Source organism: Acidovorax sp. GW835-FHT14G06, assembly GCF_058793595.1.
This window is the reverse complement of sequence record NZ_JBXAGA010000012.1, coordinates 1-56525: the sequence shown is the minus strand read 5'-3', so window position 1 is coordinate 56525 and position 56525 is coordinate 1. Positions and strand designations below refer to the sequence as shown.

49 protein-coding genes and 1 pseudogene (1 of these 50 running past the window's edge) are annotated in these 56525 nt (G+C 65.0%); 31 read left to right on the top strand and 19 right to left on the bottom strand.

All coding sequences use genetic code 11. The annotated features are described in order from the left end of the window. Window positions 1-373 carry the 3' portion of a crossover junction endodeoxyribonuclease RuvC gene (gene ruvC / locus AC1Q64_RS19975; protein ID WP_309822038.1) on the top strand. It extends 176 nt beyond the left edge of the window, so 373 of the gene's 549 nt are visible here — the last part of the coding sequence; the start codon falls outside the window, past its left edge; the stop codon is at window positions 371-373. Window positions 374-514: 141 nt separating this feature from the next. After that, on the top strand, window positions 515-841 hold the full coding sequence (locus AC1Q64_RS19970; protein ID WP_291433031.1) for a hypothetical protein: 327 nt from the start codon (window positions 515-517) through the stop codon (window positions 839-841). Between the two features lie 48 nt (window positions 842-889). Here the strand turns inward: AC1Q64_RS19970 and AC1Q64_RS19965 are convergent, their stop codons facing one another. Next, on the bottom strand, window positions 890-1375 hold the full coding sequence (locus tag AC1Q64_RS19965) for a CZB domain-containing protein (protein WP_291433033.1): 486 nt from the start codon (window positions 1373-1375) through the stop codon (window positions 890-892). A gap of 205 nt (window positions 1376-1580) precedes the next feature. On the opposite strand from AC1Q64_RS19965, the gene AC1Q64_RS19960 reads away from it, so the two are divergent. Then, entirely contained in the window at window positions 1581-2609 is a 1029-nt protein-coding gene (locus tag AC1Q64_RS19960; protein ID WP_291433035.1) for an LLM class flavin-dependent oxidoreductase, read from the top strand. A 42-nt stretch (window positions 2610-2651) separates the two neighbouring features. Here AC1Q64_RS19960 and AC1Q64_RS19955 read toward each other — a convergent pair whose 3' ends face one another. Beyond that, window positions 2652-3401 (bottom strand): SDR family NAD(P)-dependent oxidoreductase, encoded by a 750-nt coding sequence (locus AC1Q64_RS19955; RefSeq protein WP_492252539.1) that lies wholly within the window; start codon window positions 3399-3401, stop codon window positions 2652-2654. Window positions 3402-3641: 240 nt separating this feature from the next. Between AC1Q64_RS19955 and gspF the strand changes: the two genes are divergently transcribed. From gspF to AC1Q64_RS19940, 3 genes are all read left to right on the top strand, one after another. Continuing rightward, entirely contained in the window at window positions 3642-4874 is a 1233-nt protein-coding gene (gene gspF / locus AC1Q64_RS19950; RefSeq protein ID WP_492252538.1) for a type II secretion system inner membrane protein GspF, read from the top strand. 4 nt (window positions 4875-4878) lie between these two features. Then, on the top strand, window positions 4879-5805 hold the full coding sequence (locus AC1Q64_RS19945) for a 5'-nucleotidase (RefSeq protein ID WP_291433041.1): 927 nt from the start codon (window positions 4879-4881) through the stop codon (window positions 5803-5805). A 211-nt stretch (window positions 5806-6016) separates the two neighbouring features. Then, the gene (locus AC1Q64_RS19940; RefSeq protein ID WP_492252614.1) at window positions 6017-6436 is read left to right on the top strand and encodes an EF-hand domain-containing protein; all 420 of its coding nucleotides are present in this window, start codon (window positions 6017-6019) and stop codon (window positions 6434-6436) included. A 292-nt stretch (window positions 6437-6728) separates the two neighbouring features. Here the strand turns inward: AC1Q64_RS19940 and AC1Q64_RS19935 are convergent, their stop codons facing one another. From AC1Q64_RS19935 to AC1Q64_RS19925, 3 genes are all read right to left on the bottom strand, one after another. Further along, entirely contained in the window at window positions 6729-7160 is a 432-nt protein-coding gene (locus AC1Q64_RS19935) for a hypothetical protein (RefSeq protein ID WP_056746930.1), read from the bottom strand. Between the two features lie 442 nt (window positions 7161-7602). After that, window positions 7603-8100, bottom strand: coding sequence for a cyanophycin metabolism-associated DUF1854 family protein (locus AC1Q64_RS19930; protein ID WP_492252537.1), 498 nt, complete (start codon window positions 8098-8100; stop codon window positions 7603-7605). A gap of 21 nt (window positions 8101-8121) precedes the next feature. Next, a complete protein-coding gene (locus AC1Q64_RS19925) occupies window positions 8122-10428 on the bottom strand; it encodes a cyanophycin metabolism-associated ABC transporter (RefSeq protein ID WP_291433046.1) in 2307 nt (768 codons plus the stop codon). A gap of 236 nt (window positions 10429-10664) precedes the next feature. Here AC1Q64_RS19925 and AC1Q64_RS19920 point away from each other — a divergent pair, with 236 nt between their 5' ends. The 3 genes from AC1Q64_RS19920 to AC1Q64_RS19910 all read left to right on the top strand — a co-directional run bounded on the left by AC1Q64_RS19920 (window position 10665) and on the right by AC1Q64_RS19910 (window position 16037). Then, window positions 10665-12869 (top strand): cyanophycin synthetase, encoded by a 2205-nt coding sequence (locus AC1Q64_RS19920; protein WP_492252536.1) that lies wholly within the window; start codon window positions 10665-10667, stop codon window positions 12867-12869. Between the two features lie 94 nt (window positions 12870-12963). Beyond that, complete coding sequence (cphA, locus tag AC1Q64_RS19915; RefSeq protein WP_492252535.1) at window positions 12964-15543, top strand: cyanophycin synthetase; 2580 nt, start codon at window positions 12964-12966, stop codon at window positions 15541-15543. After that, complete coding sequence (locus AC1Q64_RS19910; protein ID WP_492252534.1) at window positions 15540-16037, top strand: CreA family protein; 498 nt, start codon at window positions 15540-15542, stop codon at window positions 16035-16037. Before cphA ends, AC1Q64_RS19910 begins: the two co-directional genes overlap by 4 nt. Window positions 16038-16163: 126 nt before the next feature. Here the strand turns inward: AC1Q64_RS19910 and AC1Q64_RS19905 are convergent, their stop codons facing one another. The 4 genes from AC1Q64_RS19905 to AC1Q64_RS19890 form a co-directional block, all read right to left on the bottom strand. Continuing rightward, window positions 16164-16811 carry a DsbA family oxidoreductase gene (locus AC1Q64_RS19905; RefSeq protein ID WP_492252533.1) on the bottom strand — a complete coding sequence of 216 codons (648 nt, stop codon included), beginning with the start codon at window positions 16809-16811 and terminating at the stop codon, window positions 16164-16166. Window positions 16812-16917: 106 nt separating this feature from the next. Then, window positions 16918-17250 carry a hypothetical protein gene (locus AC1Q64_RS19900; RefSeq protein ID WP_492252532.1) on the bottom strand — a complete coding sequence of 111 codons (333 nt, stop codon included), beginning with the start codon at window positions 17248-17250 and terminating at the stop codon, window positions 16918-16920. 60 nt (window positions 17251-17310) lie between these two features. Beyond that, entirely contained in the window at window positions 17311-18819 is a 1509-nt protein-coding gene (locus AC1Q64_RS19895; protein WP_492252531.1) for an AMP-binding protein, read from the bottom strand. Continuing rightward, complete coding sequence (locus AC1Q64_RS19890; protein WP_291433061.1) at window positions 18816-19982, bottom strand: acetyl-CoA acetyltransferase; 1167 nt, start codon at window positions 19980-19982, stop codon at window positions 18816-18818. Before AC1Q64_RS19890 ends, AC1Q64_RS19895 begins: the two co-directional genes overlap by 4 nt. A 159-nt stretch (window positions 19983-20141) precedes the next feature. Here AC1Q64_RS19890 and AC1Q64_RS19885 point away from each other — a divergent pair. From AC1Q64_RS19885 to AC1Q64_RS19875, 3 genes and pseudogenes are all read left to right on the top strand, one after another. Continuing rightward, window positions 20142-21218 (top strand): annotated as a pseudogene (locus AC1Q64_RS19885) (YcjF family protein); the annotation flags it as partial. A 202-nt stretch (window positions 21219-21420) separates the two neighbouring features. After that, window positions 21421-22746, top strand: coding sequence for an SPOR domain-containing protein (locus AC1Q64_RS19880; RefSeq protein WP_492252530.1), 1326 nt, complete (start codon window positions 21421-21423; stop codon window positions 22744-22746). A 115-nt stretch (window positions 22747-22861) separates the two neighbouring features. Then, window positions 22862-23614 carry an SGNH/GDSL hydrolase family protein gene (locus AC1Q64_RS19875; RefSeq protein WP_492252529.1) on the top strand — a complete coding sequence of 251 codons (753 nt, stop codon included), beginning with the start codon at window positions 22862-22864 and terminating at the stop codon, window positions 23612-23614. A gap of 6 nt (window positions 23615-23620) precedes the next feature. On the opposite strand, the gene AC1Q64_RS19870 is transcribed toward AC1Q64_RS19875, so the two are convergent. Then, the gene (locus AC1Q64_RS19870; RefSeq protein WP_492252528.1) at window positions 23621-24403 is read right to left on the bottom strand and encodes an alpha/beta fold hydrolase; all 783 of its coding nucleotides are present in this window, start codon (window positions 24401-24403) and stop codon (window positions 23621-23623) included. 1 nt (window position 24404) lies between these two features. Continuing rightward, complete coding sequence (locus AC1Q64_RS19865; protein WP_291433066.1) at window positions 24405-25409, bottom strand: M14 family zinc carboxypeptidase; 1005 nt, start codon at window positions 25407-25409, stop codon at window positions 24405-24407. A gap of 185 nt (window positions 25410-25594) precedes the next feature. Between AC1Q64_RS19865 and AC1Q64_RS19860 the strand changes: the two genes are divergently transcribed. The 4 genes from AC1Q64_RS19860 (at window position 25595) to AC1Q64_RS19845 (ending at window position 27192) form a co-directional block, all read left to right on the top strand. Further along, the gene (locus tag AC1Q64_RS19860; RefSeq protein ID WP_291433067.1) at window positions 25595-25726 is read left to right on the top strand and encodes a hypothetical protein; all 132 of its coding nucleotides are present in this window, start codon (window positions 25595-25597) and stop codon (window positions 25724-25726) included. After that, window positions 25701-25859 (top strand): hypothetical protein, encoded by a 159-nt coding sequence (locus AC1Q64_RS19855; protein WP_492252527.1) that lies wholly within the window; start codon window positions 25701-25703, stop codon window positions 25857-25859. The genes AC1Q64_RS19860 and AC1Q64_RS19855 overlap by 26 nt, the downstream gene beginning before the upstream one ends. A gap of 7 nt (window positions 25860-25866) precedes the next feature. Then, complete coding sequence (gene trhA, locus AC1Q64_RS19850) at window positions 25867-26508, top strand: PAQR family membrane homeostasis protein TrhA (protein ID WP_492252526.1); 642 nt, start codon at window positions 25867-25869, stop codon at window positions 26506-26508. A gap of 207 nt (window positions 26509-26715) precedes the next feature. Next, window positions 26716-27192 carry an HU family DNA-binding protein gene (locus AC1Q64_RS19845; RefSeq protein WP_492252525.1) on the top strand — a complete coding sequence of 159 codons (477 nt, stop codon included), beginning with the start codon at window positions 26716-26718 and terminating at the stop codon, window positions 27190-27192. A gap of 99 nt (window positions 27193-27291) precedes the next feature. On the opposite strand, the gene AC1Q64_RS19840 is transcribed toward AC1Q64_RS19845, so the two are convergent. The 3 genes from AC1Q64_RS19840 to AC1Q64_RS19830 are packed head-to-tail and all read right to left on the bottom strand — an operon-like array spanning window position 27292 to window position 31107. Next, on the bottom strand, window positions 27292-29091 hold the full coding sequence (locus tag AC1Q64_RS19840) for a feruloyl-CoA synthase (protein ID WP_492252524.1): 1800 nt from the start codon (window positions 29089-29091) through the stop codon (window positions 27292-27294). Window positions 29092-29138: 47 nt separating this feature from the next. After that, window positions 29139-30104, bottom strand: a complete 966-nt coding sequence (locus AC1Q64_RS19835) for a 3-hydroxyacyl-CoA dehydrogenase NAD-binding domain-containing protein (protein ID WP_492252523.1) — start codon at window positions 30102-30104, stop codon at window positions 29139-29141. A 10-nt stretch (window positions 30105-30114) separates the two neighbouring features. Beyond that, on the bottom strand, window positions 30115-31107 hold the full coding sequence (locus AC1Q64_RS19830) for a Bug family tripartite tricarboxylate transporter substrate binding protein (RefSeq protein ID WP_291433085.1): 993 nt from the start codon (window positions 31105-31107) through the stop codon (window positions 30115-30117). Window positions 31108-31245: 138 nt separating this feature from the next. On the opposite strand from AC1Q64_RS19830, the gene AC1Q64_RS19825 reads away from it, so the two are divergent. Next, window positions 31246-31938 (top strand): Crp/Fnr family transcriptional regulator, encoded by a 693-nt coding sequence (locus tag AC1Q64_RS19825; protein WP_492252522.1) that lies wholly within the window; start codon window positions 31246-31248, stop codon window positions 31936-31938. A 58-nt stretch (window positions 31939-31996) separates the two neighbouring features. Here AC1Q64_RS19825 and AC1Q64_RS19820 read toward each other — a convergent pair whose 3' ends face one another. From AC1Q64_RS19820 to AC1Q64_RS19805, 4 genes are read right to left on the bottom strand one after another with little or no spacing between them, the layout of a single operon-like run. Next, window positions 31997-32827, bottom strand: a complete 831-nt coding sequence (locus AC1Q64_RS19820) for an alpha/beta fold hydrolase (RefSeq protein ID WP_492252521.1) — start codon at window positions 32825-32827, stop codon at window positions 31997-31999. Next, window positions 32824-34377 carry a benzoate-CoA ligase family protein gene (locus tag AC1Q64_RS19815; RefSeq protein WP_492252520.1) on the bottom strand — a complete coding sequence of 518 codons (1554 nt, stop codon included), beginning with the start codon at window positions 34375-34377 and terminating at the stop codon, window positions 32824-32826. Before AC1Q64_RS19815 ends, AC1Q64_RS19820 begins: the two co-directional genes overlap by 4 nt. 48 nt (window positions 34378-34425) lie before the next feature. Beyond that, complete coding sequence (locus AC1Q64_RS19810; RefSeq protein ID WP_492252519.1) at window positions 34426-35976, bottom strand: 3,4-dehydroadipyl-CoA semialdehyde dehydrogenase; 1551 nt, start codon at window positions 35974-35976, stop codon at window positions 34426-34428. 56 nt (window positions 35977-36032) lie between these two features. Continuing rightward, window positions 36033-36500, bottom strand: coding sequence for a 4-hydroxylaminobenzoate lyase (locus tag AC1Q64_RS19805; RefSeq protein ID WP_492252518.1), 468 nt, complete (start codon window positions 36498-36500; stop codon window positions 36033-36035). 191 nt (window positions 36501-36691) lie between these two features. On the opposite strand from AC1Q64_RS19805, the gene AC1Q64_RS19800 reads away from it, so the two are divergent. The 9 genes from AC1Q64_RS19800 (at window position 36692) to AC1Q64_RS19760 (ending at window position 48074) form a co-directional block, all read left to right on the top strand. Further along, window positions 36692-37633, top strand: coding sequence for a helix-turn-helix transcriptional regulator (locus tag AC1Q64_RS19800; protein WP_056746950.1), 942 nt, complete (start codon window positions 36692-36694; stop codon window positions 37631-37633). A 269-nt stretch (window positions 37634-37902) separates the two neighbouring features. Beyond that, complete coding sequence (boxC, locus tag AC1Q64_RS19795) at window positions 37903-39573, top strand: 2,3-epoxybenzoyl-CoA dihydrolase (protein ID WP_492252517.1); 1671 nt, start codon at window positions 37903-37905, stop codon at window positions 39571-39573. Between the two features lie 41 nt (window positions 39574-39614). Then, window positions 39615-41042: a benzoyl-CoA 2,3-epoxidase subunit BoxB gene (boxB, locus tag AC1Q64_RS19790; protein ID WP_492252516.1), complete on the top strand. Its 1428-nt coding sequence runs from the start codon at window positions 39615-39617 to the stop codon at window positions 41040-41042. 148 nt (window positions 41043-41190) lie between these two features. Beyond that, entirely contained in the window at window positions 41191-42468 is a 1278-nt protein-coding gene (boxA, locus tag AC1Q64_RS19785; protein WP_492252515.1) for a benzoyl-CoA 2,3-epoxidase subunit BoxA, read from the top strand. Between the two features lie 330 nt (window positions 42469-42798). After that, on the top strand, window positions 42799-43599 hold the full coding sequence (locus tag AC1Q64_RS19780) for a DUF3348 family protein (RefSeq protein WP_492252514.1): 801 nt from the start codon (window positions 42799-42801) through the stop codon (window positions 43597-43599). Then, a complete protein-coding gene (locus AC1Q64_RS19775; RefSeq protein ID WP_291436768.1) occupies window positions 43596-46265 on the top strand; it encodes a DUF802 domain-containing protein in 2670 nt (889 codons plus the stop codon). The genes AC1Q64_RS19780 and AC1Q64_RS19775 overlap by 4 nt, the downstream gene beginning before the upstream one ends. Beyond that, window positions 46262-46930, top strand: coding sequence for an OmpA family protein (locus AC1Q64_RS19770; protein ID WP_492252513.1), 669 nt, complete (start codon window positions 46262-46264; stop codon window positions 46928-46930). Before AC1Q64_RS19775 ends, AC1Q64_RS19770 begins: the two co-directional genes overlap by 4 nt. Continuing rightward, a complete protein-coding gene (locus AC1Q64_RS19765; protein WP_492252512.1) occupies window positions 46927-47517 on the top strand; it encodes a DUF2894 domain-containing protein in 591 nt (196 codons plus the stop codon). The genes AC1Q64_RS19770 and AC1Q64_RS19765 overlap by 4 nt, the downstream gene beginning before the upstream one ends. A 260-nt stretch (window positions 47518-47777) precedes the next feature. Then, complete coding sequence (locus AC1Q64_RS19760; protein WP_015015694.1) at window positions 47778-48074, top strand: DUF4148 domain-containing protein; 297 nt, start codon at window positions 47778-47780, stop codon at window positions 48072-48074. Window positions 48075-48238: 164 nt separating this feature from the next. Here the strand turns inward: AC1Q64_RS19760 and AC1Q64_RS19755 are convergent, their stop codons facing one another. Continuing rightward, window positions 48239-49141 carry a LysR family transcriptional regulator gene (locus tag AC1Q64_RS19755; protein ID WP_492252511.1) on the bottom strand — a complete coding sequence of 301 codons (903 nt, stop codon included), beginning with the start codon at window positions 49139-49141 and terminating at the stop codon, window positions 48239-48241. Between the two features lie 99 nt (window positions 49142-49240). Between AC1Q64_RS19755 and AC1Q64_RS19750 the strand changes: the two genes are divergently transcribed. The 5 genes from AC1Q64_RS19750 (at window position 49241) to AC1Q64_RS19730 (ending at window position 56486) form a co-directional block, all read left to right on the top strand. Further along, window positions 49241-50815: an NADH-quinone oxidoreductase subunit L gene (locus AC1Q64_RS19750; protein WP_492252510.1), complete on the top strand. Its 1575-nt coding sequence runs from the start codon at window positions 49241-49243 to the stop codon at window positions 50813-50815. A 24-nt stretch (window positions 50816-50839) separates the two neighbouring features. Next, complete coding sequence (locus tag AC1Q64_RS19745; RefSeq protein WP_492252509.1) at window positions 50840-53392, top strand: YbcC family protein; 2553 nt, start codon at window positions 50840-50842, stop codon at window positions 53390-53392. Further along, on the top strand, window positions 53392-54246 hold the full coding sequence (locus AC1Q64_RS19740; protein ID WP_492252508.1) for a DUF6671 family protein: 855 nt from the start codon (window positions 53392-53394) through the stop codon (window positions 54244-54246). Before AC1Q64_RS19745 ends, AC1Q64_RS19740 begins: the two co-directional genes overlap by 1 nt. Window positions 54247-54636: 390 nt before the next feature. Then, window positions 54637-55227, top strand: a complete 591-nt coding sequence (locus AC1Q64_RS19735; protein WP_082564904.1) for a TnsA endonuclease N-terminal domain-containing protein — start codon at window positions 54637-54639, stop codon at window positions 55225-55227. Next, entirely contained in the window at window positions 55224-56486 is a 1263-nt protein-coding gene (locus AC1Q64_RS19730; protein ID WP_492252507.1) for a TnsB C-terminal domain-containing protein, read from the top strand. The genes AC1Q64_RS19735 and AC1Q64_RS19730 overlap by 4 nt, the downstream gene beginning before the upstream one ends. Window positions 56487-56525: the final 39 nt, after the last annotated feature.

The following is a 56525-nucleotide window of genomic DNA, read 5'->3' as shown; positions in this document are numbered from 1 at the left end:
CCGCTACCAGCCCGATGTGGCCTCGGTCGAGATCGTGTTCGTCAACGTCAACCCCCAGTCCACGCTGCTGCTAGGGCAGGCGCGGGGCGCCGCCATCACAGCCCTGGTGGCCAGCAACCTGCCCGTGGCCGAATACACCGCGCTACAGATGAAAAAAGCCGTGGTCGGCCACGGCCGAGCCGCCAAAAGCCAGGTGCAGGAGATGGTGCGACGGCTGCTGCAGCTGCCGGGCCTGCCGGGCACCGACGCGGCCGACGGCTTGGGCATGGCCATCACCCATGCACATGCAGGGGCAGCCATGGGCCGATTGGGTGAGGCGGCCACGCTGAATCGGCGGCAGCATGCGATGTACAAGGATGGGCGGAGTTATTGAGCGACCGTCAGCGTCCCCCACTGAACCCACCTCAGCCCGGTCATGAGCGCCTCCGCCCCTCCCACCAGCCCAGCAGTCGTCTCCACGCCCGATGATCGGCCGGCATTCCTGTTCGTGAAAATCCCGGTCACCCGGCACACCATGGACCCACTGCACCAACGCGAAGACCGGATTGACCAGGCACTGCGCGCCCGGGGAGTTGGCATGGTGATCGGCTGGGGCGACTCGCTGGGCGCGGCGCGCGCGGACGGCAAGCGCATTGCGGAATTCATCCGTATCGACATCACCGCACCGGTACTGGACCATGCGCGGATAGCGCTGCACGCTTTGCTGCCCGAACTGGACGCGCCCCTGGGTACGCAGATCCACTACACGCTGCATGGGCAGCACCGTATGGATGCAGCCACCGAGCTCGGGTGGCAATTGGCACTCCCTCCGCCCGCCAAGGATCAGCCCAGCAGACGATAGGTGGACGGCTTCAGGCCGTCACTGCGACGCCTCCAGCATCTCCGGGGTTCAGCGCCCCAGCCCGCGCTTGAGCTCCTTGAGCAGCAGCAGCACCTGGTTGGAAGCGTGGCGGCAGCTGCTGTTCAGCAGCTGCACCGCCTTGGGCTGGTCACCGGCTTGGAAGGCCGTCACCACGTCTGCCGCCTGCTGGTGAAAGTACTTGTGCCGCGCCACCAGCATGTCGAAAGCAGGGTAGTGCCCCAGGCGCACTCGGCCCGTGCCGTAGAGCCAGCGGCCCAGGTCACAGCGGTCGTCCTGGCAGATACGCTCGGGCCGCATGACTTCGCTGGATCGGCCGTTGACCATGTCCTGCAGCTGCAGGCGCCAGCGCTCGTGGCTGGCGATGGCTGCGTCGATGTCGATCTCGGTCATGAGCGTGGCCGCGTACTCAGCGTCCAGCACCAGTTCACTGCCGTTGTCTTCCATGGCCCAGGTGGTCTCGGGGCTGGTGGGGTCCTGCTCCCGGATCTTGAACAAGCGGCTGAAAAAACCCATGTGTCGTCCCTTTTTGCGCGACTGGCCTGCGCAGAGCAAGATGGAGCCAGCGCGGAAATGTCTTGAAACATTCTGTGGGGCCTCCGCCGTTTTGGCTACCAAAAAATGACCTCTTGGTAAAAAATGAGCGCGGGCAACCCTGCTGCCTCAGCCAGCTTAGCGCCCACCGCCTGCGCAAAAGCAGCGACAGCCGGACAATGTGTGCATGACTTCCACTCCCCGCCGCCCTGCCCTGTCCATGCTTGACCTCGTTGCCGTCCGCGAAGGCGGCACCGTGGCCGATGCGCTGCAGATTGCGCTGCGCACCGCCCAGCATGCTGAAAAACTGGGCTTTGCCCGCTACTGGCTGGCCGAGCATCACAACATGGCGGGCATTGCCAGCTCAGCCACCGCCGTGCTGGTGGGCCACCTTGCAGGCGGCACCTCGCGCATCCGCGTGGGATCGGGGGGGGTGATGCTGCCCAACCATGCCCCGCTGGTGGTGGCCGAGGCCTTTGGCACCCTGGCCGAGCTGTACCCCGGCCGCATTGACCTGGGCCTGGGCCGCGCGCCGGGCACCGACCCCACCACCATGCGTGCGCTGCGCCGCAATCGGGTGGAAACAGAAGAAGACTTCCCGCGCGACGTGGCCGAGCTGCAGCGCCTGCTTTCCCCTGCCGAGCCCGGCCAGCGCCTGATTGCCATGCCGGGCGCGGGCACCAATGTGCCGATCTGGTTGCTGGGCTCCAGCCTGTTTTCGGCCCAGCTGGCGGCTGAGCGCGGCCTACCCTATGCATTTGCCTCGCACTTTGCGCCGCGCCTGCTGCACCAAGCCGTTGACCTGTACCGCAACCTGTACCGGCCCTCTGCCGCCTGGCCCAAGCCCTATGTGGCCATCGGCGTGCCGCTGATCGCCGCGCCGACGGACGAGGAAGCGGACTTTCTGGCCAGCAGCACCTACCAGCGGGTTCTGGGTATCTTGACGGGTGATCGCCGTCGCCTGCTGCCGCCCATCGAAAACTACGCCGCACGCCTGCAGCCGCAAGAGCGTGCAGCCATCGGCGACTTTCTGGCCGCTGCCGTGATTGGCGGGCCAGATACGGTGCGTGCAGGCATGGCGCACCTGAGCGAGGCCACGGGCGCCGACGAGCTGATGCTGGTGAGCGATGTGTACGACCCCGCGCTGCGTTTGCGCTCGCTGGACATTGCCGCTCAGGCCCACGCCACGTTGGGCCCGGCCGCCGTCGCGGCCTGAGCACCTGGGCATCCAGGGGCGCCTGGGTACCGCATTTATTCTTCAGCGTGCCAGGTAGCCACCATCCACGGGGTAGTACGCCCCCGTCACAAACGACGCCTTGCCGGACGCCAGCCAGGTCACCAGCTCGGCCACCTCCTCGGGCTGCCCCAGGCGGCCGATGGGGTGGGCGCCGACCAGCAGGGCGTTGATGCCTGCGTCCTGCTCCAGTCCACTGATCATGGGCGTGTGGATGAAGGCGGGGCCTACGGCGTTGACGCGCACGCCATGCGCGCTGTATTCGATAGCAGCCGCCTTGGTCAGCCCCACCACGCCGTGCTTGGCCGCCGTGTAGGCGGGCGCCGTGGCAAAGCCCACCGACCCCAGGATGGACGCCATGTTGATGATGGCACCGCCGCCGTTCTTCAGCATCGCGGCGATCTGGTACTTCATGCCGTAGAACACGCCCGACAGGTTGATGTTGATGACCTGCGCCCAACCGTCCAGCGGGTAGTCGGCTGTCGGAGCCTGCGGACCGCCAATGCCCGCGTTGTTGCAGGCCACGTCCAGGCGTCCGTAGTGGGCGACAGTGCGCTGCACCAGTGCCTCGCAATCCCCGGGCTTGCCCACATCGGCCGCCACAAAGATCGCATCGCCCCCGGCGGCGCGTACCAGTGCGGCGGTCTCCTCACCCGCCTGCACATTCACGTCGGACACCACCACCTTGGCGCCCTCTCGCGCCCACACCAACGCAATGGCGCGCCCGATGCCCGACGATGCGCCCGTTACCAATGCCACCTTGTTCTTCAGCATGAAAGACCCCTAGTTCATTCAAAACGCCTGCAACCCGATGCCACAGATCGCATTTCATTCTGCGCGTGCGATGTGTCGGCACCTTGACCTGTGTCATGTCACACGCAGGGGTACTGCCTGGCCGCACTTGGCCTTGGGTAGCGGCTACCATCAGGGGCTGCCGGTCCTGCGGCGGTTATTTAGCCGTTGTGGGACCGTCTGATTTCCACACCGACGCCCGACCACCCACGCCCGCATCGCATGCCTGCTTTTTCCTTTGAAGCCCTGGACGCCCAGGGCCAGACCCGCAAGGGCCTCATGGAGGCCGACACCGCCAAGGCTGCACGCAGCCTGCTACGGGCCCAGGCACTGGTGCCACTGGCGGTGGAGCTGGTGCAGACGGGCCAGTCGCTGGACGGCCGGTCCGCCAGCCTGAGCCAGCGCCTGTTTACGCGGCCGGTGTTCAGCGCGACCGGACTGGCCATCTGGACACGGCAGATCGCTGGGCTGGTGTCGTCGGGCCTGCCGCTGGAGCGCGCTCTTACCGCGCTGTCCGAAGAAGCCGACGATGAACGCCAACGCCACCTGGTGGCCGCCCTGCGGGCCGAGGTCAATGCGGGCGCCACCTTTGCCCGCGCGCTGTCGCAGCACCCGCGCGAGTTCTCCGATATCTACTGCGCCGTGATTGGTGCGGGTGAGCACAGCGGCAACCTGGGTCTGGTGCTGGAGCGCCTGGCCGACGACCTGGAAGAGCGGCAGGCACTCAAGGCCAAGCTGGTGGGCGCTGCGCTGTACCCGGCCATCGTGACCCTGGTGGCCATCGTGATCGTGTTGTTCCTGGTGGGCTATGTGGTGCCGCAGGTGGCCAGCGTGTTTGCGGGCACCAAGCGGGCGTTGCCATTCCTGACGGTAGCCATGCTGGGCCTCAGCGCCTTTGTGCGCAGCTATGGCTGGGTAATGCTGGTCGCTTCTGTTTTGATAGCGCTCGGAGCAAGATGGGCGCTCACCATCAGCCATATCCGCGAGAAATTCGATGCTGCGTGGCTCAATCTGCCCCTGGTGGGCAAGCTGGCACGCGGCTACAACGCAGCACGGTTTGCCGGCACGCTGGCCATGCTGGCAGGCGCCGGGGTACCGATCCTGAAGGCCTTGCAGGCGGCTGCTGAAACGCTGAACAACCGCGCGCTGCGGGCCGACGCGCTCGACGCCCTGGTGCTGGTGCGCGAAGGCGCTCCGCTGGCGTCCGCGCTGGCCCAGAAAAAGCGTTTTCCGGGCTTGCTGTCGATGTTTGCGCGCCTGGGCGAGCAGACGGGGCAACTGCCTGTGATGCTGCAGCGCGCGGCCCGCCAGCTCTCGGCCGAGGTGCAGCGCCGCGCCATGGCACTGGCCACCATCCTGGAGCCGCTGCTCATCGTGGGCATGGGCCTGATCGTGATGCTGATCGTGCTGGCGGTGCTGCTGCCGATCATCCAGCTCAACCAGTTTGTGAAGTGACCCTATGGCTGTAACTCTCGACGACAAGCTGGTGGTGGCAATCTCCTCGCGCGCCCTGTTCAATTTTGAGGAAGAGAACCGCGTCTTCGAGCACGACAACGACCGCGCCTATGTGGAGCTGCAGCGCCAGCGGCTCGACGTGCCCGCTGCGCCGGGCGTGGCGTTCTCACTGGTGCGCAAGCTGCTCGCGTTCAACACCTCCGAGCACCAGCGCGTGGAGGTCGTTTTGCTGTCGCGCAATGACCCGGTGAGCGGCATGCGCGTGTTCCGCTCCTGCCATGCCCATGGGCTACCCACCATCCAGCGCGGGGTGTTTACCCAGGGGCGCGACCCGTTTCGTTACCTGCGCCCGCTGGGGGCGCACCTGTTTCTGTCAGCCAACGAGGCCGATGTGCGCGAGGCCCTGCACCTGGGCTACCCCGCAGCGCGGGTGGTGACGGAGTCGGTGCAGGCCGGCGACTCCAACCCCAACGAAGTGCGGATTGCCTTCGACGGCGACGCGGTGCTGTTCTCCGATGAGGCCGAGCGCGTTTACCAGGCGGAGGGGCTGGCAGCCTTCCAGCAGCACGAGACCGACAAGGCCGCGCAGCCGCTGCCCGACGGTCCGTTCAAACCCCTGCTGGCCGCCTTGCACCGCCTTCAGTCAGCGGGCGAAGCAGGCGGCACCGGCATGCGTATCCGCACGGCGCTGGTCACCGCGCGCAGCGCCCCCGCGCACGAGCGCGCCATCCGCACGCTGATGGACTGGAACATTGCGGTGGATGAGGCGATGTTCCTGGGTGGCCTGCCCAAGGGCGAGTTTCTGCGCGAGTTCGAGCCCGACTTCTTCTTTGACGACCAGACCGGCCACGTCACATCGGCAGCGCGCCATGTGCCTGCGGGCCATGTGAACAGCGGCATCTCCAATCCGGTACGGGTAACGGGCACCTGACCGCTGAAGTCTGGGCTCCAGGGGTGTTTGCAGTAGCAACCGCCGAGGTGCGTCAGCCAGCCATTGCGAAAAGTTCTGCAAAGTCTTGCAACGCACGGTGAAAGCCTGCAAAGCCCCGGTTGCAAACCGCCGCCGTCGCCCCTCATGTGCCACCATGACAGTTGAGACTTCGAAGGAGAACACCTTGCGCATTCGCACTCCCTGGGCATCGATGGGGCTGAAAAGGCCCGTCTTGGCAACAGTGGCCCTGTTGACAGCCTGCATAGCCCTGGCACAGACGCCCACACCTTCGCCCCCGCCCGCTTCTGCCCACCAGGCAGAGGCGCACGCCGCCACAGAGCCTGCAGCAACGGTGAGCCCCGGCGAACTCAAGGCGCAGCGTGAATTCAAGATGCTGGACTTCAACGGAGACGGCAAGCTCAGCCGCTCCGAGGTGAAACTGTTCCCGCGCCTGGCTGCTGCCTTTGACGATGCCGATACCGATGGCAATGGGTTTGTGTCGTATGCAGAAGTGCGCGCCTTCGCCGCCAAGTACCGCGCTGAACGCGACCGTCAGCGCGCAGCGGCGCAAGCGGCTGCAACACCCGCAGCCCCAGTCGCAGCGCCGCCTGCGCCAGAATCCCGCCCGTAAGGAATGCCAATGGCAGGACGGGAAACCTGGAGCTAGAAAAATGGGGGAAATCGGCTTCAAGCGCTAGTGAAATATGCGCCAAAAGCTACACATTTGATAGCAAAAAACCACGGTGCGAATCTGGGAGAAGCCAGCAGCGTACACACACCGCGCGCTCCTCGCAAACGAAAGGCAGCGCCTTTGCTCCCCAGCCCGGCACCGCGTAGTGCCCCCCAAAAACCGCCATGGGGCCTGACCACTGCGCGATGTGCAGGCGCCTTGACAGATGGCAGGCCTGTTGCCACTGCGTCGCTCAGGCGCCGCCCGTGCGCTTGACCTTGGGGTCGGTGTAGGTCAGCGGCTCATTCTTGGCCTGCTGGGCCAGACGCTCTTGCAAGGTCATCTTGTTGACGTCTTGCGCCACTTCCACCGCGCTGCCGCTGGCGCGCCACATCGACTGGATGAACTCCAGCAGCTGCTTGTAGATGGGCTCTTTGGGAGGCTCCGGCGGCTCTTCGACGGTGTCTTTCTTTTTTACCGCCGTCCAGTCCCGGTTAGGCGCCTCGGGCGCCGAGGGTTTGTCCGGCTCGCGCACGATCGCCCCCTCGCCCATCCTGTCCATGGACTCGACAGGGTTGGGAGCGTTGATGGGACGCACCGGAGGCGCACCCGAGGCGCCAGTGGAATACAAATCAGCGCCCTGAGGACGCCAGGACGGCGATCGATCGACAGGTGGCATTTGCATGACATTGGCCCGTAGTTGAACAAAAGGTACAGAGGGTCTTTCGGCCTCTTCGTACATTCATTACGGCAAAAAGAAGGGTGAATTTAGGTCTTTTTCACCGATTGAACGAAATTTAGGGTTTTCCCCAGTAAAAAGCCAGCTTTTTGGGACGGTTCAGCGTCAGGCAGGGACCATGAAGGTGCCAAACAGTGCCCCGAATGTCGCAACAGCACCACGCCGTCAGAAGGCGGCGCGATACACAGGTCATAACCCGCTGCAGGGGAACAGGCAGAGAAGTAAGCGGCTCGGGCCATGCGCAAGGAATGCGCAAGAGGGAGCCGCCGGCCCCACATTCCCTACAGAGCCTGTTGACGATCTCGCAGAGGAGCGCAGACAGGCTCTCGTGACGAGCAGGACAAGGCCCGAGTCAAGGACGGAGCCGGTTTGACTCCTCCATACAAGGTCAAAGAAAGCGTTCGAGCAACCGGCGCGAATGCTTGTCCAGCGCCGTCGTGTCCTTCACACGGAACTGCAAGCCGTCGCCCCCGGCGATCAGCAGCCGGGTGCGTCCGCCCAGGCGGCGGATATCCTCTTCGGCCTTGAGCACCAGGCGGGCTGGCCCCCGGTCGGTCTCCACATCCCAGGTGCTGGGTGTTGAAAAACTAGAAACGGCTGAGATTTTCTGGATAGTGGGCACAAACTCGCGCACTTCCAGCTCTTCTTCAATGAGCTGCCGGGCGGCGCCTGTGACAGCCTCCAGCCGGGGAACCCACAGCAGTTCATGGCCGTCAGTTCCTACCAGGGAGAGCCCGTCGCCCGGCGCAGCGATGGGAAAAGCACGCACGGGGGTTACCCCCTCGTGGGTCGTGCCGTCGGCCAGGGTCAGGACCAGGCGGCCGTGCGGGTTGCGCGCCAACTGGAAGGTGGGGATAGACGATGACGGGGTCAGGGAAGCATTCATGACAAAGTCGCTCACAGCATCTCAGGGGTTGCCGGCGGGGTGGGCCGGGTGCAGCAGTCCGCTGTCGATGATGACCCCCGCAGCCTGCGCGTCTTCTTCGGCGCGGCGGGCCTGGGCTTCGTACAGCCGCCAGTAAGCGCCCTGCTTTTCCATCAGTTCGTCGTGTGGGCCCACTTCCACGACCTCGCCACGGTCCATCACCACCAGGCGGTCAGCCTTGCGCAGCGTGGACAGGCGGTGGGCAATCGCAATGGTGGTGCGCCCCTGCACCAGGTTATCCAGCGCCTTCTGGATTTCCTTCTCGGTCTCGGTGTCCACGGCCGAGGTGGCCTCATCCAGGATCAGGATGCGCGGGTCGATCAGCAGCGCGCGCGCGATGCTGATGCGTTGGCGCTCGCCACCCGACAGGCCCTGGCCGCGCTCGCCCACCAGCGAGTCGTAGCCGTGCGGCAGGCGCAGGATGAACTCGTGCGCATGGGCGGCACGGGCGGCGGCCACGATTTCCTCGCGCGTCGCTTCGGGCTTGCCGTAGGCGATGTTCTCGGCAATGGTGCCGAAAAACAGGAAGGGCTCCTGCAGTACCAAGCCGATGTGGCGGCGGTAGTCGGCCACCGCAAATCGGCGGATGTCGATGCCATCGACCTGGATGGAGCCATCGCTCACGTCATAAAAACGGCTGATCAGGTTGACCAGCGTGCTCTTGCCCGAACCGCTATGGCCCACCAGGCCAATCATCTCGCCAGGGCGGATCTCCAGATCCAGCCCCTTGATGACCGCGCGGCTGCCATAGCGGAAACCCACGCCCTGCATGCTGATGGCGCCCTGCACCTTGTCCACCTTCACGGGCTGGGCCGGGTCGGGCACGTTGCTCACGTGGTCCAGGATGTCAAAAATGCGCTTGGCGCCAGCGGCAGCCTTCTGCGTGACCGATACGATGCGGCTCATCGAATCGAGCCGCCCGTAGAACCGCCCGATGTAGGCGATGAAGGCGGTGAGCACCCCCACTGTAATCTGGTTGCGCGACACCAGCCAGATGCCAAACGCCCAGACCACCAGCAGACCAATTTCGGTCAGCAGCGACACCGTGGGGGTGAACAGGCTCCAGGTCTTGTTGAGCTTGTCGTTCACCTCCAAGTTGTGCTGATTGGCATCGCGAAAGCGCTGGGCCTCGCGCTTTTCTTGGGCGAAGGCCTTCACCACGCGAATGCCAGGAATGGTGTCCGCCAGCACGTTGGTCACCTCGGACCACACGCGGTCGATCTTTTCAAACCCGGTGCGCAGGCGGTCACGCACGGTGTGAATCATCCAGCCAATGAAAGGCAGCGGCACCAATGTGACAAGTGCCAGCCAAGGGTTGATCGAGAACAGGATGGCCGCCGTCATCACGATCATCAGCACGTCAGTGATGAAATCGAGCGCGTGCAACGACAGGAAAACGTTGATGCGGTCCGTTTCGGACCCGATGCGCGCCATCAGGTCGCCGGTGCGCTTGCCGCCAAAGTAGTCGAGCGACAGGCGTAGCAGGTGCTCGTACGTGGTGGTGCGCAGGTCGGCGCCGATGCGCTCGGACACCAGCGCCAATATGTAGGTGCGCGCCCAGCTCAAGCCCCAGGCCGCCAGCGCCGACAGCAGCAGGCCGCTCAGGTACAGCAGCACCAGACCCGGTTCGATCTGCTTGCCGTTCTGGAACGGGATCAGGATGTCGTCCATGAGTGGGATCGTGAGGTAGGGCGGCACCAGTGTGGCAGCCGTGGAGGCCAAGGTCAGCGCAAAACCGGCCGCCAGCTGTTTGCGGTAGGGCCGCGCAAAACGCCACAGGCGCAGCAGCACCCAGGTGGAGGTCTGGGGTGGCTGGGCGCGGGCACAGGCCGGGCACTCTTCGGTGTCGGGTGGCAGCGGCGTGTGGCAGGTGGGGCAGGCGGGCTCGTCGGCTTCGTCCTCGGCACCGTTGTCGCCCCGGGCGCTTTGCTGCTCGAAGCGCTGCACCAGGCGCAGCGCCTGGGCGTGGTGCGCCAGGGTGAAGCGCCACTGTGCCAGGCGCTCTTGGGGGTTGTGCAACTCGAGCGAGCCCACTCCGCCATGGTCATGCAGCTTGAGCGCCAGCCCCTCACCCAGGGGCCAGCCGCGCCACGTCGTGGAGCCCGGGTCGCAGGCCAGCAGCCGTTCGGACGTCACCACCACCCACCCCGCCGAAAAGCGCAGTGCAGCACTCAGGTCAACCGGCAGCGCCGCCAACACGTTCTCTTTGGAAGCGAGCATGGCCCGCAAATCGGCCCCCACAGGGCCAGAAAAGACACCTGAGGCGTCCACAGAATGGTGATGTTGCATTTTTGGTTGTGTTTTCCGCCACCGGCTGCCTGCGGTGGCCGCTCTCGCGAAAGCAAGAATTCTCACCGATACTGCACGCCACGGTGCGACGGCATCCTCCTGTAACGTCTGTGGCCGCCATTTGGCTGACACTGCGCACAGGCTCAGGACTGGCGCACAATCATTGTCCACAAAATTCCCTTTCGTCCCCCTACCGCACAGCCCTTACCAAGGCCGGAACCAAACCGCTGCAATCCATGGCGAAACTCAACGACATCCAACTGCTTCGCATCAACTACCTGCGGGGCCCCAATATCTGGACCTACCGGCCGGTCCTGGAAGTCTGGCTGGACCTGGGCGAACTGGAGGACTACCCATCCAACACCATTCCAGGTTTCAATGAACGCCTCACGGCGTGGCTGCCCGCGCTGATTGAACACCACTGTGGCGTGGGCGAGCGCGGCGGCTTCCTGCAGCGCCTGCAGGAGGGCACCTGGTGCGGCCATGTGCTGGAGCACATCGTGATCGAGCTGCTCAACCTGGCGGGCATGCCGACCGGCTTTGGCCAGACGCGCTCCACCTCCCAGCGCGGCGTGTACCGCATGGTGTTCCGCGCCCGCGACGAAAGCGTGGCCCGCGTAGCCCTGGCCCAGGGCCATGCACTGATCATGGCTGCCATCAACGACCAGCCATTTGACGTGCAGGCTGCCGTTGCCCGTGTGCGCACCGAGGTGGACGACCAATACCTCGGCCCCAGCACTGCGTGCATCGTCACCGCCGCCACCGACAGGGGCATTCCCCACATCCGCCTGAACGACGGCAATCTGGTTCAGCTGGGCTACGGCGCCCGCCAGCGCCGAATCTGGACGGCTGAGACCGAGTACACCAGCGCGATTGCCGAAGGCATTGCCAGCGACAAGGACCTGACCAAGAGCCTGCTCAAGTCCTGCGGCGTGCCCATCCCTGAAGGCCAGGTGGTCAACAGCCCCAATGAAGCCTGGGAAGCCGCGCAGGACATCGGCCTGCCGGTGGTGGTCAAGCCCTCCGACGGCAACCACGGCCGGGGCGTGACGCTGGATCTGCGCAAGCAGGAAGACATCGAAGCGGCCTACCACGTGGCTTACCCCGAGGGCAGCGACGTGATGGTCGAGCGCTTCATCCCTGGCGACGAACACCGCCTGCTGGTGGTGGGAGGCAAGGTGGTCGCCGCAGCACGGGGCGAGCTGGTCACCATCACCGGCAACGGCCGCTCCACGGTAAAGGAACTCATCGACACCCAGCTCAACTCCGACCCGCGCCGAGGCTACGAAGAAGAGTACCCGCTCGAAATCATCGACCTGGCCACCGACACCAAGGTGCAGCTCGAACTCAAGCGCCAGGACCTCGAAGCCGACTCGGTGCCCGCTGCCGGCCGGCAGGTGGTGGTGCAGCGCAACGGCAACGTGGCTGTGGATTGCACGGACGATGTGCACCCCGAGGTGGCCTACATCGCCCAGCTCGCCGCCAAAGTGGTCGGCCTCGATATCGCTGGCATCGACATGGTGGCCCGCGATATTTCCAAGCCTCTGCACACCCAGGGAGGCGCGATTGTCGAAGTCAACGCAGGCCCTGGCCTGCTCATGCACCTGAAACCCGCTGTGGGCGCACCGCGCCCCGTGGGCCAGGCGATTGCAGAGCATCTGTTTCCCTCGGAAGACGACGAGGGCCAGGCCGGCCGCATCCCGCTGGTGGGCGTGGCAGGCACGCGCGGAACATCGACCATTGCGCGCGTGGTGGCCTGGCTGCTGCACCTGAGCGGGCACCACACCGGCCTGGCCTGCCACGAAGGGCTGTTTCTGGACCGCCGCTGCGTGGAGGCCACCGACTGCGCCCATTGGGAGGCCGCACACCGCTTGCTGATGAACAAGATGGTGCAGGCCGCCGTGATCGAAAGCAATGCGCGCACCATCCTGCGCGATGGCCTGGCGTATGACCGCTGCCAGGTGGGCGTGGTGACCGACATGGACGGTGTGGAAACGCTGGCCGAATTCGATGTGCACGAACAGGACCAGATGACCAAGGTGATGCGCACCCAGGTGGACGTGGTGCTGGCTGAAGGTGCTGCCGTGCTCAATGCCGCCATCCCTCAGGTGGCCGACCTGGCACCCCTGTCCGACGGCGACGTGGTGCTGTATGCGCAGGACGGTACGTTGCCCGTCATCGCCGAGCACCGCGCCAAGGACAACGGCCGCGCAGTCTTCGTGAAGAACGGCTGCGTGGTGCTGGCCACTGGCAGTGCCGAACATGTGCTGGGCACCCTGTCTGACCTGACCTTTGGCCGCAATGCCGTGGTGCCCGATACCGACGCCCTGCTCGCTGCCATTGGCGCCGCCTGGGCGCTGGACATTGCCCCCGACCTGATCGGCGCGGGCATCAAGACCTTCGAGCCCGAGCTGGTCCCCACCGCCGCCCTGCGGTCGTGATGGCCCCTCGCACGCTTGCCTTTGTTGTTTGACCTCACATCCCACGACCTGAACAGGGCCCCAGCGCCCTGATGGACCACTGAAAGAGACTTCCATGGATGTATCCCGCACCCGGGCCCTGCGTGGCCCCAACCTCTGGAGCCGCCACATGGCCATCGAGGCCGTGGTGACCTGCGCCGAGAACGAGCGCGCCGTGGGCCAGATGGCCGGGTTCGAAGCCCGCCTGCGGGCCCTGTTCCCCGCCATCGGCGCGCTGCACCCGGAGACCGGTGGCGGCGATGTGTCGCTGGCCCATGTGCTGCAGACCGCAGCGCTGGCGCTGCAGGCGCAGGCTGGCTGCCCCGTGACGTTTGCGCGCACCACCGCCACCACCGATGCAGGCGTGTACCAGGTGGTTGTCGAATACAGCGAAGAGGCTGTGGGCCGCAAAGCGTTTGAAGACGCGCAACAACTCATCCAGGCAGCACTGGGCAATGGCACCTTCGATGCCGAAAAGGCCGTTGCCGACCTGCGTGAACTGGACGAAGACGAGCGCCTGGGCCCCAGCACCGGCTCGATCGTCGAAGCCGCCGTGGCCCGGGGCATCCCCTACCGCCGCCTCACGCGCGGCAGCCTGGTGCAGTTTGGCTGGGGCTCCAAGCAGCGCCGCATCCAGGCTGCTGAGGTCGATTCGACCAGCGCCGTGGCCGAATCCATCGGCCAGGACAAGGACCTGACCAAACGCCTGCTGCACGCCGCTGGCGTCCCCGTGCCGCTGGGCAAGCCTGTGGAGAGCGTGGACGAAGCCTGGGAGGTTGCCCTCAAGGTCGGTCTGCCCGTGGTGGTCAAGCCGCAAGATGGCAACCAGGGCAAGGGCGTCACCGTCAATATCACCGACCGCGCGCAGCTCGAAGAGGCCTACAAGAACGCCGCCGACTACGGCACCGTGATGGTCGAGCGCTTCTTGCCCGGCCACGACTTCCGCCTGCTGGTGGTGGGCGACCAGCTGGTGGCCGCTGCACGCCGCGAGCCGCCCCAGGTATTGGGCGATGGCGAACACACCGTGCGCCAGCTGGTGGACGTGGTCAACCAGGACCCCCGCCGTGGCGAAGGCCACGCCACCTCGCTCACCAAGATCCGCCTCGATGACATCGCCGTGGCGCGCCTGGCCATGCAGGGCCTGACACCCGAATCGGTGCCCGAGAAAGGCCAGCGCGTCATCCTGCGCAACAACGCCAACCTGTCCACCGGCGGCACCGCCACCGATGTGACCGACGACGTGCACCCTGAGGTCGCGGCCCGCGCGGTGGCCGCCGCCCAGATGGTGGGCCTGCACATCTGCGGCGTGGACATGGTGGCCGAGACCGTGCTGCGCCCGCTCGAAGAACAGGGCGGCGGCTTTGTGGAAGTGAACGCCGCCCCCGGCCTGCGCATGCACCTGGCCCCCAGCTACGGCAAGCCCCGCAACGTGGGCCAGGCCATGGTGGACAAACTGTTTGCCCATGGCGACGACGGCCGCATCCCCACTGTGGCCGTGACCGGCACCAACGGCAAGACCACCACTGCCCGCCTGATTGCGCACCTGTTCACCGCACAGGGCCTGCGCGTGGGCATGACCAACACCGACGGCGTGTACGTGAACGGCCGCCAGATCGACAGCGGCGACTGCAGCGGCCCCAAGAGCGCACGCAACGTGCTGCTGCACCCCGAAGTGGACGCCGCCGTGTTCGAGACTGCCCGTGGCGGCATCCTGCGCGAAGGCCTGGGCTTTGACCGCTGTCAGGTGGCCGTGGTCACCAACATCGGTGCGGGTGACCACCTGGGCATGAACTACATCACCACGGTGGAAGACCTGGCCGTGCTCAAGCGCGTGATCGTGCAGAACGTGGCGCCCACGGGCTACGCGGTGCTTAACGCGGCCGACCCCATCGTGGCCGCCATGGTCTCGGCCTGCCCTGGCAAGGTGATCTACTTTGCCAGCGACCGCCACCACCCCGTGATGGTCACGCACCGCGCCCAGGGCCACCGCACCGTGTACGTGGACGGCGACTCCATCGTGGCCTCCGAAGGCTCCTGGCGCGAAACCATCCACCTGCGCGATGTGCCGATCACCCGCAACGGCAAGATCGGCTTCCAGGTCGAGAACGTCATGGCCTCCGTGGCTGCCGCCTGGGGCGTGGGCATGCCCTGGCAGACCATCCGCCGTGGCCTGTCGGGTTTCGTGAACGATAGCGACAACGCCCCCGGCCGCTTCAACATCATGGACTACCGGGGTGCAACGGTGATCGCCGACTACGGCCACAACCCCGACGCCATGCGCGCCCTGGTGCAGGCCGTGGACGCCCTGCCTGGCAAGCGCCGCAGCGTGGTCATCAGCGGCGCGGGCGACCGGCGCGACGAAGACATCCGTGAGCAGACCGTGATCCTGGGCGCCGCGTTTGACGACGTGATCCTGTACCAGGACGCGGCCCAGCGCGGCCGTGCCGACGGCGAAGTGATGGCCCTGCTGCGCGAAGGCCTGGCGGGTGCGCCGCGCACAACGCATGTGGAAGAGATTCGCGGCGAGTTCATCGCCATCGACACCGCGCTCTCGCGCCTGCAGCCCGGTGACCTGTGCCTGGTGCTGGTGGACCAGGTGGAAGAAGCCCTGGCCCACCTGGCCCAGCGCTGCACCGAAGGTGAGGCCACCGCGTGAAGGCTGCACGCACGCTGGCAGCCGCAGCCGCCGTAGCGTTTGCAGCCCTCGCGGGCGGCACAGCGCAGGCCGCATCGGGCGAAAAGATCGGCACCGTGGACACCGCATTCCAGTGGATCGGCCGTGACCACGACATCATCGTCGAGGCCTATGACGACCCAGGCGTACGGGGCATCACCTGCTACGTCTCGCGGGCACGCATGGGTGGTGTCAAGGGCACGCTGGGCCTGGCCGAGGACCGCGCCGAGGCATCGATTGCCTGCCGCCAGGTCGGCCCCATCAGCATTCCCGAGCCACTGAAGAAGCAGGAGGAAGTGTTCAGCGAACGCATGTCCATCCTGTTCAAGCGCCTGCGCATCGTGCGCATGGTGGACCCAGCCCGCAACACGCTGGTGTACCTGACCTACTCTGAAAAGCTCATCGACGGCTCCCCCCAGAACAGCGTGACCGCCGTTCCCGTGGACCGCACCACCGCCATTCCGCTGCGCAAGTGACGAGAGCCCGGTGTGGCCGGGACATCGCTCAGACATCAAAAAAGGGGCCTCAGGCCCCTTTTTTTTGATCGTAGATGCCAGTAGCGCTAGTGCAATATGCCTGAGCAGCTATCAAATAAATAGCATCTAGCCCTGCGTGGCAATCTGCCGCAGCGCCTGCTCAAACACCTCCACCGGCTGCCCGCCCTGGATCAGGTGACGCTCATTGACGATGATCGCGGGCACCGAATGGATGCCGTTTTGCAGATAGAACTGCTCGCGCTCGCGCACCTCGTCGGCGTAGCGGTCTGAGGCGAGCAGCGCACGCGCCTCGGCCACATCCAGGCCCACCTCACCCGCTACACGCACCAGCACCTCGTGGTTGCTCGGGTCCTGGCCCTCGGTGAAATACGCCTTGAACAGCGCGTGCTTGAGTTGCGGCTGCAGGCCCTTTTCTTCGGCCCAGTGCAGCAGTCGGTGCGCATCAAAGGTGTTGTAGATGCGGCTGCGCTTGTCCATGCTGAAGGTGAACCCCAGCGCCGCGCCGCGCGCCGCGATGGCCTCGCGGTTCTTCTGGCTCTGCTCGGGCGTGGCGCCGTATTTTTCTTGCAAGTGTTCGCCAATGTCCTGCCCGGCAGGGCCCATCTGCGGGTTCAGCTCAAACGGCTGAAAGTGCAGGTCCAGCGCGACCTCGCCCTGCAGCCGGTCCGCCGCCTGCTCCAGCGCCTTGAGGCCGATGATGCACCAGGGGCAGGAGACATCGGAGACGAAATCGATTTTGAGGGTGGTGGTCATGGGAGGGTTCCGGCAGGCAAAGGTAAGAGATGGTAGGTGGGGTGGTTTAACCGTGGGGGAGGCGGGTTTACCGTCGCCGCGAAGGCGGAATTGGGCCGGCAGCCATCTATGAAACAGCGACTCTGCTCTTCCGATGCGCGGTCCACGCCAACGCAAGACTCACCAGCCCGAAGCTGAAGAAGCCAAATACACTGTTTCGCCAAATCTTCGTGTAGGCGCGACTGAACGCATTGTCGTTGCGTCGAATTGTCTGCAATGCAGTGTTCACCATTTCCTTGTCCAGCTCGCTCAAATGAATCGTGTCGATATAACTCTTCTCCAGAAGCTCAACGGCACCCATCGTAGATTTTTTGACCAAAGGAACCTGTTCAAAGCAACAGGCAGCCAGGCTGAATGACAGGCACGCGAATGCAAGGAAGAGGAACTTGAACAAACGCATGAAAATGTTGAAACAATGGGTTCTGGCCGGAAGGATTGAGCCAGTTTAGACGCCACGCACTTACGTCCCCCGCAACTCCGTCTTCAGCACCTTCCCATAACTGTTCTTCGGCAATGCCTCCACCCACCGGTATTCCTTCGGCCGCTTAAAGCGAGCAATGTGCTCCAGGCACAGCGCATCCAGCACGGCATCGGCCACCGCACCGCCCTCCTCCGCAACCAGGAAGGCCACCACCACCTCGCCCCACTCCGTATCGCGCTGCCCCACCACGGCGACCTCGCGCACCTGGGCGTGGAGCAGCAGCACCTCTTCGACCTCGCGCGGGTAGATGTTGCTGCCGCCGGAGATGATCACGTCCTTGGACCGGTCCTTGAGCGTGAGGAAGCCATCGGCATCCAGCGCGCCCATGTCGCCGGTGCAGAGCCAGCCGTCGCGCAGCGTCTGCGCCGTGGCGGTGGGGTTGTTCCAGTAGCCGGGCATCACGGTGTCGCCGCGCACCACCACCTCGCCGGTTTCGCCGATGGGCAGGGGCTGACCCGTGGCATCGACAACGCGCACCTCCACCAGTGACTGCGCCACGCCCACCGACACCATGCGCTCGGCCCAGCGCGGGTGGTCGCGGTCGGCCAGCTGGGCGCGCGGCAGGGCGGTGATGGTCATGGGGCTTTCGCCCTGGCCGTAGATCTGTGCAAAGCGGTTGCCCATCACGGCCAGAGCGTTGCGCAGGTCGTCGGCGTACATGGGGCCGCCGCCGTAGACGATGGTCTTGAAGCCTGAGACGTCGGCACCCGTGGCACGCACATGGTCCACCAGGCGGTGCACCATGGTGGGTGCTGCAAACAGCGTGAGCTGGCCCACGCTGGCCGCGAGCTGCACCAGTTCAGCCGGCTCGAACCCACCCGACAGCGGCACCACATGCCGCTCGCCGCGCAGCACCTGGGCGTAGTTGTAAAGCCCCGCGCCGTGCGACATGGGTGCTGCGTAGACCATGGCGTCGCCGGGCAGGATGTCGTCCACATCGGTGAAGTAGCAGGCCGTCATGGCCAACAGGTTGCGGTGGGTCTGCATCACACCCTTGGGTCGGCCGGTGGTGCCCGAGGTGTAGAACAGCGAGGCCACGTCATGCGGCGCGCGGTCGCACACGTCCATGGACGTGTGGGCGACTGCGGCGCGGTATGCGTCGGAGCCAAAGACCAGCACCGCGTTCTGCGGCGCCCCGGCCTCGCGCACGGCGGGTGCCAGCGCTTCAGAGGTCAGCACCACGCGCGCGCCAGAGTCAGCCAGCACGTAGGCGAGTTCTTTGGCATGCAGCTTGTAGTTGACCGGCACCGACACCGCCCCTGCCCACAGGATGGCGTGCAGGGCCTCCAGGTATTCGGGCGCATTGGCAGCGTAGATGGCCACGCGGTCGCCCGGGGCCACGCCACAGCGTGTACGCAGATGGGCGGCCAGCGCGGCGGTGCGCGCGGCCAGCGTGCCGTAGGTCCACAGCACCTGGTCGCCATGCAGCAGCGCGGGCTGGTGGGCGTACAGCAAGGCGCTGCGGCGCAGCAGGTGGGCGATGTTCATCGGGCGCGCTCCAGAATGCTCACGTAGTTGGCCACAGCCGAGCCGCCCATGTTGAACACGCCCGCCATCGTGGCACCGGACACCTGCAAATCGCCCGCCTCGCCCATGAGCTGCATGGCCGACACCACATGCATCGACACGCCGGTAGCGCCAATCGGGTGGCCCTTGGCCTTGAGCCCGCCCGAGGCGTTGACGGGCAGGCGACCACTGCGCAGCACGGTGCCATCCTCCAGCAGGCGGTGGCCCTGCCCCACAGGCGCCAGGCCCATGGCCTCGTACGTGAGCAGCTCGGCGATGGTGAAGCAGTCGTGCACCTCCGCCAGCGACAGGTCGTGCACCGCGCACCCTGCCTGCTGCAGCGCCTGCTGCCAGGCGCGCCGTGGCCCTTCAAAGTCCACCACCCGGCGGCGCGCCATGGGCAGGTAGTCGTTGACCTGCACCCGCGCCCGCAGGCGCACGGCGCGGGGGAAGTCGCCCACCGCATCATCGGTCGCCAGGATGAGCGCTGCGGCACCGTCGGAAACCAGCGAGCAGTCCGTCTTGCGCAGGGGCGCGGCAATCATCGGGTTGCGGTCGGACACGGTGTTGCAGAACTCGAAGCCCAGGTCCTTGCGCATGTGCGCCCAAGGGTTGAGTGCGCCGTTGGCGTGGTTCTTGGCGGCGATGCGTGCCAGGGTGGACGAGTGGTCGCCATGCGCCGCAAAGTAGTCCTGCGCGATGGAGCCAAAGATGCCCGGGAAGCCACCGGGCGGGTTACCCGCCTCGCCGGAGTAGCCACAGTCTCCCAGGATGCGCGTGGTCTCGGCGCCAGAGACGGCTGTCATTTTTTCGGCGCCGATGACGAGGGCGACCTGGGCGCGTCCGGCTTCGATCGCGTCACACGCGGCATAGAGGGCGGCCGAGCCGGACGCACAGGCGTTTTCCAGCCGGGTGGCGGGCTTCCAGCGCAGGGCGTCGTCGCACTGCAGGGCCAGCGACGAGGCAAACACATCGGGCGTGAAGCCGCCGTTGAGGTTGCCCAGCCACACGCCATCCACCACCGCACCGTCGATGCCCGCGTGCTGCAGGGCCTCGCGGCCTGCGCGCGTGATGAGGTCTTCGAGCCCCAGGCCGTCCAGCCGGCCAAACGGCAAATGTGCCCAACCCACGATCGCTACGCCCATGTCCATCCTCCGTTGATGTGCGCCATGACGGCGCGATGGCAAGCACTGTAGGCAAGCAACAGCCGTCCGCACAGTCGCCGAACTACCCAAGGGAAAACCCGAAGCCCTGGCACCACGCACAGCCCGCGCCATCAATCCCCCACACGCTGTGGCGTTGAAACCGCATTGCCTAGACTGCACCTAAGAACCTGTTCAAAAGCCACCGCACAACGCACTGCAAGCGGTGCGCTCCCCCTCCCCCCTTTATCCCGCACGACGACCATGACCCTGGACCAGCAAAAATCCATCCTCACCATCGCCCTTCTGGCAGCGTTTGCCGATGGCAACAAGGACGATGCCGAACGCGAAGAGATCCGCCGCATTGCCCAGTCGCTCGCGGGCGACGGGGGCGTGGCCGACCTGCCGCGCATCTACCAGGACGTGCTGCTGCAACGCACCAGCGTGCAGGCCGCCGTGCAGGGACTGAGCGAGCCCATGCACCGCCAGCTGGCCTACGAGATGGCTGTGTGCGTGTGTGATGTGGATGGCCGCCAGACAGCCGCGGAGCGCGATTTTCTGACCCGCCTCAAGGCGGCCCTGGAGCTGGGCGACCCGCAGACGGCAGCGTTTGACCAGCAAGCCGATGCGCTGGTGGACGTGGCCGAAAAGGCCGTGCCGATGGCGGTACCGGTGGCCACCGCTGCGGCAGCGCCTCTGGCCGCAGCAGTCGGTGCAGGCGCATCGGATGCAGAGCTGGACAAATCCATCCTGAACTATGCGCTGCTCAACGGCGCGCTGGAGCTGCTGCCGCAGTCATGGGCGTCGATGGCCATCATCCCGCTGCAGGTGAAGATGGTCTACGGGATTGGCAAGGCCCACGGGGTGGAGCTGGACCAAGGCCACATCAAGGAGTTCATCGCCGCTGCCGGCGTGGGCATGACGTCGCAGTACCTGGAGCAGTTTGGTCGCAAGCTACTGGGCGGCCTGCTGGGCAAGGTGGCGGGCCGCACCATCGGCGGGCTGGGCGGCGCCGCCACGGGCATGGCGTTTTCGTTTGCCACCACCTACGCGCTGGGGCAGGTAGCCAAGCGCTACTACGCAGGGGGGCGGGTCATGAGCACGGCCATGTTGCGCGAGACCTTTCAGGGCCTGCTCACGCCCGCCAAGCAATTGCAGACGCAGTATTTGCCCCAGATCCAGCAAAAGGCAGCCACACTGGACGCAGGCCAGATCATGGCCCTGGTGCGGGGCGCATGATGAATGCTATGTAATTTATAGCTTCCGGCGCTTATTCAACTAGCGCTTGCGGCCAATTTGTCTCAAAAAATGCCCTACAGCCACGCGGGGCCTGCCCGGACGCCCTGGAACGCGTCGCCACGCGCCGCACACCCGTTGCCGTCGCGCTGCACCTTGCGACACAACAGGTAACACACCGCTCGGTGCGTGACAGAATCCGACCATGCTCGACCACACGGATCCTGTCGCCTCCATCATCCCGGCCATGTCGCTCGATTCACCGTCCGACAACGCCATGGCGGCCATGTCGCGCCTGGCCCTGGGGCCCGTGAACACGGATTACTACCTGAAGGTGTTCGAGCGCTTTGACGACACCGGCCGCACAACCACCACCTGGAACTGGGCCGCCTGCCTGTACACCCTGAACTGGATGCTGTTTCGCCAGCTGTGGGGCGCCGCGCTGGTCTATGTGGCAGCGGTCGAGGGGCTAGCACTGATCGTGTTTGGCGTTGGCCGCTCGTTCTTGCACTGGCCCGTGGGCATTGAACTGGGGGTGCTGGGCGCATTTGCGGTGCTGGCGTTTGCGGTGCCAGGGCTGTATGGCAACGCCATCCTGTACGCCGACATCCGCAAACGCATTGCACGCGCGCTGGCAGCGTCGCGCACCTTGCCCGAGGCCTGTGCTCTGCTTGAAAAGCAGGCCAGCTCGCGCAAGCGGCTGCAGGTGCTGGTGCTGGCGAACGTGGTGCTGGGCCTGGCCGCACTGATCGCCTACCTGACGCTGTCCCCGTCAGACGTGAAGCCCCTGGCGCTGGAACCCGCCGTCACAGTGGCGCAGGCCACGGCAGCAGCCCAGGCGGCATCTGCCACCAAGCCTGTGGGGGCCTTGCCAGCGCCCGAAGCCGAAGGGGCGCCCACGCCGCCTACGCCTGCGCCCGAGGTGGCAGCGGAACCACCGACTGCACCCACACCTGCCCCCCAGGCTCCTGCTGCTGCAGCACCGAAGCCTGCGCCTGTGGCATCGGTACCTTTGGCTGTCGCACCCGCTCCTGCCACCGCTGCTGTCCAAAAATCGGCCGAGCCCCCAGCTCCAGCGCCGTCCGCATCGGCCACGGCCTCCACCCCGGCCGCCAAAGCGTCCACACCCAAGTCAGCCACGCCAGCCGCATCGACCCGCGCACCAACGCCTGCGGCCAGCGCCACTGCTACCGCCCCTGCACGCCGCGATGCCGCCAGCCGCGCAGCAGCCACCACCAAGCCCAAGGCACCGGCCGCAAAGGCGCCCTCCGCTGATACCGCGCTGCCCACGGTAGGCACTGCCCCAGGCTACTACATCAACGTGGGCCTGTTTGCCGAAGAAGCCAACGCCCGCAAGACCCAGGCGCGCCTGCTCAACGAAGGCCTGCCCGCGTTTCGCCAGGAGCTGAACAATGCCAAGGGCCGCCGCATCCGCGTACGGGTGGGGCCCTACGCCAACCGCGCCCAGGCCGATGCGGCTGCAGAGGCGATCCGGGCCATGGCGCTGGACGCCGTCGTGTTCAAGCAATAACGACCCACAGCCGCGCGGCGTGGCTCTGTCCTACGCATGCCAATGCCCAGCGCCGACGCAGGGTCGCCTGGTCTGCGGGTAGGCTGTTCCCAGAGCAACTTTGGGCGCCCCCACGATGACGCGACAGACTTCCCCGCACCAAAACTCCACCCGCCGGTGGGCTACCCTGGCAGCGGTGGCTGCAGGCGTGCTGCTGCTCACCGGCTGTGCCCCCTGGCGCATGTGGATCGCCGCCGACCTGGCCCGCGATGCCCGTCCCTACACCGCTCAACCACCACACCCGACGCATCGTGTGCTGGTGGTGGGCGACAGCACGGCAGTGGGCACTGGTGCCAACACGGCTGCAGACAGCCTGCCAGGGCGCATAGGCCAGAACCACCCCCAGTGGCGCATCGACAACCTGGCGGCCAACGGCGCCAAGTTTGGCGATGTGGTGCAGCAGCTGGAGCGCGCTACCAGCGGCTATGACCTGGTGCTGGTGCTGGCGGGGGGCAATGACGTCATCCGCTTCACCCCCGAAGACACGCTGCGCGCCCAGATGCAGCAGGCCGTGGCCCTGGCGCGCCAGAAGGGGCAGCAGGTGGTGCTGATGCCTTGTGGCAACGTGGGCCACGCGCCCTTTTTTGTGCCGCCCCTGTCATGGGCCATGTCGCGCCGGTCCGAGGCACTGCATGCGCTGGCGCGGGAGACAGCCAGCGCGCAGCAGGTGCACTACGTGCGCTTGCTCAAGCCGCGCGACCAGGACCCGTTCGTGACCCGCAGCCAGGAGCTGAACGCCGCCGACGGCCTGCACCCCAGCAGCGCGGGCTATGTGGAGTGGTACCGCGAGCTGGTAGCGCAGGGCGCGTTGAACGACCTCGCACAGTAGCCCCCGTTATCCAGCGGTGGCCCCGCCACACGATAGCCAACGCAACACGGCGTCCATGACCCACTGAGGGTCGTCCAGCGGCAGGTCGTGCCCCGCCCACGGATGCAGCTGCAGCGGCAGCCCCCAGGCGCGCGCAATGGCTTGCGAGCATTGGCTGGACACGAGCTGGTCCTGCAGGCTGCCCAGCAGCAACAACTGGTCTGCGGGCGCTGTAGCAGGCGCACGATAGCGCGCAGCAGCCACCAGCTGGCGCAGCGCGTTGTGTGCCGATACAGGCCTTAGCCTGCGCACAGCGGCCCACTGCGCCACCAAGGAGCCTGGGGGTGATGCACTGCGGCTGGTGATCTGCCACACTACCTCCTCCGCCGGCTCGGCAGATCGCCACAGACGCGCCAGCCGCATCAATGGCACCAGGTTGTGCACACGCAGTCGGTGCCAGAATGGGCTGAACGGCCGCAGGCTGGTGTTGATGAGCACGCAGCCCGCCACCTCATGGGGCGCCACGCGTGCCCATTCGGTGGCCACCATCGCCCCGAGCGACATGGCCAGCAGGTGGTAGGGCGGCGCAATGGCTCGCCGCGCCAGCTCCGCGCGGCAGGCCTGCACCATGCCCTGCACCGACAGAGGTGATGTCAGGCGGTGGAACTCGCCATTTCCCGGCAGGTCCAGCGCCAGCACCTGGTCGCCAGGCACCGCCTGCGCAAAACCCTCGGCAAACGCGCCCCAGTGCGCGGCCTCGCGCGTCAGCCCGCGCAGCAGGATCCATTGGCGTGGTGAGCGCGCTGACATCTCAGTACCACGCAGCCAGGGCATCGGCACGGCGCTGGGCCCGCTGATCGGGCGCAGGCACCCAGCGCGTGTGGCTGCAGGCTGCGCGCGACAGAAAGTCGAGCAACGACAAGTGCCGCCGCAGCACCCGCTGCTGGCGGTGGTTGATGAGCGGGTTGAAGATGCCGTTGCGCGAGAACAGCTGGCGCGGATTCTTCTTGATCCACAGCCACGAACCCATCTCAAGAGTCAGCGGCAAAAAGGTATGCGCAGGTACATCGCGGCAGGCCTGCAGGTACAGGTGGTCCCACAGGTCGCCATGGGCCAGGTACTGTGCGCTCTGCGGCTCGATGATGTACTGGTGGTTGCTGTGCGCCTGCAGAAAAATGTCCTGCAGCGCATGCAGCTCTGCCAGGTGCGGGATGGGCCGGCGCGTGTGGGCAAACGGAAACCACAGCCGGTCCTTCACCCCGAAGCCCGAGTGGCAGTCCAGCGCAATGCTGAAAGGCCGCGCCAGCAGCTGCTGGGCCACCACGTCGCACAGCGCCTGGCTCTCGGCCTCCATAGGCTCACCCAGCCGCCCCCGGTACCAGGGCAGCCCCGCGCTGACGCGCTGTCCACCAATGCCCCAGGGCACCGGGTCCACCGCATCGACGGGTGCGTTGCGCATCAGGTCCACCCCACGCGGGTTGGCGCGCGTGGCAGACCACATGCCACCCGGGTTGACGATGGGCATGAAGACCAGGCGCACCCGCTCCAGCTGCTGGTGCAAGGTGGTGTCCCACTGCAGTCGCATGACCACGTTTTGCAGGTAGGCAATGACCACCTCTGCACCAATGCGCTCCAGCCCATGCACGCCGCCAAAGAACCCTACGGCGGGCACGTCCAGCGCAGGGTTGCCCAGCCCGATGGCATAGATGGGAAAGTGCGGACCCGATGCCACAGACACCTGTTGGACGACCTGTACCTGCAGATGGGGCGCGCCCAGCTCCAGGATTTTTTCCAGCGCCGCAAGCTCGGGCAGCATGTTCAATGGGTGGGATATCGGTAGGTGGGGCACGCCACAGCGCGTACCAAGCGGCGAGGATAGCGCTCGCCGCCCAGCGCGAACAGCGGCGCAGCCAGTCTGTGGGGTTTGTGCGAACCGACGCGAAACCGTCACACAAGGGCGCTAACTTGCCTGCAGTCACCACCCCTTGGAAGAGGCGCAACATGCTCTGGAAACTGTTCGGACTGCAGCGGCTGCTCGATGAGCTGTTCGATGAACGCGGGTGGCTGAGCCTGGACCTGCCCCGCACCGCTGGCTGGGACCACGACGATGTACCCGCCCCCGCGCAAGACTGAGGCCTACCGCTGGGCCATGGGCAGGGCCATGCTCGCCTGCGCGTTGGCCTGGGGGGTGGTGGAGTTTCTGGCTTTGCAACGCGCACGCTGGCAGCTGTGGCGCGAGCGGCTGCACACACCAGCTCACCACTAGGGTCTCCATGAACGACCGGCCGCAGGACCCACACGAGGAGATGGCCAACAGTGCGCTGCACGGCGCAGCGCTGATTGGCGCTTGCCTCGCAGTGCCCCAACTGCTGAGGTCAGCCCCCTCCGCGCATCCTGCAGCCATAGGGGGTGTGCTGGTGTTTGCGGGCACCATGGCGCTGCTGTATGGCGCGTCCACCCTGTACCACGCACTGCCGCCGGGGCGAGCCAAGCAATGGGCGCTGCGGCTGGACCATGCGGCGATCCACCTGTTCATCGCGGGCAGCTTCACACCGTTTGCGTTGAGTGCGCCCGGCCACATGCACGACATCACCGCCCTAGCCCTGGTGTGGCTGGCCGCCCTCGCAGGCTGCTGGCTCCAGCTGCGCGCAAGGCGCGCAGCGCCCTGGCTGTCAACGGCCTTGTATGTGGTGTTGGGCTGGGTGGCGCTGCTGGCGGCCTTGCCCCTGATGGCCCATGTGCCCCCCGTGAGTGCGGCCTGGCTGGTCATCGGCGGGGCCGCGTACACGGCGGGTGTGGTGTTTTTTGTGATGGACACCGTGGTGCGCTATGCCCACGCCGTGTGGCATGGCTGGGTCATCGCGGGCACGGGCTGCCACGTGATCGCTGTGCTGGGCCTGCAGGCGGCAGCTTAGCCACGCAGACAACAGCGGGGCGCAAAGGGCGCTCCTGCAACGACTTCGCGGGCCCTGCGCAAGCAGTTGGCACCGCACCCATGCGACGGCTGCAAACACCTGCAGCACGCAGGCACTATCGCGTCTGGCGTTATCGCACCTAAAATCGTGCAGGTCCTCGCCCGCAGAGGCAGGGCCCATCGTCACTCCAATCAACGAAAAAACATCATGGCAACTGCAAAGAAAACTCCCGCTCCCGCAAAGAAGGTGGCCGTCAAGGCCGCAGCACCAGCCGCCAAGAAGGCAGCACCTGCAGCCAAAAAGGCTGCGCCTGCCGCCAAGAAAGCAGCCGCCCCCGCCGCCAAGCCCGTGGTCGCTGCTGCAGCCCTGAAGCCCATCAAGGCCGCCTTCAACAAGACCACGCTGGTCGCCCACCTGGCCGAACAGTCGGGCGTGGAGCCCAAGGCCGCCAAGGCCGTGCTGGCTGCGCTGGAAGCCGCCATCCTGGGCTCGGTGCACAAGAAGGGCTCTGGCGAGTTCACGCTGCCAGGCGTGCTCAAGATCGGCCTGCAGCAAGTGCCCGCCAAGAAGAAGCGTTTTGGCAAGGACCCGTTCACGGGTGAAGAGCGCTGGTTCCCCGCCAAGCCCGCCTCGGTCAAGATCAAGACCCGCGCCCTGAAGAAGCTCAAGGACGCAACCGCCTGATGCACCCAGCGCCGCAAGGCGCCTGCGTCAGTACCAGGGGCCGCAAGGCCCCTGTTTCATTGGTGGGGCACGAAGACGCTCCCACCAAGCCCTGCGCGCTCAGACCATGATGACGCCCGTAGCGACAGGGCTGGCATACAGCGCCTGCACCGCCGCCGCGCGGCGTGAGAGAACTGCTCCCTGGTTGATGTAGCCCTTGTCCGTGATCTCCCCGGCATCTGCATCGGGCGCTGTGGTCATCACCATGGCCCGTGTGGGGCACTGCGAAGACCCCGCGCCCGCATCGCGGCGCGCACGCATCACGGCTTGCAGCGCCTGCGTCAGCTGCGCAGCGTCGGTCGCGCCAGCAGCGGACGGAAACACCAGCATGCCCACCTCATCGCGGTCATGCCCGGTGAGCACGATGTCCTGGACCAGCGGCGCCAGTTGCGACACCAGCTCCACCCGCAACGTGCCCACCGACACCCAGCTGCCGCTGGACAGCTTGAAATCCTCCGCCACGCGCCCGTTGAAAACCACGCCTTTGTCTGGCTGCTCCGCGTCCACCAGATAGCCCGCGTCGCCGATGCGGTAGAACCCCTCGTGATCGAACGCGGCCACCGTTTCGCGCGGCGCATTGCGGTAGCCCGCGAACACCGACACGCCACGAACCCGCATCTCCAGCTTGCCGCCGTTGGGCACCAGCTTCAGCTCCAGCCCTGGCAAGGGTGCACCAATACAGCCCGCGCCTTCAAGGTGCCAGTGCGCGGTGGTGACGGCAGGTGCTGTCTCTGTGGATCCCCACGATGTCGTGAGCCACAGCGGCTGGGCGGGGCGCACGCGCCGCGCAACGGCCTGCAAGCGCTGCCAGGTCGATGGAGCCAGCGCCGCCGCCGCATAGAAGGCCAGCCGCATGCGCGCCAGCACGTCGGCGGCCAGGCTATCGTCGGCTTCCAGAAACGGCAGCAGCATGTCAAAGCCCCGAGGCACGTTGAACAGCATGGTGGGCTGCACCTCGCGCAGGTTGCGCACCGTCTTGTCGATGAGCCCCGGCACCGGCCGCCCCTCGTCGATGTAGAGCGTGCCGCCGTGGCACAGCACCATGTTGAGGTTGTGGTTGCCACCAAAGGTATGGCTCCAGGGCAACCAGTCCACCAGCACTGGCTTTTCGTGCTCCAGAAAGCGCCACGCCTGGGCCATCATCTGCTGGTTGGCGCAGAGCATGCGGTGGGTGTTGATGACCACCTTGGGCCGACCGGTGGAGCCGGAGGTGAGCAGGTATTTGGCATGGTCATCAGGCAGCAGCGCCTGCATCGCCTGCTGCACCCAGGGTGTCTCTTGCCCGGCGAGCATGTGCTCCCAGGGCAGCGCCCCAGGACACGTGGAGGCATTGCGGCTGAACACCCGCACGGCATCGGTGGCCCAGCCTTGCAGGGCTGCCGCATAGACGCTGGCATCGGACGCATAGATCAGGCTGGGCTCCAGCACCGACAGCATGCTGTGCAGGCGGCTGTGGTCCTGGGAGCGTGCATATGCACTCGACAACGAACAGGGTGTGATGCCCACATGCATGGCCGCCAGCATGAGCACCGCATGGTCCACCGCGTTGTCGGACAGGATGGCAATGGGCCGCCCGGCTGGCAACCCCAGGTCCAGCAGCGACTGGGCCACGGCGCCCACCTGGCGGCGCAGTTGGGCATAGGTCAGGCTGCGCCAGCCTTCTGCGCCGTCGTCCCGTTCGGCCAGCGCCAGGGCATCTGGCGTCTCTCGCGCCCAGCGCTCCAGCCACTCCCCCACACAGCGCGCATAGGGTTGCAACGCCATGGGAGAGCGCAGCGTGAAGGAACCATCGTCAAACTGGGTGCGCACAGCGCGCGCAGGGGCAATCTGGCGCTCGTCATCAAGAAAGGCTGGGTACATAGTGGGTCTCGGGAACGATGGAGGTTCAAAACAGGGGACGCTGTGCCTCAGGTGTGCAGATCGGGATCGGGCTTGCTCAACAGGCCGGACGCCTGCTTGGCGCGCAGCAACTCAATGAGCAAGGCATCTCGCGCACGGGCCAGATCGCTGGCTTGGCGCGTGCCCAGCGCCTGTGCGACGCCTTCGGTCACCTGGCGCTGCAAGGTTTCGGTCATGGACGGCGTGCCCAGGTCCTGCCACCAGCTTTCGATGGGACCGCCCAGGTGGGCCAGCAGGTGGGCAATGCCACCTTCTCCGCCCGACAGGTGCAGGTTCATGAACGGCCCCATCAGCGCCCACCGCAAGCCGGGGCCCTGGGAGATGGCTGTGTCGATGTCTTCCACAGTGGCTACGCCCTGGTCCACCAAGTGAAACGCCTCACGCCACAGCGCAGCCTGCAGGCGGTTGGCAATGTGCCCCTTGATCTCACGCCGCACCTGGATGGGTCGCTTGCCAATGCGGGCGTAGAACGCCATGGCATCGGCCACCGCCTGGGGCGTGGTGCGCGCTCCGCCGCCCACTTCGACCAGCGGGATCATGTGCGGCGGATTGAACGGGTGGCCCAGCACCACGCGCCCGGGATGTGCGCAATCCTTCTGCATGTCCGTCACCGCCAGCCCCGAAGAACTGGAGGCCAGCACCACATGCGCCGGGGTTGCTGCATCCATGCGGCGGAACAGGTCCACCTTGAAGTCGAGTCGCTCGGGCCCGTTCTCCTGGACAAAGTCGGCCTGCGCCAGAGCATCTTCCAGCCGCACATGAAAGTGCAGACGCTCCTGGCTTGCCCCCGATGCAAGCCCCTGCTGAGCCAGCGTCACCCAATGCGAGGCGACGGCGTCCCGCAGTCGCTGCTCCGCCCCCGGCGACGGGTCGGTGGCATCCACGTCCAAACCCCGCGCCAGAAAGTACGCGGCCCAGCTCGCGCCAATGGTGCCGGTGGCCACCACAGCCACGCGCTTCACGGTGTGTGCCATGGGGAATCTTTCAAGACTCGGCCGTGAAGCCGACCTTCTTCACCAGCGGCCCCCAGCGCTCGTATTCAGCCTGTTGCGAGGCCAGCATCTCTGCAGGCGTAGAGCCCTTGGCGATGAGCCCCACCACGGCGAGGCTGTCCATAACGGCCTTGTCCTTAATCGCTGCGTTGATGGCTGCATTGGCGGCAGCCACCACGGCCGCTGGCGTGCGGGCCGGAGCGTAAAAGCCGAACCATTCCTCGGTCGTGAGTTCTGGAAAGCCCTGCTCTGCAAACGTGGGGACTTCGGGCGAAAACGGAGAGCGCCCCTGGCCCGAGGTGGCGATCAGCCGCAGCTTGCCCGCCTTGTGGTTGGGAATGAAGTCTCCGCTGGGCGTGACCATCGACGCGATCTGCCCGCCCACCACATCGGTGACGCCCGGGATGGAACCGCGGTACGGCACATGCTTGAGGTCCACGCCGTTGTTCAAGCCCAGCAGCGCACCGATGAAGTGCGGCGTGGAGCCTGCTGCGGGTGAGCCGTAGTTCGCCTGCCCGGGGTTGGCCTTGGCCCAGGCCAGAAAGTCCTTCACCGTCTTGACGGAGGCCGGCACCAGCGGCCCCACGGCCAGACCATGGTGCATGACGGCGCCGATGGACACCGGCACAAAGTCCTTGGCCGGGTCGTAGCTCAGGCGGCTGTAAATGTGCGGGTAGATGGACGTGCACGAAAACGGCGACAGCGTGAGCACGCTGCCATCGGCGGGCGCCCCCTTGAGCGACTCCAGCGCGATGCGGCCGCCCGCGCCGGGCTTGTTTTCCACCACCGCGGGGCTGCGGGTGTAGGGCGATCCCGCCAGTTTCTCGCCCACCCTGCGCGCCACGCTGTCGCCCGCGCTGCCTGCGGGAAAGCCGTAAAAGATCTTGACCTGGTCGATGGTCTGCGCCCAGGCGGCCAGCGGCGACAAGGCCCCCAGCGCAGAGGCGCAACCGACGTGGTGCATGAACTGGCGGCGGGTGTGCATCATCATGTGTCTCCTGTGGATGGAGCAGCCATTATTTTTTGACGCCCTTGCACATTCAGTCATCGCGATGACATTTGGACTCAGGGAATACGCGCACGCGCCTGTACAGCACACAGTGGCGCAGGAGACACTCTCACCATGTTGGTCAAACTGGCGCCCCCTACCCTCACCGATCTGCTGCTGCACTCTGCCTGGTTCCCGGCCCTGGATAGCGCCGCCCAGCAGCGGGTGATGGACGACGTGCGCGAGGTCGAAGTGCCCCAGGGCGGCGAGCTGTGCCGGCGCGGCCATACCCCGGTGCACTGGTATGGCGCCATCGAGGGGCTGCTGAAGTGGACCGTGACCTCGGGGGATGGCCGCTCGGTCACGCTCGGCGGACTGTCGGCGGGAAGCTGGTTTGGCGAGGGCACCTTGCTGCGCGGCACGCCCCGCACGGCCGACGTGATCGCACTGCGCCCCAGCCGCGTTGCGCTGGTGCCGATGGAAACTTTTGAATGGCTGCACTCCACGCAGCGCAGCTTTGACCACTTTCTGCTGCGCCAGATCAACGAACGCATGCACTGGTTTCTGGGCAACTTTACGGCCCACCATTTGCTCGATACCGACAGCCAGGTGGCCCGCGCGCTGGCAGGCCTGTTCCACCCCTGGCTGCACCCGGGGAGCGATACGCACTTGCAGGTGTCGCAAGAAGAAATTGCCAATCTCTCGGGCGTATCACGCCAGCGCTGCAACGCGGCGTTGAAGCGGCTGCAGGCCGCTGGCCTGCTGGAGATCGAATACGGCGGCATCACCGTGACTGACCTGGAAGGCCTGCGGCGCCAGGTGGAATAGCTCCTTTTTGGGCGTCATTGGGTGCATGGGCGACCGCCCGCTACTGCACCATCTGCCGCTATCTGGGCGAGTGGTGCGCTTGGATGAAGGCGACCGCAGCGGCCATCACCGCACCAGGCTGGTCGCGGTGCGGAGAGTGCGCGCAGTCCGGCAATTCCAGCAGCCGGGTGCCTGGCACCCGTTGGGCAATGCCCCGGATCTGGGCCAGGGTGCCGTACTCGTCATCACAGCCCTGGATGGCCAGCACGGGGGCGCGGATCAGGGCGACCTCCGGCTCGATGTTCCACGCACGGAACGCCGGGTCCAGCCAGACGCGGTTCCAGCCCCAGAAGGCCGAATCCCCATCGTCGTGGTAGCGCGCCAGCTTGTGGCGCAGATCGGTCTGTTCGTAAGCGTCCCGCGCGCGTTCGATGTTTTGCACCGTCACGTCTTCCACAAAGATGTGCGGGGCCATCACCACCAGCCCTTGCACACGCTGCGGCCAGCGTGCAGCCAGCAACAGGGCAATCGATGCGCCATCGCTGTGGCCAAAGAGCCAGGGGGCCTCCTGCACTCCCAGTGCATAGAGGAATGCGGGCACCACCTCGTGTGCCTGCTGGTGCATGAAGTCCACGCCCCACACCTCGTCCGCGCCCCGGGGGGTGGACCGACCATAAGCAGGACGGGAGAACACCAGCCCCCGAAACCCGCCTGCATCGCACAGCTGGCGCGGGAAGTCCTTCCACATCGCCACGGAGCCCAGGCCCTCATGCAGGAACACCACCAAGGGGGCAGTGCTGCGCTCGGGGGCTATCCACTGGTACTCGATATGGACCATACGGTTGCGCCAGCGCACTGGCACATGCTCTGTGCGCCCCCCGGGGCTGGGTGCAACGCCGTTGGCACTCACGCCCGCTGCTCCCGTTCGCGCAGCCGAAAGCGCTGGATCTTGCCGGTGGCCGTCTTGGGCAGCTCGGGCAAGAATTCGATCAGACGCGGGTACTTGTAGGGCGCAAGGCGTTCCTTCACAAAGGCCTTGAGTTCATCCGGTGTGACCGCCTGCCCATCTTTGAGCACCACAAACGCCTTGGTCTTGGTCAGGCCATCGGCATCCTGCGTGCCGACCACGGCCGCCTCCAGCACGGAGGTGTGCTGCATCAGCGTGGCCTCCACCTCGAAGGGGGAAACGTAAATGCCGCTGACCTTGAGCATGTCGTCGCTGCGCCCGGCGTAGGTGTAGTAACCCTCGGCATCGCGCACATATTTGTCGCCGCTTTTGGTCCACGCGCCCTGGAACGTCTCGCGGGTCTTGGCGCGGTTGTTCCAGTACATCAGAGCTGCACTGGGGCCCTGGATGTAGAGATCGCCAATTTCGCCCTGCAGCACCTCGCTGCCATCTTCACCACGCAGGGATATCTCGTACCCGGGCACCGGTTTGCCCGTGGTGCCGTAGCGCACATCGCCAGGGCGGTTGGACAGGAAGATGTGCAGCATCTCTGTCGAGCCAATGCCATCAATGATGTCGCAACCGAAATGGTCCTTGAAGCGCTGCGCAATCTCGGCCGGCAGCGCCTCGCCAGCAGACGAGCACATGCGCAGCGCCACCGCACTTCGGGAAGGCAGGCGGGGCGAGGCCAGCATGCCGGCAAAACCGGTGGGCGCCCCAAAGAACACCGTGGGCTGGTGGCGCGTCCAGCGCTCGAAGGTGGCGTCTGGCGTGGGTCGCTCGGCCATCAGCACCACTGTGGCGCCCACTGACAACGGGAAGGTCAGGCTGTTACCCAGCCCATACGCAAAGTAGAGCTTGGCGGCTGAAAAGCACACATCCTTGTCGGTCAGGCCCAGCACCGCCTTGCCATACAGCTCGGCCGTCCACCACAGGCTGCCCTGCGTGTGCACCGTGCCCTTGGGCTTGCCCGTGGAGCCCGAGGAATACAGCCAGAACCCAGGCTCATCAGGTCCAGTGCGCGCGGGTGCGCTCAGCGCGGGGGTGTTGGCAATGGCGGCCTGCATGTCCACAGCCCCAGCACCCAGCATGCCTTGCGGCTGCGACACCACGCACACACCCACCTCGTTGTTGGGCGCTGCAGCCAACGCCTCATTCAGCACGGGCAATAGCGCACCGGAGACCAGCGCTGCCCGCGCGCAGCAGTGCGTGAGCATATAGGCGTAGTCGTCTGCCTTGAGCAAGGTGTTGACCGCCACAGGCACCACACCCGCGTACAGGCAACCCAGAAACGCCACGGGCCAATCGCTGGTGTCCAGCATCAGCAGCAGCACGCGCTCCTCTCTGCGCACACCAGCGTTGACCAGCACTGCCGCCAGGCGCCGTGCGCGGTCTTCCAGCGCGCTGTAGCTCAGGGTCCCCTGGTCGTCGATGTAGGCGATGCGGTCACCCCGCGCGCGGTTGAGCGCAAACAGATGCTCTGCAAAATTGAACTGTTCCGGAAGGCTGTTCATGGGGTGTCTCCGTCGCGATGGCGTTGTCGTTGTATGTGGGTACGGGGGTCAGCAGCCCAGCGCCGCGAGCACTTCAGGGCTGGCCTGCACCGCACTGCGCTGGTGGTAAAAGTCCAGCGCCCGCAAACCGCCCAGCTCGGCACCACCACCGGCCCGGCCGGGCCCGCCGTGCAGCGACATGGGCATGACATTGCCGTGGCCCGTGTGCACAGTGGCCACGGTCGGCGTCACCACGTGCACACGGCCATTGCTCGCAGCCAGCGCTACGGCGGCCTGGGCCAGTGCCTTGTCGTCGGCGCCATATAGCGATGTCACCAGCGAGCCCTGCCCACGCTGCGCAAGGGCCAGCGCATGGGCCAGGTCGTTGTAGGGCAGCAAGGTGGCCACCGGTCCAAACACCTCCACGTCATGAACGATGGAGGCCTTGTCGGCATCGCGCGCGCCCAGCAGCACCGGGCCGACGCAGGCGGCCACTGCAGGGTCGGCATCGACCAGCGGCCGCATTCGGCCGTCATACACAACGTCGGTATGGGCCCCCAGGGCGGCAATGCCTTTCTGCACCCCATCGAACTGCACGCGGCTGACCAGCGAACCCATGCGCACTTCCGGGTTACGGGGGTTGCCCACCACCACGCTGGCCAGCTGGGCGCTGACAGCCTCTGCCACCGCAGCGTACGACGCAGCGGGGACCAGGATGCGGCGGATCGCGGTGCACTTCTGGCCTGACTTGACGGTCATCTCGCGGACGACTTCGCGCACCAGCAGGTCAAAGGCCGAACTGCCCGGCGCCGCGTCGGGCATCAGCAGCGCAGCGTTGAGGCTGTCCGCCTCAATGTTGGCGCGCACCGAGCGCTGCGCCACCGCCGGATGCGCGCGGACAACGCCCGCCGTCTCGGCAGAGCCGGTGAACGACACCACATCAAAGGGTCGCAGCGCATCCATCAGTCCCGCCGAGCTTCCCGCGATGATCGACAGTGCACCGGCGGGCAACACCCCTGCGTTCACCACGTCCTGCACCATGCGCTGGGTCAGCCATGCCGTGGATGTGCCTGGCTTGACGATGACCGGCATGCCCGAAAGCAAGGCGGGCGCGGCTTTTTCCCACAGGCCCCAAGCTGGAAAGTTGAACGCGTTGATGCACAGCGCCACCCCTGGCCTCGGCACCTGCAGGTGCTGCGACTGAAAGACCGGTTCCTTGCCCAGCCTGACCGCGTCCCCGTCGCGCAGCACGCGTACGTCGCCCAGCGCCTCACCCCATTTGGCGTATTGGCCGAGCGTGAAGATGCCGCCGTCGATGTCCACCGCAGAGTCCGTCTTGACGGTGCCGGAATTGGCGGTGGCGATGTCGTAGTAGCTGTCGCGGTGCGCCTGCAGCACCTTGGCGACCGCGCCGAGCATGGCGGCCCGCTCACGATAGGTGGCAGCGCGCAGCGCAGCCCCCCCCTGTTCGCGGGCAAACGCAAAGGCCTCGGGCAGATTCAACCCCGTGGCGTCCACCCGCACCAGGGCGGCGCCCAGCACAGGATCGCGCAGCTCAGTGCCGGGCCCCGTTCCGTGTTGCCAGCGGCCGGCAACGTGGTTGGCGAGCAATTCAGTCATGCAGTCGTTCTTTCAGAGCAAGAGGGTCCATGGGGGGAGCAGCGCAGGCGCCAGCCCTAGCGGGTGAACTGGATCTGCCCTTCGGGCAACAGGTACAAAACCAGCGCCCTGCCGCGCGCCACCGAAGGGTGGTGGGCACTGCCGGGCGGGTAGACGCACCAGCCGGCAGGGTGGCCGTCAAACAACGCCTCCCCCTCCAGTGGCATGATCAAATCGATTTCGCCCTGCGGGTGGGTGTGGTGGGGGCCAGCAATGTTTTGCATGTCCACCACGTCCACAGAAAAACGGTGCAAGGCATCTTCGGGCTTGAACACACGGCCATAGCGGATGCCGCCGCCTTCGCGTTCACACAGCCAGCCTTCACGTGCGCCCTGAATGCACGCCTCCCGCAAGCGCTGGTAGGTCGCACTGGTGGGGCCGTGCGCGGTGTTCAGCCATTGCGCCAGAGCGGCATCCAGGGGTTTGCCAGCGAGCTGGGCGGTCACATCAACCAAGGCTTCGTGAAATGCAGTTTTGTCGGACATGGGCAGTGGGTGCAGCTAGAGTCGGGGCCCAATCTGCACCGTTTTTGATCCACCGCCTTGCGCGCATCCAAAACATGCAGTATTTTGCCAATTGATGAACCATAGTTACCTCAAAGATCCATGTCAAGCACTATAGTGCATGAATGGCGTTTTCCCTGAGAAGACCAGGGCGCTCCATGAAAAGGATGGGTATGAATGAAACAGAAACGGCGGGGCTGCTCGCACCTGCCTCCGCGCAGGAGGGTGCGCAGTCATCGGCAGAGGAGCCCAAGAACCCTCTTCTGGTGTCGCTGGGCGAGCGCGTTCGCAATCTGCGTGCACAGCGGGGCCTGACCCGCAAGGCGGTAGCGGTGGCCGCCGACGTGTCGGAGCGCCACCTGGCCAACCTGGAGTACGGCACGGGCAACGCCTCCATCCTTGTGCTGCAGCAGGTGGCCCATGCGCTGCACTGCTCGCTGGCGGAGCTCGTGGGCGATTTCACGACGCAATCGCCCGAATGGCTGCTGATCCGAGAACTGCTGGAACACCGCAGCGAGCCCGAACTGCGGCGTGCCCGCCTGGCGTTGCACGAGCTGCTGAGTGGGGGGCACAACGACGCAGCAAGGCACCGCCGTATTGCGCTGGTGGGTCTGCGGGGGGCGGGCAAATCCACCCTGGGGCCGCTGCTGGCGCGCGAGCTGGATGTTCCTTTCATTGAACTGAGCCGCGCCATCGAGGCCCTCGCCGGGTGCAGCGTGCGCGAAATCCACGACCTGTACGGCACCACCGCCTACCGCCGCTACGAGCGCAGGGCGTTGGAAGAGACCATCCAGATCCACAGCGAGGTGGTCATTGCCACGCCGGGTGGCATTGTGTCGGACCCCGCCACTTTCAACGAGCTGCTGGCCCATTGCACCACCGTGTGGTTACGGGCCGCGCCCGAGGAACACATGGGGCGTGTGGTGGCACAGGGCGACATGCGCCCGATGGCCGCCAGCAAGGAGGCCATGGATGACCTCAAGCGCATCCTGGACGGGCGCGCTGCTTTCTATTCCAAGGCCGAAATCACGGTGGATACCTCCGGCCAGACCCCCGAGCAGAGCCTGCAGACCTTGAGTGCCAGCGTGCGCAAGGCCATGGCCCGCGTGGCGTAAAAACCTGCACCCGGTCTGAACGGCTGCAGCCCGGACATCGGCGCCGCAGCACCCACGCCCATCCCGGCACAGCACAGCGCCCGCCACCACGGCGGCCTGTGCAGCTCGCCCCCTCCCAATCGACCCCTGCGCAGCCCTCAGCAGCGCTGCCCGTCTACCCGAATGCCATCGGCAAAAAAATGCATTGACACACCGAAAGACATGCATGATGATGCACATCAACAGCGAAATACAAGCACTATATTGCATTAATTCTCCACGGAGACCTCATGGCAGACCTCACCCACGTTCCCGAACGCGTTGACTACCGCACTGATCCCACGCAGTACCGCCACTGGACCTTGTCGGTCGAGGGTTCCATTGCGCGGCTGTCCCTCGACATTGCAGAGGACGGCGGGATCCGTCCTGGCTACAAGCTCAAGCTCAACAGCTACGACCTGGGGGTGGACATTGAGCTGCATGACGCGCTCAACCGCATCCGCTTCGAGCACCCCAACGTGCGCAGCGTCATCGTCACCAGTGGCAAGGACCGTATCTTTTGCTCGGGCGCCAACATCTTCATGCTGGGTGTGTCCAGCCATGCCTGGAAGGTCAACTTCTGCAAGTTCACCAACGAGACGCGCAACGGCATTGAAGACTCCTCCAAACACTCGGGCCTCAAGTTCATTGCGGCGGTGAATGGCGCCTGCGCAGGCGGCGGCTATGAGCTGGCACTGGCGTGCGATGAAATCATCCTGGTCGATGACCGGTCGTCTGCCGTGTCGCTGCCCGAAGTGCCTTTGCTGGGCGTGTTGCCCGGCACCGGTGGGCTGACACGTGTCACGGACAAGCGCCACGTGCGGCACGATCTGGCCGACATCTTCTGCACCAGCGTGGAGGGTGTGCGTGGCCAGCGCGCGGTGGACTGGCGCCTGGTGGACCGTATCGCCAAGCCCGCACAATTTGCCGCCACGGTGCAAGAGCGCGCCGCCGCCCATGCACAGACCAGCACCCGCCCCGGCAGCGCACAAGGCATTGCCCTGCCACGCGTGGAACGGCAGGACCATGCCGACGGCATGCGCTACCAGCACGTGACGGTGGACATCGACCGCGCACGGCGCACGGCCACGCTGTGTATCCGCGCCCCCGAGGGAGCGCAGCCCGCAGACACGGCAGCCATTGAAGCAGCGGGCGCCGCCTGGTGGCCACTGGCACTGGCCCGCGAGCTGGACGACGCCATCCTGAACCTGCGCACCAACGAACTGGACATTGGCACCTGGCTGCTGAAGACCGAAGGGGATGCGCAGGCGGTGCTGGCCAGCGATGCCATCTTGCTCGCGCATCAGGACCACTGGCTGGTGCGCGAGACCATCGGTGCGCTGCGACGCACGTTTGCCCGTCTGGATGTGTCCTCACGCAGCCTCTTCGCGCTGATCGAGACGGGATCGGCTTTTGCCGGCACCCTCGCTGAACTGGCCTTAGCGGCAGACCGCACCTACATGCTGGCCCTGCCCGACGCGCCAGAGGAGGCCCCAACGCTCACCCTGAACGCATTCAACTTTGGCCTGCTGCCCATGGTGAATGACCAAAGCCGCTTGCAGCGCCGCTTCTATGAAGAGGCGGGCCCGCTGGAAGCGGTCCGGGCTGCCGCGGGCCGGCCGCTGGACGCAGACAGCGCACTGGCGCTGGGCCTGGTCACGGCAGCCCCCGACGACATCGACTGGGCCGACGAAATCCGTATCGCCATTGAAGAACGCGCCGCCATGTCGCCCGATGCACTGACCGGCCTGGAAGCCAACCTGCGCTTTGCCAGCAGGGAGAACATGAACACCCGCATCTTCGGGCGCCTGACCGCGTGGCAGAACTGGATCTTCAACCGCCCCAACGCCGTGGGCGAGAAGGGCGCGCTCAAGGTTTACGGCACCGGCCAGAAGGCCGGGTTTGACCAGACGCGCGTCTGACCCCCTGCCCTGCATTCGATTTCCATCCAGAGGAGCACCCCATGAGCACCATCAACTACAGCGAGAAGATTCCTAACAACGTGAACCTGGGCGAAGACCGCACGTTGCAGCGCGCGCTAGAAGGCTGGCAGCCCAACTTCATCAACTGGTGGGACGACGTGGGTCCCGAGGGCTCCACCAACCATGAGGTCTATCTGCGCACCGCAGTGAGCGTGGACCCGAACGGCTGGGCCCAGTTCGGCCACGTGAAGATGCGCGACTACCGCTGGGGCATCTTTTTGAATCCGGGCGACAACAACCGAGAGATCCACTTTGGCGACCACAAGGGCGAAAAAGCCTGGCAGGACGTGCCCGGCGAGCACCGCGCCAATCTGCGCCGCATCATCGTGACCCAGGGCGACACGGAGCCTGCCTCGGTCGAGCAGCAGCGCCACCTGGGCCTGACAGCGCCCAGCATGTACGACCTGCGCAACCTGTTCCAGATCAATGTGGAAGAGGGCCGCCACCTGTGGGCCATGGTGTACCTGCTGCACAAGCACTTCGGCCGCGACGGCCGCGAGGAAGCAGAAGCGCTGCTGCAGCGCCAGTCCGGCGACGAGAACAACCCGCGCATCCTGGGCGCGTTCAATGAAAAGACGCCGGATTGGCTGGCGTTTTTCATGTTCACCTACTTCACCGACCGTGACGGCAAGTTCCAGCTCTCGGCCCTGGCAGAGAGCGCTTTTGACCCGCTGGCGCGTACCACCAAGTTCATGCTGACCGAAGAGGCCCACCACATGTTTGTGGGCGAAAGCGGCATCTCGCGCGTGCTGTCGCGCACCGCACAGGTGATGAACGACCTCAAGACCGACGACCCTGCCAAGGTGCGTGCGGCTGGCGCCATCGACCTGCCCACCATCCAGCGCTACCTCAACTTCCACTACAGCGTGACCATCGACCTGTTCGGCGCTGACCAGTCCAGCAACGCCGCCACGTTCTACAGCTCGGGCCTCAAGGGTCGCTACGAAGAAGGAAAACGCACGGACGATCATGTGCTCAAGGGCCAGACGTACAAGGTGCTGGAGGTCAAGGACGGACAGCTGCTGGAAAAAGAAGTGTCCATGCTCAACGCGCTGAACGAAGTGCTGCGCGACGACTTCATCAAGGACTCCATGGCGGGCGTGGGCCGTTGGAACAAGGTGCTGGAGAAGGCGGGCGTCCCCACCCGTCTGGTGGTCCCCCACAAAGCCTTCAATCGCCAGATCGGCGCGCTGGCGGGCATCAAGATGTCGCCCGACGGCCGCGTGGTGAGCGAGGCAGAATGGACCGCACGCAAGGCCGAGTGGCTGCCCACGCCGGAAGACTTCGCGTTTGTGGCGTCGTTGATGGGCCGTGTGGTCGAGCCGGGCAAGTTCGCTGGCTGGATCGCGCCCCCCGTCATGGGCATCAACCGCCAGCCGGTGGATTTTGAGTACGTGCGTTTTAATTGATCGCCGCTGAGTTGCCCGTGCCGCATTCGCCCTTGGCAAGATGGCACGAGCGGCACGGCGAAGCGGGCTCTGCGTTGTCGCACACCGAATGCCTCCACTGTATGCAAGGTCCCAGCACTGGTAGCCGGATATTGCTAGAAGAATGAATATGGACACCCACACGCTGATCGACAACGGCATCCTGAAGCAGCATCTGATCGACCCGGAGATCTGCATTCGCTGCAACACCTGCGAGGCCACCTGTCCGGTCAACGCGATCACGCACGACGACAATAACTACGTGGTGCGAGCCGATGTGTGCAACGGCTGCATGGCCTGCATCTCGCCCTGCCCCACGGGTTCCATCGATAACTGGCGTGCGGTGCCAGTAGCCCGCGCCTACACCGTTGAGGAACAGTTCAGCTGGGAAGAACTGCCGGGCGAGCTTGCCCCCCATGAACTGGTCGCAGCAGGCGGAGAGCCCGCCACAGAGGTGGCGGCGCTGCAGCAAGCCCCCGAAGCGCCTGCTGAGCCGGGCACGCAGGTGTTTCGCTCCGCCCAGTACGGAGCCACGGTACCGCCCTGGTCTGCAGCCCATCCCTACACCAATCTTTTTCCGCCCAAAAACCCGACCACAGCCACCGTGGTCGGCAACTTCAATTGCACCGAGGCGGGTTTTGAGAGCGAGACCCACCATGTGGTGCTCGATTTCGGCAGCATGCCGTTCCCCGTGCTGGAAGGGCAATCGATTGGCATCATCCCGCCGGGCGCCGATGCGCTGGGCAAACCCCATCACGCGCGCCAATACTCGGTGGCCAGCCCGCGCAACGGCGAACGCCCCGGCTACAACAACTTGGCGCTGACCGTGAAGCGCGTGACCGTGGACCACGATGGCAACCCTGTGCGAGGCGTTGCCTCCAACTTCGTTTGCGATCTGAAGGTGGGCGACAAGGTGCAGGTGGTGGGGCCGTTCGGCAGCAGCTTCCTCACGCCCAACCACCCGCGATCGCACATCGTGATGATCTGCACCGGCACCGGCAGCGCTCCCATGCGCGCCATGACCGAGTGGCGACGCAGGCTACGCAACAGCGGCAAGTTTGAGGGCGGCAAGCTCCTGCTGTTCTTCGGCGCACGCACGGAGCAGGAACTGCCCTACTTCGGCCCCCTACAAAGCCTGCCCAAGGATTTCATCGACATCAACCTGGCTTTCTCCCGCACGCCCGGGCAGCCTAAGCGCTATGTGCAAGACCTGATGCGTGAGCGCGCCGCCGACCTGCTGGCCCTGCTGCGCGATGACAACAGCCACTTCTACGTCTGCGGCCTCAAGGGCATGGAAGAAGGCGTGGTGATGGCGCTGCGTGACATCGCCCAGGAGGCGGGGCTGAGCTGGGACGCCCTGGGTGGGACGCTTCAGCTCGAAGGGCGACTGCATCTGGAGACGTACTGAGGCTGGAGCGTGAATCGCACCGGCTAGATGCCCCCGGCGTCTTTTTGGCTTGAAATTTCGGCGTTGGCGACTGCGGTCAACCCAAATGACCTATGTGAGACGCGAAATCCTGTTGAGCCTCACCCAATTAGCAATAGATGGGGCCCTTGTGGGCAGCCGTTCCGCACGCTTCTCATGTGTAACAGCTGCAACGCCGGGCGCTGACCAACGGACCGGTCTTTCGTTCCTGCGAAAATAGCGGGCTTTGCCTACGGGGGACCCGTTCCCCCTTGCATGCGCCGCCGGACAACCCAGCGCGGCGATGCCCACCCAGTGCATGGCCTCCACGGGATGACCCAACACCACCGACTCAACAGCGCACCTCTTGTGGTCCTGCTCCAGCAATGGACGCGGGAGGCCAGCGAGCGAGCGGCACATCCCGTATCAGCACCCAAGCCACCCGACGTGGCGGAGCAGCTGAGCCAATGGCTGGGCACCGTGGATGCTGTCCAGCTCAGCCGGGCGCTGCACGCGATCGAGTCCCTGCCATCGCAGGCGGCTGCGGCACAACGCCCAGCGTTGGCTCTGAACGTGGCCGCTTTGACCGGACTTGTACAGCAGACCCGTGCAGATCTCGAAGCGCTGATGACCACCAAGCCAGCAGCGCCCAAGCCGCTGCGGGCCCGGGCTGACAACACGCCCGTGGAGCTGCCCGACCCGATGCTGGATACAGATTTCGCCACACATGCACCGCGCTATCTGGACCTGCAAAAGCAAATGGACCTGCGATTGCAGACCCTGAGGGCGCAGGTGCGCCAGGCCATCGCACAAGGCACCGCCACATTGCGCCAAATCGCAGCGCTGGACGCAGTCATGGAGCGCATGCTGGCATCGCGCGAACAGCGGCTGTGGGCCTTGCTTCCTGCGCACCTGGAGCGCCGTCTGGCACACCGCCAACGACAACACCAGCACAGGCTGATGGCACAGGCGCTGGCAGATGAGCCGGCGCGCTGGCGACAGGCTGGTGGCTGGCTGTGGGCCTTTGAGCGCGACATGCAGGCCCTGCTGATGGCAGAGCTGCAAGCGCGCGTGGAACCGATCACAGGGCTGCTGGAAGCAGCCCAGAACGACACAACAGGACAACAAGAATGAACAAGAGTGTGATGGCAGCCATCTTCGCTGCAGGCCTGGCGGCCGTAGGCTGGGTGGGCTGGGGTTTTATGGGCACAAGCCCGTTGGCGCTGGTGATGACGGTAGTGATCGCCGTCACCTACCTGCTGGGGGCCTGGGAGCTGATGCGCTATCGCGCTGCCACCGCTTCGCTGGCTCTTGCACTGGAGGCACACACCGAGCCCCCCGCACTGGACGCCTGGCTGGAACGCCTGAACCCCGCCCTGCGTCACCCAGTTCGCCAACGCATCGAAGGCGAACGAGTCGCCTTGCCCGGCCCCGCGCTCACGCCCTACTTGGTGGGACTACTGGTCATGCTGGGCATGCTCGGGACGTTTTTAGGCATGGTAGTGACATTCCACGGTGCCGTGTTCGCCCTGGAGGCCTCAGGCAACCTGGAGTCCATTCGCAACGCGCTGGCCGCGCCCATCAAGGGGCTGGGCCTGTCATTCGGCACGTCCGTCGCGGGTGTCGCCACATCCGCTGCGCTGGGGTTGTTGTCGGCCCTGAGCCGCAGAGAACGTCTGCAGGCAGTACGCCAGCTGGATGCACGCATACCCACGCTGTTCCGTGCGTTCTCGTCGGTCCAACGACGCGAGGACACCTTGCTGGCCCTGCAAGCGCAGGCCCAGGCCCTGCCACTGATTGCCGACCGCCTGCAAGCCATGATGGACGGGCTGGAGCGCCGCCACAGCCAGCTCAACGACCAACTTCTGGCGCAACAGCAGGGCTTTCACAACGAGGCCTCTGCTGCATACACCCGATTGGCGCAGGCCGTGGGCACATCGCTGCAAGACAGTCTGAGCACCAGTGCCCAGCAAGCCACTGCCGCTCTGCGCCCGGTGGTGGAGCAGGCCATGGCGACGCTGGCACAAGAGTCCCAGCGCACCCACGAGCGGCTGCGAGAGCAGACCGGCAACCAGCTGCAAGCCCTCAGTGCCCAATGGGAGGGCACGGCGCGCAAGGTGGGCGACACATGGACCCAGGCGCTCGATCAGCAGGCGCACGCACAGGGCGCACTGGCAACCCGGTTTGAAGGGGCGTTGCAACAGCTCACGCAGGCTTTCGACGAACGCTCGACAACCCTGGTGGACTCGCTGCACGCTTCGGCGGCACAGCAACAGGCCGCCCAGGCCGAGTTCGACCAGCGGCGACTGCAAGGCTGGGGGCACTCCATGCAAGACATGGCCCGCAACCTGGCCGCAGAATGGCAGCGCATGGGCACCCACACGCTGACCCAACAGCAGGAGGTGGGCCAGGCCCTGGAGCGCTCCGCACAGCAGATGGACCAGCAACTGCAAGCGACCACCCTGGCATTTGCACAACAGGCTCAAGCCCTGGTCACCACGCTACAAGCAACGGTGGCCGAAGCCCACGGTGCACAACGAACCGCTGACGAACAGCGGCTGGCAGGCTGGACGCAATCCATGCACGAGATGGCCCAGAAGCTCAGCGCCGAATGGCAAAGCCTAGGGACACAGACCGCCGCACAGCAACAGGCAACCGGCGCTGCACTGGCAAGTGCTGCCCAGCAGATCGAGCACCGCCTTCAGTCTGCGAACAACGCCTTTGAAGAACGCTCCAGCGCATTACTGGCTGCATTGCAACGCACCGTGGCCGAGGCCCACCAGGCGCAACGAGAGGCTGACGCGCAGCGGCTGACAGGCTGGAGCCAGTCCATGGAGGGCCTGGCTCACACGCTCAGCGCTGAATGGCAGCGCGCAGCCACACAGACCGTGGAACAACAGCGCTCCATGGTGCAAGCCCTGGAAGACACCGCCACGCAGGTGAGCCAGCGACTGAACGCCCAGGTGGAACGCACGTTGAGCAGCACCACTGCGCTGATGGAGCAATCCGACGCGTTGCTGCGCACGCGCATCGACACCGAAGCCCAGTGGGTGCAAGCCCAGGGCCAACGCATGGAGGCACTGACCCAGGTGTGGCGCGATGAACTGGTCGCCCTGCGCGATGCCGAAGCCACACGCGGACAGGCGGCCGTGGACCGCCTGGATACCCTGCAAGCCGCCGTGGCAGAGCACCTGGCCACCCTGGGCGCTGCGCTGGAAGCGCCACTCACGCGCCTGCTGCAGACCGCCTCCGATGTGCCGCAGGCTGCGGCCGAAGTCATCATTCAGCTGCGACAGGAAATGACACGCCTGGGCGAACGCGACAACCTAGCATTGGCTGAGCGCACGGCCATGACACAGCAACTGGGCACCCTGCTGCAATCCGTGAACGAAGCCGCCGCTCAGCAACGCACAGCCATCGATGCCCTTGTGGGTTCCGCCGCCCAGGTGCTGGAACAAGCCGGCCAGCAATTTGCCCAGGCCCTGGGCGCGCAGGCGGGCAAGGTGGACGAAGTGGCGGCACAGGTGGCGGCCAGTGCCATCGAGTTGTCCAGCCTGGGCGAATCCTTTCACCACGGCGTGGGCCTGTTCAGCGCCAGCAACGACAAGCTCATGGAGAGCCTGCACGGTATGGAGGGCGCCCTTCGCGAGTCCATGGGCCGCAGCGACGAACAGCTGGCCTACTACGTGGCGCAGGCTCGCGAGGTGATTGACCTGAGCATCAGCGCACAACAAGGCATCGTGGAAGACCTGCGCCGGCTGCATGGCAGGGCCACGGCAGAACAAGGGGTGCCCGCGTGACCGGCATGGATGACACCCTGGACGATGCCACCGACCAGACAGCTCCGGTATGGGCTGTCTTCGGCGATCTGATGGCGGGACTGCTGGGTGCGTTTGTGCTGATCCTGGTGGGCGTGCTGGTGGTGCAGATTGATCTGGTGGCCAGCCTGCAGCAGGAAGTGCAAAAGCGCCAGATGGAAGAGCAGCGGCGCATGGCGCTCGAAAAGGCCCTGGCCATTCCGCTGGCCAGCGGGCGCGTGACGGTGAACAACGGGCGCATTGGCATCAGCGGCAGCGTGTTGTTTGCCACCGGCTCGGACGAACTGCGTACAGAGGGGCGGCAGCTGCTCAAAAGCCTGGTCCAGCCGTTAGGCGTCTACTTGCGCGAGCGCGATGAAATGCTCATGGTCAGCGGCTTCACCGACAACACCGCGCTGCTGCGCGGCAGCCAGAAACGTTTTGCGGACAACCTGGAGCTGTCAGCCCAGCGTGCACTCACCGTGACCCGGGCGCTGATTGACGAAGGCATGCCGTCGTCCCAGGTGTTCGCGGCGGCCTTTGGTGCAGAACAACCCGTGGCTGACAACAGTGACGAAAAAGGCCGTGCACAAAACCGCCGCGTGGAGATGGCGCCCGTCCCCAAGGCTGCGCCTCAACGGCCGGCCGAGCCCCCCCGAGCCCCATGACCGATCCCCGCCTGGAGGCCTTGCGCGCAGCAGGCGCGCACCATCACGACCCCGCGCGCTTCCACTATCTGGAAGTGCTGGCACGCCGCCTGCCCGGCCAGCCGGCCGCCGTGCAGCGGCTGCTGGCGCACAAGCTGGAAGCCGCGCTGGCGAGCTACCCCCGGAAGGCGCCCCACACCACGCCATCAACTCGCCACGAACGCCATGCCAACGCGGACTCCGCGCTGGCACAACTGAATCAGTCCTTGGGAATGCCCCGGCACAGCGCCGCTGCGGGAGACCCGTTTGCGGTGGACAGCGCTCCATTGCCCGCGCTCAAAAGCGTGCACCAGTTCAGCAAGGCCTGGTCCCACATCGCGGCAGAGCAGCAGGTGGTACAGGCCCTGCACCGAGGGCCGGAGAATGCGGGCCCCCTCAACGCGCACAAACTGGTGCTGCGCTCCCTCAGCCTGATGCGCACCCTGTCTCCGGACTATCTGCGCCACTTCATGGCGCACATGGACACGTTGCTGTGGCTGGATCAGGCGAGCCACAAGCCTCCCACCCCCGCCCCCCGCCCAGCACGCAAGGCGCGCAGCAAGCACTGACCCGCCACGGCTGCCGCAAGGCATGCAGAGATCGCCGCTCAGTGCATTCAGATCTCAGTCCAATTATTTCGAATACCAGAATAGTCAATTAAAAACTCAGTGGTTTTTAATTGAACACCATCGGCGTACAGTTCATCCCATCGATGAGCCGAACCCGTCAGGCGACTCACCGAACCCGGAGTGAAGTCATTTTTCGTAAGCACTTTGTGCACTTCACGCCGGCTTTTTTTGAGACGCTTTTTTATTCAAGGATTTGCATCATGAACAAGACCGTACGCTTCCTCTCCATCGCTGCTGTTGCCGCTTTCGCCTCGTTGGGCGCCCACGCTGATGAAGCCGATGCTTCGCAGTTCGCCACCCAATTCGAAACCCAGCGCACCCGCGCCGAAGTCCGCGCAGAGGCCGTGGTAGAAGCCAAAACACACAGCATGGAACCTGCTGGCTCGCGCGTTGCCACCTACCAATCCACCGCCGACCGCGCTGCCGTGCGCGCCCAGGCCGCAGAAGCCGTTCGCACGGGCCAGATCTCCCACGGCGAAATCGGCAACGCCATGTAATGCAAGCCGATGCGGGCGTTTCGGACGCCACCGCCAGGCGCATCCCCTGCGGCGGCGCGAAGGCGTCATCGGCGCACCCGCATCACATTGCATCGCCCATGAACGAGCCCCCATTGCGGGGCTTTTTCATGGGGCAATCTTTTGACGAATCCCAGCTGGGTCTGTCAGGACGGCCCCATGCGGCCCGACGAACGTTCCAGCAGGGTTTCCAGCACCTCGATACGGTGCCGATGCCGGGTGGTGATGGCGTAGAAATGCTCCTGCAGCCCGGCGGAGTAGCCCACCTTGACCAGGATGCCCGTGCGCAACTCGTCCTGAACCACCACCTCGGGCAGCACGGTCAGCCAGCCGCTGTCACGGGCGATCAGGCGCAGCATGGCCATGTCATCCACCTCGGCGCGCAATCGGGGCGTCACCCCGGCCGATGCACACAGGGCTTCAAACTGCGCGCGCAGTGCATGGCGGGGGCCAGGCAGCGCCACCTCCATACCCTCCAGGTCTTCAGGTATGCGCAACGAGCGCGATTGCCACACGCCGGCAGGGCCGACCAGCGAGATGGACTGGCTGCCGAGAAATTGGCAGTGCAAGGGGCGCTCGGAGTCGGAAGGCACTGACTCATTGGCCAGCACCACGTCCAGCTGGTGCTGCACCAGGCGGGTAATCAACCCCTCCAGTAGTCCTGACTCCAGCGTCAGAACCACGGACGGGTCGGCCAGCAAGGGGCGGATCCAGTTTTCCTGGTAGTTGCGGGACAACGTTGCCACACTGCCCACGCGCAGCCGGGTCACCCCCGACGCGCTGCCCTGCAGGCGCCCCAGCATTTCCTGACCCAGACCGAAGATGTTCTCGGCATATGCCAGCACCAGTTGCCCGGTGTCGGTCAGCAGCAGGCGGCGGCCCTCTCGCAAAAACAGCTCTTCGCCCAGGCGCTCTTCAAGCTGCCGGATCTGGGTAGACACCGCGGACTGGGACGTGTGGAGCTCTTGCGCTGCCTGGGTGAGGTGCCCCAGCTTGGCCACACGCCAAAAGTAGAACAGGTGGTTGAAGTTGAGTTGATCGAGCCTCATTGTTCTATTTTTAATATTATTTTGTTCTTTTCAATGTATTTTACAGAACAGTAACCCCACAGCATCATCGCCCCCAGTCTTGTTTCTGGAGGTTGAGTGATGCCATTTCTTCATGTTTTGTCCCAGGCCAGCGCATGGGTACCGGGCATGCTCATGCTGGCCGCGATGGCACTGGCGCTGTGCCATAAAGGCTCGGTCGCCGCGTTGTGGCGCTGGATGCTGTTCCTGTCTGGTGCTGCCTTGGCGGGTTCTGTCATGGCGGCTATCGCTGCCATGGCTGGCATCGGCAATCCTGATCTCCCAGGCTGGCTCAAGGCATCGTCGATGGGCTTGTGCATGGGGGTCTTGGTGCAACTGCTGGGTACCGTCATCGCAGGATTTTCTGCACGGTATCTGGAAGGAGAGCATCGCCAGCAGCGCTATATGGCGGCGCTGGCTGGCGTGCTGGCTGCCGTGCATGTCCTGCTGCTGGCAGACCATTGGATCGTCCTGGCCATCGCCTGGGCTCTGGTGGGAATCGCACTACAACACCTGCTGTGCTTCTACCCCGACCGGGCATTTGCCAGCCTGGCAGCCCACAAAAAACAGATTGCTGACCGGGTGGCCGACGTATTGCTGGTCAGCGCGGCGGCACTCGCCTGGCTGGAAGTCGGCAGCGGATCTTTGTCCGCACTGTGGGCGCACATCGCGCGCGAGGGCATGTCCCCGTTGTTGCACACCAGCGCCGTGCTGCTGACCCTGGGCGTGATTTTGCGGACGGCCTTGTTGCCTGTGCATGGCTGGCTGATCCAGGTGATGGAGGCGCCCACACCGGTGTCTGCTCTGCTGCACGCAGGCGTTGTCAACCTTGGCGGTTTCGTCCTGATACGGTTTGCCCCTCTGCTTGAAAACGCAGCCGCTGCCCGCGTTGTGCTGGTCGTTTTCGGGCTGGGAACAGCAGTGCTCGCTGGCATAGTGATGCTGACACGCATCAGCATCAAGGTGCGACTGGCCTGGTCCACCGTGGCGCAGATGGGGTTCATGCTGCTCGAATGCGGGCTGGGCCTATACACGCTGGCTGCGCTGCACCTTGTGGGGCACTCGCTGTACAAGGCCCATGTGTTTCTGTCGGCATCCAACGCTGTTCGGCAAACCCGGCTGCAAGCCATGCACAGCGCAACACCCCCCACTGCGATCAGCCTGGCGCTTGCACCGGTCGCCGCGACGGCCACCGTGCTGCTGGTGCTGAACTTGGCGACGGATGCGCCCTGGCCCGCCTGGTGGTCTGCCGTGCTGGGGCTGGCCTGGGCACCGCTGCTCTGGTCGCCTCAGGGCCAAGCCAGTGCCAAGACTGCGGCCTGGCACAGCCTGACCGGGCTGATGATGGTGGCGGGCCTCACCGCAGCGGCGGTTGCCATCCACCATCTGCCACTGGGCTTGCGCGATGCTCCGGCGCACGTGCTGGGGTGGCTGGCACTGATCGGACTTTCAGGCCTTTACCTCTTTCTGGCGCTGCTGCAAAGGCAGCCCCACATGCTGCGGACCTGGCGCCGGTGGAGCTATGCCGGGTTCTACATCGACGAGGCGTACACCCGGCTGGCCCTGTACATCTGGCCCACCGCCTGGACACCCCCTGCCCCGCGTGACGCTGTGCACCGTGTAGCAGGCCCCACGTTGCAAAGAGCCGCCCCCTGAACCGCACTGCACCCGGAGAACCCCATGATGGAATCACTGACCGAATGCCCCACCGAGGAGCTCGCGGCCCAAGCGCCTGCGCACGCTGCGCAGCACCCGGCCTCGCACAACGACATCGACACCGCCTGCGCACAAGCGTGCCAGGCCATCGCACCGGCCTGGCCCCTGGACCGTGCCATTGCAGTCAACCCGCACTGGGCGCGCATCGGCATGCCGGTGCGCCGGGTGGCAGCGCGCATGGCAGCGCTGGGCGGCATTCAGGTCTTTCCCGGGCGCGATCGGCAACTGCAAGCGTGGACGGAAGGACGCATCAGCGCCCAAGACCTTGATCAGGCGATCCGCCAGGTGCCTCAGGCGCAAGCCTGCGGGTTGACGGCCGAAGACTGCGTACAGGCCCTACACAACACCCAGCCTGTGGAGCAATTGCCGCTGCTGATCGATGTGCTGGACAACGACCCCCACCGCCACACCCGCTTGTCCTGGCGCCAAGCCATCACCCACCAGGTGAGCCAGACTTGTGCCGCGTATTTCGACCAGACACAGGCCGACTGGCAGCCCCAGCGGTCCGAGGGCCTTTATGCGTTCTGGCGCGAGACTCTGCAGCACGACCACTCCATCGGCCTGCTGATGGGCTTGCCACACCTCGCCGAGGCCTTGGAGGCCTTGCCCGCCACCCGGGAAGACGCCGAACGCTGGGTGCTGCACAGGCTGCGCCTTCCCAAGGCGGTGTGGCCAGACTATCTGGAGTCGGTGCTGCTGACGGTGAATGGCTGGGCTTCGTGGTGCGCCTATCTAGGCTGGCAGGCCCACCTGAACCAGACGACCGACCCGCACCTGCGGGAGTTGCTGGCGATCCGGCTGGCATGGGGTGCGGTTCTGCTGCATTGCAAGGACGATGCCGCAGGCACCCATGCCTTCCAGGCGCTGCAACAGGCATGGGGCCAGGCCCCAGCTTTGTTGCAACGGGCAGAGCAGGCTCTGCTGGTCGACGAAGTGTGGCAAGTAGCTCTGGAAGTCGGCTACCAGCGCCAACTGGCTCAGCGGCTGCTCGGTGCCGGCAGTGCCCCGCCCAACCAGCACGAGATTGAGGTGCAAGCCGCCTTTTGTATTGATGTGCGCAGCGAGCCACTGCGGAGGTCCGTGGAGGCCATTTGGCCCGCCGTACAGACCATCGGGTTCGCGGGATTTTTCGGCCTGCCCCTCGCCTACACACCGCTGGGCACCAGCGCTCGCACGCCCCACCTGCCGGGCCTGTTGGCACCCGCAGTAGAAGCCACTGACTGCATCGTGCCATCCACTGCGGGCGCGTTGAAGACCGATGCGACGCTGCAAGCAGCAGCGACCAACGCACGCTCCAGGCGCTTTGCGCTGGTCGACCAATGGCTGTCCGCCAGCCGCTGGCCGGGTGCGGCGTTCTCGTTCGTTGAGGCGGCGGGCGTGGGCTATGCGGGCAAGCTGGGCCAATGGCTGCGGCCCTCCCGGCAAGCCAGGGCCAACGATGCACTGGAAGGCCTGCCTGCGCGCTATCGCCCCCTGTGCCGGCCCCAGCTCACGGGGCTGGACATCGGCGCCAAGGTGTCGCTGGCAGCGCGGGTGCTGCGCTCCATGGGGCTAGACGGTTATCTGGCGCCCCTGGTACTGCTGGTAGGGCATGGCAGCCAGTCGGCCAACAACGCCCATGCGGCAGCGCTGGATTGCGGCGCATGCTGCGGCCAGACCGGCGAAGTCAGTGCCCGCAGCCTGGCGCAACTGCTGAACGAACCTGCCGTGCGAACGGGCCTGGCGGAACAAGGCATCGCCATTCCGGAGTCCACAACCTTCGTGGCGGCCCTGCACAACACCACAACCGATGAGATCGAGGGCTTTGACCTGGACCTGCTGCCCCCAGCCGCTCGCCAACGGTGGGACAGCCTGCAGCCGGTGCTACACCATGCCAGTGACCAGGTCCGCAGAGAACGAGCACCGCACCTGCACATCGACCCACGGACACCGCACGACGATTTGCTGAAGCAATTGCGAAGGCGCGCCAACGATGGCGCCCAGACGCGCCCGGAATGGGGCCTGGCGGGCAACGCAGCCTTCGTCATCGCACCCCGGCACAGGACGCTGGGCGCTGCGCTACAAGGACGCAGCTTTCTGCACGACTATGACGCCCAGAGAGACCCCGACGGCAGCCTGCTGGAGGCGCTCATGACCGCGCCCATGCTGGTCACCCACTGGATCAACTGGCAGTACCACGCATCCACCTGCGACCCCACACGCCTGGGGAGCGGCAACAAAGTGCTGCACAACGTGGTGGGCGGAAACATCGGCGTCTTTGAAGGCAACGGCGGCGATCTGCGCATCGGCCTGTCGCAGCAGTCGGTGCACGACGGGAAGCGCTGGGCCCACGAACCGCTGAGGTTGACCGTGGTGATTGATGCGCCTCGCCGGTCCATCAACGCAGTGATAAATCAACATGCCGTCGTCAAGCAACTGGTGGACCACGGGTGGCTGCACCTCTGGCGGTGGGAAGGCACCGACCTGATGCGGTATGACCAGGGTCTCTGGGAGCCGCTGCACACGGAGAACTGGTGATGCACCCCAGTGCACGCCCCTATGCAGACCGCCGCATCGCCTTGCTGACCCAGCATGGCAAGGAGGGGGTCATCGCGCCCGCGCTGGAGCCGGGTCTGGGTTGCACGATTGAACATGTCGGCGGGTTCGATACCGACCTGCTGGGCACCTTCACCCGCGAAACGGCACGTGCGGGCTCGCAACTGGATGCAGCACGGCGCAAAGCCCGCAAGGGCATGGAGCTCTCCGGCCTCGATGCCGGCCTGGCCAGCGAGGGCAGCTTTGGTCCCGATCCGTTCACAGGAATGGTGCCCTGGAACGTGGAGCTGATCGCCTGGCTGGACGACCGCATGGGCATCGAAGTCGTCGGCATGGCACAAGGGCCTGCGCGCAGCGGGCACCTGCTGAGCGATGACTGGAGTGCCGTGGAGGCATTTGCGCAGCGCGAGGGCCTCCCGCAGCACCGGCTGGTGCTGCGCCCGGAGAGCCAGAACGACACCCGCATGCACAAAGGCATCGCGGACTGGGACCGGCTGCGGCGCTGCTTTGACGCCTGCCAAGCCCAGGCCAGCAACCGCCAGGTCTTTGTGGAGACGGACCTGAGGGCCTTTGCCAACCCCACCCGCATGCACCTCATCGAGGAAGCTGCACAGGATTTGCTTCAGCGGCTGCAGTCCTGCTGCCCCACATGCGACGCCCCTGGCTACTGGATTGCCGAGCGTGTACCAGGGCTGGCCTGCTCTGCGTGCGGACTGCCTACAGCGTCCTGCCGCGCAGAGGTCTGGTCATGCCCACGCTGCGAATACCAATCCAGGATCAACAAGGCCACACGGGCACTGGCAGATCCGCGCCACTGCGCGCGGTGCAATCCTTGAGCTGCGTTAACAACCGTCAAGCATCAATCGCACTGGTGTAGACGCTGACCTGAGAGACTTCACAACCCGAGCAGCAGATAGCAAATCGATCAGTCAGGTTATGAACCTTATTCGACTAATGTTTTGGACTTTTTAAACAATTTTTATGGACTTTTTTGGTGATTCCCTCAGAATGGACGCGTGCATTGGAAACCAGACCCCCTCCTCTACCCCAGCCATTTAAGAGCACGCGTCAAGAGGGGACGAGGCCTGCTCCAGGGCGCCGAGTACCTGCCTTGGCTTTACATACGCGACGTTCCTTCACGCGGCACTTCGTTGGGTGGGCATGGCATCGTTACGGGTCGCCCGCATCAAGGTCTTTCCGATCTGGAGGCCACCTATCTGTACCTTATGGAACGTCGTGAGAGTGTGGTGGACATTCGAGAGCAATGGCCTATCTTGGATTTGGATAGGACTCTAGAGCTCTGTACGGAACTTGAGGTTCGACACATATATAAGAGAGGGTTGCCGGAGCCCTTCACGATCGACTTTCTGATCACGGAACTGACGGCGGACGGAAAGAGCTACCGTGCAGCGAGCGTTAAGACTTCTGAAGATGCGGCCGATCCGTCAAAGAGATTGCGTTTAGAGGTGGAGCACAGATGGTGTCAAGAACGAGGCATACCTTGGACTTTGGTAGATACGTCGCGCTTCAATAAGACACTACTTGAAATCCTGCGCTTCATGCGTGGGTGGTTTCGCCATCGTTTCAATCCGGAAACACAACTTGATCCACGCTTCTTACTTGCTTTCGAGAGCTTCTACAAAAGCAACGAGTTGCTCAGTGAGTTAGTGGCAAGGCTCACCAAGACTCTTCGACTCCCCAATTCGCAGGTGCTGGACATGTTTCGGTACTGTGCTTGGTCAGGTCAAATAGATATCTCGCTTGGTCATCCGTTGGCGCTCAATCGACCACTGTTTTTGAATCAGAAGAAGCGATGACTGATTTTCGTGCGCTACCCAATCAGCCAACCCTTCATGTAGGCTTGGCACTGCATGACTCCGAACGACCAGGTCGGTATCTTCGCCTAACTCATATTTTTGAGGATGGGGTATATGCGATGTGGGTGGGCACACCCGAAGAAGCCAGGTATGCCAAACGACCGATTTTCTATTCTTGGAATCAACTTAGCGCGCTCACCTCACCTACATCGAAATGGGGTCGCATAGTACTTCCACAACAGCTCTCCGTGCCAGCCGAAAGCGGTAGTTCTCAGGCAGGAAAAATTCAATCAGCATGGGTCCAGATCGCGCCTGTAATACAAGCATTTGAAAATAGGACGAACCTATCGAGACATCACTTTACCGCCTTAATTCGAGAGAGAGCTTTAAGCATAGACGTTGCGGAAAAGACGCTGCACCGTCTCATCCTTCGTTACTACTACTTCGGCAGCACAAAAATAGCACTGGTTGCACTGCCTCGCGGCCCCAAGCGCACCACGAGGGGTCGTGAAGAGTCAGGTGAAAAAGACCATGCAAATGGCGAAATTCCGGATAAGGCCAATAATCGCCGCGGCCGGAAAACTATTCTGAGCGATGAACTAGGTCCTAACAATTTTGTTGTCACTCCGGATGATGTCGACGACATGCTCAGATGCTATAAGCAATTGCTCAGAAAGGGGCCAACAAATAAGACCACTGCGCACGAAACCTACTTAAGCACTTTTTTCCAGAAGAGCCACCCTGATACTTATCGCCAGTACATAAAAAAACAGATATCAGAGCCAGTAACCTATCGCCAGTTTTGCTACTACATAAATGGTGAGTTGCAGCTTACGGAAGACTTAGCACGAAATGAGCGCAGGCTTCGTCGTGACCCTGCCAACACCAACTCGCTAGTTTCGGCAGGTCCAGGTGAAATATATGAGATCGATTCTACCGGAGGGCGACTCTACCTAGTCTCCAGCGAAAAAAATCCTGTAGTGGTAGGCAAACCAACCATTTACTTCCTAATTGACCGGTGGAGTAGATTTGTCGTCTCAGCGTACATCTCTTTGCGCGCGCCTTCGTACGAGGAAGTTCGCAATACGCTCTTAATTGCATTTACCTCTCGCGAAAAACGCTTCTCGAGATTGGGCATAGAAGTTTCTGACAATCAATGGCCTATAGGCTGCATTCCAGCCGTTATCTGTCCTGATCGTGGATCCGACTTCATGAGTGGATTGAATCGCCCCGGGATTCGTGGAGGCTGTTTGGTTTAAGTCATGCCACCACTGCAGTGGCGTGACTGGCGAGCTGCC

Coding starts and splice junctions, on each gene's coding strand:
- AC1Q64_RS19960 (WP_291433035.1), top strand. CDS start 1,581: ATGACTTCCACTCCCCGCCGCCCTGCCCTGTCCATGCTTGACCTCGTT.
- AC1Q64_RS19730 (WP_492252507.1), top strand. CDS start 55,224: ATGACTGATTTTCGTGCGCTACCCAATCAGCCAACCCTTCATGTAGGC.
- AC1Q64_RS19965 (WP_291433033.1), bottom strand. CDS start 1,375: ATGGGTTTTTTCAGCCGCTTGTTCAAGATCCGGGAGCAGGACCCCACC.
- AC1Q64_RS19840 (WP_492252524.1), bottom strand. CDS start 29,091: ATGTACCCAGCCTTTCTTGATGACGAGCGCCAGATTGCCCCTGCGCGC.
- AC1Q64_RS19765 (WP_492252512.1), top strand. CDS start 46,927: ATGACCGATCCCCGCCTGGAGGCCTTGCGCGCAGCAGGCGCGCACCAT.
- AC1Q64_RS19870 (WP_492252528.1), bottom strand. CDS start 24,403: ATGTCAGCGCGCTCACCACGCCAATGGATCCTGCTGCGCGGGCTGACG.
- AC1Q64_RS19880 (WP_492252530.1), top strand. CDS start 21,421: ATGCTCGACCACACGGATCCTGTCGCCTCCATCATCCCGGCCATGTCG.
- AC1Q64_RS19810 (WP_492252519.1), bottom strand. CDS start 35,976: ATGACTGAATTGCTCGCCAACCACGTTGCCGGCCGCTGGCAACACGGA.
- AC1Q64_RS19735 (WP_082564904.1), top strand. CDS start 54,637: ATGGAACGTCGTGAGAGTGTGGTGGACATTCGAGAGCAATGGCCTATC.
- AC1Q64_RS19775 (WP_291436768.1), top strand. CDS start 43,596: ATGAACAAGAGTGTGATGGCAGCCATCTTCGCTGCAGGCCTGGCGGCC.
- AC1Q64_RS19835 (WP_492252523.1), bottom strand. CDS start 30,104: ATGGCACACACCGTGAAGCGCGTGGCTGTGGTGGCCACCGGCACCATT.
- AC1Q64_RS19895 (WP_492252531.1), bottom strand. CDS start 18,819: ATGAACATCGCCCACCTGCTGCGCCGCAGCGCCTTGCTGTACGCCCAC.
- cphA (WP_492252535.1), top strand. CDS start 12,964: ATGGATGTATCCCGCACCCGGGCCCTGCGTGGCCCCAACCTCTGGAGC.
- AC1Q64_RS19935 (WP_056746930.1), bottom strand. CDS start 7,160: ATGCAAATGCCACCTGTCGATCGATCGCCGTCCTGGCGTCCTCAGGGC.
- AC1Q64_RS19900 (WP_492252532.1), bottom strand. CDS start 17,250: ATGCGTTTGTTCAAGTTCCTCTTCCTTGCATTCGCGTGCCTGTCATTC.
- AC1Q64_RS19800 (WP_056746950.1), top strand. CDS start 36,692: ATGAATGAAACAGAAACGGCGGGGCTGCTCGCACCTGCCTCCGCGCAG.
- trhA (WP_492252526.1), top strand. CDS start 25,867: ATGAACGACCGGCCGCAGGACCCACACGAGGAGATGGCCAACAGTGCG.
- AC1Q64_RS19830 (WP_291433085.1), bottom strand. CDS start 31,107: ATGCACACCCGCCGCCAGTTCATGCACCACGTCGGTTGCGCCTCTGCG.
- gspF (WP_492252538.1), top strand. CDS start 3,642: ATGCCTGCTTTTTCCTTTGAAGCCCTGGACGCCCAGGGCCAGACCCGC.
- boxA (WP_492252515.1), top strand. CDS start 41,191: ATGGACACCCACACGCTGATCGACAACGGCATCCTGAAGCAGCATCTG.
- AC1Q64_RS19940 (WP_492252614.1), top strand. CDS start 6,017: ATGGGGCTGAAAAGGCCCGTCTTGGCAACAGTGGCCCTGTTGACAGCC.
- AC1Q64_RS19930 (WP_492252537.1), bottom strand. CDS start 8,100: ATGAATGCTTCCCTGACCCCGTCATCGTCTATCCCCACCTTCCAGTTG.
- AC1Q64_RS19755 (WP_492252511.1), bottom strand. CDS start 49,141: ATGAGGCTCGATCAACTCAACTTCAACCACCTGTTCTACTTTTGGCGT.
- AC1Q64_RS19925 (WP_291433046.1), bottom strand. CDS start 10,428: ATGCAACATCACCATTCTGTGGACGCCTCAGGTGTCTTTTCTGGCCCT.
- AC1Q64_RS19920 (WP_492252536.1), top strand. CDS start 10,665: ATGGCGAAACTCAACGACATCCAACTGCTTCGCATCAACTACCTGCGG.
- AC1Q64_RS19740 (WP_492252508.1), top strand. CDS start 53,392: ATGCACCCCAGTGCACGCCCCTATGCAGACCGCCGCATCGCCTTGCTG.
- AC1Q64_RS19845 (WP_492252525.1), top strand. CDS start 26,716: ATGGCAACTGCAAAGAAAACTCCCGCTCCCGCAAAGAAGGTGGCCGTC.
- AC1Q64_RS19745 (WP_492252509.1), top strand. CDS start 50,840: ATGATGGAATCACTGACCGAATGCCCCACCGAGGAGCTCGCGGCCCAA.
- AC1Q64_RS19805 (WP_492252518.1), bottom strand. CDS start 36,500: ATGTCCGACAAAACTGCATTTCACGAAGCCTTGGTTGATGTGACCGCC.
- AC1Q64_RS19855 (WP_492252527.1), top strand. CDS start 25,701: ATGTACCCGCCCCCGCGCAAGACTGAGGCCTACCGCTGGGCCATGGGC.
- AC1Q64_RS19760 (WP_015015694.1), top strand. CDS start 47,778: ATGAACAAGACCGTACGCTTCCTCTCCATCGCTGCTGTTGCCGCTTTC.
- AC1Q64_RS19865 (WP_291433066.1), bottom strand. CDS start 25,409: ATGCTGCCCGAGCTTGCGGCGCTGGAAAAAATCCTGGAGCTGGGCGCG.
- AC1Q64_RS19825 (WP_492252522.1), top strand. CDS start 31,246: ATGTTGGTCAAACTGGCGCCCCCTACCCTCACCGATCTGCTGCTGCAC.
- boxB (WP_492252516.1), top strand. CDS start 39,615: ATGAGCACCATCAACTACAGCGAGAAGATTCCTAACAACGTGAACCTG.
- AC1Q64_RS19970 (WP_291433031.1), top strand. CDS start 515: ATGGACCCACTGCACCAACGCGAAGACCGGATTGACCAGGCACTGCGC.
- AC1Q64_RS19815 (WP_492252520.1), bottom strand. CDS start 34,377: ATGAACAGCCTTCCGGAACAGTTCAATTTTGCAGAGCATCTGTTTGCG.
- AC1Q64_RS19750 (WP_492252510.1), top strand. CDS start 49,241: ATGCCATTTCTTCATGTTTTGTCCCAGGCCAGCGCATGGGTACCGGGC.
- AC1Q64_RS19890 (WP_291433061.1), bottom strand. CDS start 19,982: ATGGGCGTAGCGATCGTGGGTTGGGCACATTTGCCGTTTGGCCGGCTG.
- boxC (WP_492252517.1), top strand. CDS start 37,903: ATGGCAGACCTCACCCACGTTCCCGAACGCGTTGACTACCGCACTGAT.
- AC1Q64_RS19905 (WP_492252533.1), bottom strand. CDS start 16,811: ATGACCACCACCCTCAAAATCGATTTCGTCTCCGATGTCTCCTGCCCC.
- AC1Q64_RS19945 (WP_291433041.1), top strand. CDS start 4,879: ATGGCTGTAACTCTCGACGACAAGCTGGTGGTGGCAATCTCCTCGCGC.
- AC1Q64_RS19955 (WP_492252539.1), bottom strand. CDS start 3,401: ATGCTGAAGAACAAGGTGGCATTGGTAACGGGCGCATCGTCGGGCATC.
- AC1Q64_RS19875 (WP_492252529.1), top strand. CDS start 22,862: ATGACGCGACAGACTTCCCCGCACCAAAACTCCACCCGCCGGTGGGCT.
- AC1Q64_RS19860 (WP_291433067.1), top strand. CDS start 25,595: ATGCTCTGGAAACTGTTCGGACTGCAGCGGCTGCTCGATGAGCTGTTC.
- AC1Q64_RS19780 (WP_492252514.1), top strand. CDS start 42,799: ATGACCCAACACCACCGACTCAACAGCGCACCTCTTGTGGTCCTGCTC.